General features: G+C 69.5%; 50 protein-coding genes, 2 tRNA genes and 1 rRNA gene (1 of these 53 running past the window's edge). 21 read left to right on the forward strand and 32 right to left on the reverse strand.

Features of this window, described 5'->3' with window-relative positions:
• Positions 1 to 94 (forward strand): 5S ribosomal RNA (rrf, locus tag ACZ63D_RS41345); the annotation flags it as partial.
• A gap of 113 nt (positions 95 to 207) precedes the next feature.
• Here rrf and cobF read toward each other — a convergent pair.
• On the reverse strand, positions 208 to 969 hold the full coding sequence (gene cobF / locus ACZ63D_RS41350) for a precorrin-6A synthase (deacetylating) (RefSeq protein ID WP_465359791.1): 762 nt from the start codon (positions 967 to 969) through the stop codon (positions 208 to 210).
• Between the two features lie 113 nt (positions 970 to 1,082).
• On the opposite strand from cobF, the gene ACZ63D_RS41355 reads away from it, so the two are divergent.
• Both ACZ63D_RS41355 and ACZ63D_RS41360 read left to right on the forward strand, forming a co-directional pair.
• Entirely contained in the window at positions 1,083 to 1,289 is a 207-nt protein-coding gene (locus tag ACZ63D_RS41355; protein ID WP_465359792.1) for a heavy-metal-associated domain-containing protein, read from the forward strand.
• 11 nt (positions 1,290 to 1,300) lie between these two features.
• Positions 1,301 to 3,532, forward strand: coding sequence for a heavy metal translocating P-type ATPase (locus ACZ63D_RS41360; protein ID WP_465359793.1), 2,232 nt, complete (start codon positions 1,301 to 1,303; stop codon positions 3,530 to 3,532).
• 81 nt (positions 3,533 to 3,613) lie between these two features.
• On the opposite strand, the gene ACZ63D_RS41365 is transcribed toward ACZ63D_RS41360, so the two are convergent.
• From ACZ63D_RS41365 to ACZ63D_RS41375, 3 genes are all read right to left on the reverse strand, one after another.
• Entirely contained in the window at positions 3,614 to 3,895 is a 282-nt protein-coding gene (locus ACZ63D_RS41365) for a metal-sensitive transcriptional regulator (protein ID WP_005154208.1), read from the reverse strand.
• Positions 3,896 to 4,844: 949 nt separating this feature from the next.
• Positions 4,845 to 5,684 carry a DivIVA domain-containing protein gene (locus tag ACZ63D_RS41370; protein WP_465359794.1) on the reverse strand — a complete coding sequence of 280 codons (840 nt, stop codon included), beginning with the start codon at positions 5,682 to 5,684 and terminating at the stop codon, positions 4,845 to 4,847.
• A gap of 118 nt (positions 5,685 to 5,802) precedes the next feature.
• Positions 5,803 to 6,522 carry an MgtC/SapB family protein gene (locus tag ACZ63D_RS41375; RefSeq protein WP_465359795.1) on the reverse strand — a complete coding sequence of 240 codons (720 nt, stop codon included), beginning with the start codon at positions 6,520 to 6,522 and terminating at the stop codon, positions 5,803 to 5,805.
• An 83-nt stretch (positions 6,523 to 6,605) separates the two neighbouring features.
• On the opposite strand from ACZ63D_RS41375, the gene ACZ63D_RS41380 reads away from it, so the two are divergent.
• Complete coding sequence (locus ACZ63D_RS41380; protein WP_465359796.1) at positions 6,606 to 7,226, forward strand: L-threonylcarbamoyladenylate synthase; 621 nt, start codon at positions 6,606 to 6,608, stop codon at positions 7,224 to 7,226.
• A 776-nt stretch (positions 7,227 to 8,002) separates the two neighbouring features.
• Here ACZ63D_RS41380 and ACZ63D_RS41385 read toward each other — a convergent pair.
• Positions 8,003 to 9,550 carry an FAD-dependent monooxygenase gene (locus tag ACZ63D_RS41385; protein ID WP_465359797.1) on the reverse strand — a complete coding sequence of 516 codons (1,548 nt, stop codon included), beginning with the start codon at positions 9,548 to 9,550 and terminating at the stop codon, positions 8,003 to 8,005.
• Between the two features lie 93 nt (positions 9,551 to 9,643).
• On the opposite strand from ACZ63D_RS41385, the gene ACZ63D_RS41390 reads away from it, so the two are divergent.
• Positions 9,644 to 10,771 carry a TetR/AcrR family transcriptional regulator gene (locus ACZ63D_RS41390; protein WP_465359798.1) on the forward strand — a complete coding sequence of 376 codons (1,128 nt, stop codon included), beginning with the start codon at positions 9,644 to 9,646 and terminating at the stop codon, positions 10,769 to 10,771.
• Positions 10,772 to 10,840: 69 nt separating this feature from the next.
• Here the strand turns inward: ACZ63D_RS41390 and ACZ63D_RS41395 are convergent, their stop codons facing one another.
• From ACZ63D_RS41395 to ACZ63D_RS41425, 7 genes are all read right to left on the reverse strand, one after another.
• Positions 10,841 to 11,320 (reverse strand): nitroreductase family deazaflavin-dependent oxidoreductase, encoded by a 480-nt coding sequence (locus ACZ63D_RS41395; RefSeq protein WP_465359799.1) that lies wholly within the window; start codon positions 11,318 to 11,320, stop codon positions 10,841 to 10,843.
• 63 nt (positions 11,321 to 11,383) lie between these two features.
• Positions 11,384 to 12,118, reverse strand: a complete 735-nt coding sequence (locus ACZ63D_RS41400; protein ID WP_465359800.1) for a thioesterase II family protein — start codon at positions 12,116 to 12,118, stop codon at positions 11,384 to 11,386.
• Positions 12,119 to 12,147: 29 nt separating this feature from the next.
• Positions 12,148 to 13,305 carry a sialidase family protein gene (locus ACZ63D_RS41405; protein WP_465359801.1) on the reverse strand — a complete coding sequence of 386 codons (1,158 nt, stop codon included), beginning with the start codon at positions 13,303 to 13,305 and terminating at the stop codon, positions 12,148 to 12,150.
• Between the two features lie 79 nt (positions 13,306 to 13,384).
• Positions 13,385 to 14,434: an AAA family ATPase gene (locus ACZ63D_RS41410; RefSeq protein ID WP_465359802.1), complete on the reverse strand. Its 1,050-nt coding sequence runs from the start codon at positions 14,432 to 14,434 to the stop codon at positions 13,385 to 13,387.
• 48 nt (positions 14,435 to 14,482) lie between these two features.
• Positions 14,483 to 15,520 (reverse strand): aliphatic amidase, encoded by a 1,038-nt coding sequence (locus ACZ63D_RS41415; protein WP_465359803.1) that lies wholly within the window; start codon positions 15,518 to 15,520, stop codon positions 14,483 to 14,485.
• Between the two features lie 24 nt (positions 15,521 to 15,544).
• A complete protein-coding gene (locus ACZ63D_RS41420) occupies positions 15,545 to 16,171 on the reverse strand; it encodes an AmiS/UreI family transporter (protein ID WP_465359804.1) in 627 nt (208 codons plus the stop codon).
• A gap of 88 nt (positions 16,172 to 16,259) precedes the next feature.
• Entirely contained in the window at positions 16,260 to 17,330 is a 1,071-nt protein-coding gene (locus ACZ63D_RS41425; protein WP_465359805.1) for a substrate-binding domain-containing protein, read from the reverse strand.
• Positions 17,331 to 17,436: 106 nt separating this feature from the next.
• Here ACZ63D_RS41425 and ACZ63D_RS41430 point away from each other — a divergent pair, with 106 nt between their 5' ends.
• Positions 17,437 to 17,844, forward strand: coding sequence for a MarR family winged helix-turn-helix transcriptional regulator (locus tag ACZ63D_RS41430; RefSeq protein WP_465359806.1), 408 nt, complete (start codon positions 17,437 to 17,439; stop codon positions 17,842 to 17,844).
• A gap of 5 nt (positions 17,845 to 17,849) precedes the next feature.
• Here ACZ63D_RS41430 and ACZ63D_RS41435 read toward each other — a convergent pair whose 3' ends face one another.
• Together ACZ63D_RS41435 and ACZ63D_RS41440 are read right to left on the reverse strand one after the other, a co-directional pair.
• Positions 17,850 to 18,332, reverse strand: coding sequence for a hypothetical protein (locus tag ACZ63D_RS41435; protein ID WP_465359807.1), 483 nt, complete (start codon positions 18,330 to 18,332; stop codon positions 17,850 to 17,852).
• A 71-nt stretch (positions 18,333 to 18,403) separates the two neighbouring features.
• Entirely contained in the window at positions 18,404 to 19,150 is a 747-nt protein-coding gene (locus tag ACZ63D_RS41440) for an IclR family transcriptional regulator (protein ID WP_465359808.1), read from the reverse strand.
• Between the two features lie 77 nt (positions 19,151 to 19,227).
• Here ACZ63D_RS41440 and ACZ63D_RS41445 point away from each other — a divergent pair, with 77 nt between their 5' ends.
• Both ACZ63D_RS41445 and ACZ63D_RS41450 read left to right on the forward strand, forming a co-directional pair.
• The gene (locus ACZ63D_RS41445) at positions 19,228 to 20,388 is read left to right on the forward strand and encodes a CaiB/BaiF CoA transferase family protein (protein ID WP_465359809.1); all 1,161 of its coding nucleotides are present in this window, start codon (positions 19,228 to 19,230) and stop codon (positions 20,386 to 20,388) included.
• Positions 20,385 to 21,575 carry an acyl-CoA dehydrogenase family protein gene (locus ACZ63D_RS41450; protein ID WP_465359810.1) on the forward strand — a complete coding sequence of 397 codons (1,191 nt, stop codon included), beginning with the start codon at positions 20,385 to 20,387 and terminating at the stop codon, positions 21,573 to 21,575. Before ACZ63D_RS41445 ends, ACZ63D_RS41450 begins: the two co-directional genes overlap by 4 nt.
• Here ACZ63D_RS41450 and ACZ63D_RS41455 read toward each other — a convergent pair.
• The 6 genes from ACZ63D_RS41455 to ACZ63D_RS41480 form a co-directional block, all read right to left on the reverse strand.
• Complete coding sequence (locus ACZ63D_RS41455; protein ID WP_465359811.1) at positions 21,542 to 22,768, reverse strand: MFS transporter; 1,227 nt, start codon at positions 22,766 to 22,768, stop codon at positions 21,542 to 21,544. The two genes, ACZ63D_RS41450 and ACZ63D_RS41455, sit on opposite strands and share 34 nt — an antisense overlap.
• Positions 22,717 to 23,193, reverse strand: coding sequence for a carboxymuconolactone decarboxylase family protein (locus tag ACZ63D_RS41460; RefSeq protein ID WP_465359812.1), 477 nt, complete (start codon positions 23,191 to 23,193; stop codon positions 22,717 to 22,719). The genes ACZ63D_RS41455 and ACZ63D_RS41460 overlap by 52 nt, the downstream gene beginning before the upstream one ends.
• 48 nt (positions 23,194 to 23,241) lie before the next feature.
• Complete coding sequence (gene pdxR, locus ACZ63D_RS41465) at positions 23,242 to 24,633, reverse strand: MocR-like pyridoxine biosynthesis transcription factor PdxR (RefSeq protein ID WP_465359813.1); 1,392 nt, start codon at positions 24,631 to 24,633, stop codon at positions 23,242 to 23,244.
• A 22-nt stretch (positions 24,634 to 24,655) separates the two neighbouring features.
• Positions 24,656 to 24,790, reverse strand: a complete 135-nt coding sequence (locus tag ACZ63D_RS41470) for a hypothetical protein (RefSeq protein ID WP_465359814.1) — start codon at positions 24,788 to 24,790, stop codon at positions 24,656 to 24,658.
• 64 nt (positions 24,791 to 24,854) lie between these two features.
• A complete protein-coding gene (locus tag ACZ63D_RS41475; protein ID WP_465359815.1) occupies positions 24,855 to 25,331 on the reverse strand; it encodes a 6-phosphofructokinase in 477 nt (158 codons plus the stop codon).
• A gap of 108 nt (positions 25,332 to 25,439) precedes the next feature.
• On the reverse strand, positions 25,440 to 27,575 hold the full coding sequence (locus ACZ63D_RS41480) for a phosphocholine-specific phospholipase C (RefSeq protein WP_465359816.1): 2,136 nt from the start codon (positions 27,573 to 27,575) through the stop codon (positions 25,440 to 25,442).
• Positions 27,576 to 27,943: 368 nt separating this feature from the next.
• On the opposite strand from ACZ63D_RS41480, the gene ACZ63D_RS41485 reads away from it, so the two are divergent.
• Genes ACZ63D_RS41485 through ACZ63D_RS41500 form a run of 4 tightly spaced genes read left to right on the forward strand, consistent with a single transcriptional unit; the run spans position 27,944 to position 33,639 of the window.
• Positions 27,944 to 28,486 carry a YbaB/EbfC family nucleoid-associated protein gene (locus ACZ63D_RS41485; RefSeq protein ID WP_465359817.1) on the forward strand — a complete coding sequence of 181 codons (543 nt, stop codon included), beginning with the start codon at positions 27,944 to 27,946 and terminating at the stop codon, positions 28,484 to 28,486.
• Between the two features lie 13 nt (positions 28,487 to 28,499).
• Positions 28,500 to 28,832, forward strand: coding sequence for a type VII secretion target (locus ACZ63D_RS41490; RefSeq protein WP_465359818.1), 333 nt, complete (start codon positions 28,500 to 28,502; stop codon positions 28,830 to 28,832).
• Positions 28,829 to 33,103: a DUF6531 domain-containing protein gene (locus ACZ63D_RS41495; RefSeq protein WP_465359819.1), complete on the forward strand. Its 4,275-nt coding sequence runs from the start codon at positions 28,829 to 28,831 to the stop codon at positions 33,101 to 33,103. Before ACZ63D_RS41490 ends, ACZ63D_RS41495 begins: the two co-directional genes overlap by 4 nt.
• A complete protein-coding gene (locus ACZ63D_RS41500) occupies positions 33,091 to 33,639 on the forward strand; it encodes a hypothetical protein (protein ID WP_465359820.1) in 549 nt (182 codons plus the stop codon). The genes ACZ63D_RS41495 and ACZ63D_RS41500 overlap by 13 nt, the downstream gene beginning before the upstream one ends.
• 77 nt (positions 33,640 to 33,716) lie before the next feature.
• Here the strand turns inward: ACZ63D_RS41500 and ACZ63D_RS41505 are convergent, their stop codons facing one another.
• The 4 genes from ACZ63D_RS41505 to ACZ63D_RS41520 all read right to left on the reverse strand — a co-directional run bounded on the left by ACZ63D_RS41505 (position 33,717) and on the right by ACZ63D_RS41520 (position 35,746).
• Positions 33,717 to 34,058: a hypothetical protein gene (locus ACZ63D_RS41505; RefSeq protein WP_465359821.1), complete on the reverse strand. Its 342-nt coding sequence runs from the start codon at positions 34,056 to 34,058 to the stop codon at positions 33,717 to 33,719.
• A gap of 220 nt (positions 34,059 to 34,278) precedes the next feature.
• Positions 34,279 to 34,353: transfer RNA gene (locus tag ACZ63D_RS41510), tRNA-Val, on the reverse strand.
• Between the two features lie 34 nt (positions 34,354 to 34,387).
• Positions 34,388 to 34,459: transfer RNA gene (locus tag ACZ63D_RS41515), tRNA-Val, on the reverse strand.
• An 84-nt stretch (positions 34,460 to 34,543) separates the two neighbouring features.
• Positions 34,544 to 35,746 (reverse strand): sigma-54-dependent transcriptional regulator family protein, encoded by a 1,203-nt coding sequence (locus tag ACZ63D_RS41520; protein WP_465359822.1) that lies wholly within the window; start codon positions 35,744 to 35,746, stop codon positions 34,544 to 34,546.
• 143 nt (positions 35,747 to 35,889) lie between these two features.
• Here ACZ63D_RS41520 and ACZ63D_RS41525 point away from each other — a divergent pair, with 143 nt between their 5' ends.
• The gene (locus tag ACZ63D_RS41525; protein WP_465359823.1) at positions 35,890 to 37,707 is read left to right on the forward strand and encodes a flavin-containing monooxygenase; all 1,818 of its coding nucleotides are present in this window, start codon (positions 35,890 to 35,892) and stop codon (positions 37,705 to 37,707) included.
• Between the two features lie 136 nt (positions 37,708 to 37,843).
• Positions 37,844 to 39,346, forward strand: a complete 1,503-nt coding sequence (locus tag ACZ63D_RS41530) for a class I adenylate-forming enzyme family protein (protein ID WP_465359824.1) — start codon at positions 37,844 to 37,846, stop codon at positions 39,344 to 39,346.
• A gap of 5 nt (positions 39,347 to 39,351) precedes the next feature.
• Here ACZ63D_RS41530 and ACZ63D_RS41535 read toward each other — a convergent pair whose 3' ends face one another.
• The gene (locus ACZ63D_RS41535) at positions 39,352 to 40,764 is read right to left on the reverse strand and encodes an aminotransferase-like domain-containing protein (RefSeq protein ID WP_465359825.1); all 1,413 of its coding nucleotides are present in this window, start codon (positions 40,762 to 40,764) and stop codon (positions 39,352 to 39,354) included.
• On the opposite strand from ACZ63D_RS41535, the gene ACZ63D_RS41540 reads away from it, so the two are divergent.
• Positions 40,763 to 41,692 carry a DMT family transporter gene (locus ACZ63D_RS41540; protein WP_465359826.1) on the forward strand — a complete coding sequence of 310 codons (930 nt, stop codon included), beginning with the start codon at positions 40,763 to 40,765 and terminating at the stop codon, positions 41,690 to 41,692. The genes ACZ63D_RS41535 and ACZ63D_RS41540 overlap by 2 nt on opposite strands.
• A 17-nt stretch (positions 41,693 to 41,709) precedes the next feature.
• On the opposite strand, the gene ACZ63D_RS41545 is transcribed toward ACZ63D_RS41540, so the two are convergent.
• Positions 41,710 to 43,965, reverse strand: a complete 2,256-nt coding sequence (locus ACZ63D_RS41545) for a helix-turn-helix transcriptional regulator (RefSeq protein ID WP_465359827.1) — start codon at positions 43,963 to 43,965, stop codon at positions 41,710 to 41,712.
• A gap of 159 nt (positions 43,966 to 44,124) precedes the next feature.
• Here ACZ63D_RS41545 and ACZ63D_RS41550 point away from each other — a divergent pair, with 159 nt between their 5' ends.
• From ACZ63D_RS41550 to ACZ63D_RS41565, 4 genes are read left to right on the forward strand one after another with little or no spacing between them, the layout of a single operon-like run.
• A complete protein-coding gene (locus ACZ63D_RS41550; protein WP_465359828.1) occupies positions 44,125 to 44,364 on the forward strand; it encodes a hypothetical protein in 240 nt (79 codons plus the stop codon).
• Positions 44,365 to 44,396: 32 nt separating this feature from the next.
• Positions 44,397 to 45,557: a serine hydrolase domain-containing protein gene (locus ACZ63D_RS41555; protein WP_465359829.1), complete on the forward strand. Its 1,161-nt coding sequence runs from the start codon at positions 44,397 to 44,399 to the stop codon at positions 45,555 to 45,557.
• Positions 45,558 to 45,580: 23 nt separating this feature from the next.
• The gene (locus tag ACZ63D_RS41560; RefSeq protein WP_465359830.1) at positions 45,581 to 46,432 is read left to right on the forward strand and encodes a hypothetical protein; all 852 of its coding nucleotides are present in this window, start codon (positions 45,581 to 45,583) and stop codon (positions 46,430 to 46,432) included.
• 14 nt (positions 46,433 to 46,446) lie between these two features.
• Complete coding sequence (locus ACZ63D_RS41565; RefSeq protein ID WP_465359831.1) at positions 46,447 to 47,547, forward strand: alpha/beta hydrolase; 1,101 nt, start codon at positions 46,447 to 46,449, stop codon at positions 47,545 to 47,547.
• 62 nt (positions 47,548 to 47,609) lie between these two features.
• On the opposite strand, the gene ACZ63D_RS41570 is transcribed toward ACZ63D_RS41565, so the two are convergent.
• Together ACZ63D_RS41570 and ACZ63D_RS41575 are read right to left on the reverse strand one after the other, a co-directional pair.
• Positions 47,610 to 47,972 (reverse strand): putative quinol monooxygenase, encoded by a 363-nt coding sequence (locus ACZ63D_RS41570; RefSeq protein ID WP_465359832.1) that lies wholly within the window; start codon positions 47,970 to 47,972, stop codon positions 47,610 to 47,612.
• A complete protein-coding gene (locus ACZ63D_RS41575) occupies positions 47,969 to 49,678 on the reverse strand; it encodes a CocE/NonD family hydrolase (protein WP_465359833.1) in 1,710 nt (569 codons plus the stop codon). The genes ACZ63D_RS41570 and ACZ63D_RS41575 overlap by 4 nt, the downstream gene beginning before the upstream one ends.
• An 86-nt stretch (positions 49,679 to 49,764) precedes the next feature.
• Between ACZ63D_RS41575 and ACZ63D_RS41580 the strand changes: the two genes are divergently transcribed.
• A complete protein-coding gene (locus ACZ63D_RS41580; RefSeq protein ID WP_465359834.1) occupies positions 49,765 to 50,658 on the forward strand; it encodes an NADP-dependent oxidoreductase in 894 nt (297 codons plus the stop codon).
• Positions 50,659 to 50,697: 39 nt separating this feature from the next.
• Here ACZ63D_RS41580 and ACZ63D_RS41585 read toward each other — a convergent pair whose 3' ends face one another.
• The 3 genes from ACZ63D_RS41585 to ACZ63D_RS41595 all read right to left on the reverse strand — a co-directional run bounded on the left by ACZ63D_RS41585 (position 50,698) and on the right by ACZ63D_RS41595 (position 53,740).
• Positions 50,698 to 51,870: a hypothetical protein gene (locus tag ACZ63D_RS41585; RefSeq protein ID WP_465359835.1), complete on the reverse strand. Its 1,173-nt coding sequence runs from the start codon at positions 51,868 to 51,870 to the stop codon at positions 50,698 to 50,700.
• A 160-nt stretch (positions 51,871 to 52,030) separates the two neighbouring features.
• Positions 52,031 to 52,480, reverse strand: a complete 450-nt coding sequence (locus ACZ63D_RS41590; protein WP_465359836.1) for a hypothetical protein — start codon at positions 52,478 to 52,480, stop codon at positions 52,031 to 52,033.
• A 189-nt stretch (positions 52,481 to 52,669) separates the two neighbouring features.
• Positions 52,670 to 53,740 (reverse strand): G1 family glutamic endopeptidase, encoded by a 1,071-nt coding sequence (locus ACZ63D_RS41595; protein WP_465359837.1) that lies wholly within the window; start codon positions 53,738 to 53,740, stop codon positions 52,670 to 52,672.
• A 240-nt stretch (positions 53,741 to 53,980) separates the two neighbouring features.
• Here ACZ63D_RS41595 and ACZ63D_RS41600 point away from each other — a divergent pair, with 240 nt between their 5' ends.
• Positions 53,981 to 54,550 (forward strand): dihydrofolate reductase family protein, encoded by a 570-nt coding sequence (locus ACZ63D_RS41600; RefSeq protein ID WP_465359838.1) that lies wholly within the window; start codon positions 53,981 to 53,983, stop codon positions 54,548 to 54,550.
• 3 nt (positions 54,551 to 54,553) lie between these two features.
• On the opposite strand, the gene ACZ63D_RS41605 is transcribed toward ACZ63D_RS41600, so the two are convergent.
• Positions 54,554 to 55,412, reverse strand: partial view of an RNA polymerase subunit sigma-70 gene (locus ACZ63D_RS41605; RefSeq protein WP_465359839.1) — the 3' portion only. The gene runs 119 nt beyond the window's last position; the window shows 859 of its 978 coding nt (coding positions 120-978); its start codon lies beyond the right edge, outside the window; its stop codon occupies positions 54,554 to 54,556.

Consider the following 55,412-nt stretch of genomic DNA (forward strand, 5'->3'; position numbering starts at 1 on the left):
AACGCCCGGTCCCATTCCGAACCCGGAAGCTAAGCCTGACTGCGCCGATGGTACTGCAACCGAAGGGTTGTGGGAGAGTAGGACACCGCCGAACTTACTGTGAACGGGAGCGGGGCTCCGGTCGAGAACCACAACACAGGTTCTCCCGGAACCCCGCTCTCTTTTTTATGCCCAAAAAACGGCGGCCGGGAAGACGGCCCGCCGCCCTCACTCCGGCCGCCGCAACAGGTACGTGTCCATGATCCACCCATGCTGCTCTCGAGCCGCGGCTCGCGTCTCCTTGATCTTCACTGCCAGCGCCTCGTCCAACGGCCCGGACAGCAGAATCTCGTCCGGAGTCCCGACGTACGCGCCCCAGTAGATCCACAACCCCTGGCCCGCGTACTGATCGAACGTCGTGTGCGCGTCGAGAAGCACGAAGACGTCATCGGCCTCACCTGGCCAGCCCTTGGCCAACCGGCGACCCGTCGTGAGCTGCACGGCGCGGCCGATCTGATTCATCGTCGTGCGATGCCGGGCCACCAGCGCGGAGATGCTGCTGATGCCGGGCACGACCTCGTAGTCGAACTCCACGTTCCCGCGCGCCAGCACGGCCTCGATCAACGCGATAGTGCTGTCGTACAGCGCCGGATCGCCCCAGACGAGAAACGCGCCGGTCTGCCCGTCGGCCAGCTCGTCGCGGATCAGCCGCTCGTAGACGTCGGTGCGGAGCTGGTGCCAGTCGGCGACCGCGGTGCGGTAGTCGGCAGGTGTCCGGTCGCGGTCCGGGTCCTTCGCGCTCACCACGCGATACCCCGGCCGGCTCACGAACCTCTCCAGTATCTCCTGGCGCAGCTGCACCAGATCGGCCTTCGCGCTGCCCTTGTCGAGCACGAAGAACACATCGACGCGATTGAGCCGGTCGACGGCTTGCACCGTCAGGTGTTCCGGGTCGCCAGCACCGATCCCGATCGCGTAGATCTTCCGCATCCTTGCAGTCTCTCCCGGCGGGTAACCGGGTTCACGACAGGGTCCCCTGGCATGCCGCTACCCCCTAGGGGTATAAAGGAGGCAGAGCTAAGAGCACGATAGGGAGTGTGGCGATGACCGAAACGACTTACACCGTCGAAGGCATGACGTGCGGGCACTGCGTCGGATCGGTGAAAGAGGAGGTAGGCGGCCTGGCTGGCGTGCAGACGGTCGACGTCGACCTCGCCACCGGCGCGGTGAAGGTCATCAGTGCGGAGCCGATCTCGCGCGAGGCAGTCGAGGCTGCCGTCGCTGAGGCCGGTTACCAGGTCGTCGCGTAAAAAGGAGTGACATGAGCACCACGACACCAGCCCCCGTGCAGTCAGTCGAACTCGCCATTGGCGGGATGACCTGCGCGTCGTGTGCTGCTCGGGTCGAGCGGAAGCTCAACAAAGTCGAGGGCGTCACCGCGAGCGTGAACTACGCGACCGAGAAGGCGCACGTCGAATACCCCTCCACCGTTTCGGTCGACGACCTCGTAGGCGTCGTCGAAGCGACCGGCTACACCGCGCAAGCGCCGCGAGCGGAGAAGCCGGAAGAACCCGAACAGGACGAGACGCGCCCGCTGCGCGACCGGCTCCTGTACTCGGCGATCCTCACCGTGCCGGTGATCGTGCTGGCGATGGTCCCCGCGCTGCAGTTCACGAACTGGCAGTGGCTGTCGCTCACCCTCGCCGCGCCGGTCGTGGTCTGGGGCGCGTGGCCGTTCCACCGCGCCGCCTGGACCAACCTCCGGCACGGCGCGGCGACGATGGACACGCTGATCTCGCTCGGCGTCTCGGCCGCCACGCTGTGGTCGCTGTACGCGCTGTTCTTCGGCATGGCGGGGATGCCGGGCATGCGGCACGGCTTCGAGTTCGGCGTGTCCGGGGGATCGGGAACCGACAACATCTACCTCGAGGTCGCGGCGGGCGTCACCACGTTCATCCTGGCCGGCCGCTACTTCGAGGCGAGGTCCAAGCGCCGGTCCGGCGCCGCGCTGCGGGCTCTGCTCGAACTCGGTGCGAAGGACGTGACGGTGCTGCGCGACGGCCGCGAGCAGCGGATCCCGGTCGACCAGCTCCGGGTCGGCGACACTTTCGTGGTCCGGCCCGGCGAGAAAATCGCCACGGACGGCGTGGTCACCGACGGTAGCTCGGCGGTCGACGTCAGCATGATCACCGGGGAATCCGTGCCGGTCGAGGCCGCGATGGGTGACGGCGTGACGGGCGCGACGGTGAACGTCGGCGGCCGGATCGCGGTGCGCGCGACCCGGGTCGGCGCGGACACGCAGCTCGCGCAGATGGCCCGGCTCGTCGAGGAAGCGCAGAACGGCAAGGCCGCGGTCCAGCGACTGGCCGACCGCGTCTCGGCGGTGTTCGTGCCGATCGTGCTGGTGCTGGCTCTGGGCACGCTGATCACGTGGCTCCTGACCAGCGGCAACGTCACCGAGGCGTTCACCGCGGCGGTCGCCGTGCTGATCATCGCCTGCCCGTGCGCGCTGGGGCTCGCGACCCCGACGGCCCTGCTCGTCGGCACCGGTCGCGGTGCGCAGCTCGGGATCCTGATCAAGGGCCCGGAGGTGCTCGAGTCCACTCGCCGGGTCGACACCGTGGTGCTCGACAAGACCGGGACCGTCACGACCGGGCGAATGAGCCTGGTGGACGTCCATGCCGGAGAAGGCGTCACGGAGCGCGAACTGCTGCGCTACGCCGGGGCCGTCGAGCACGCTTCGGAACACCCAATCGCGAAAGCCATCGCGGACGGTGCCCGCGAGCGAGTCGGCGACCTCCCGGTGGCGACAGAGTTTCGGAACACCGAGGGCCTCGGCGTCGCGGGCCTCGTGGAAGGTGCGGCCGTCCTCGCCGGTCGAGCCGCGTTCCTGGCGGACTGGAGCGTCAAGATCGACGACCGGCTCACCGAGGCGAAGGCAGCTGCGGAAGAACGCGGCGCGACGGCGGTGTTCGTCGCGTGGGACGGCATCGCGCGAGGCGTGCTGGTCGTAGCGGACACGATCAAGCCGACGTCAGCGCAAGCCGTCGCCGAGCTTCGCGCACTGGGCTTGCAGCCGGTCCTGCTGACCGGCGACAACGCCGGCGCGGCACGAGCGATCGCCGACGCCGCTGGCATCACCGAGGTAGTGGCCGAGGTGCTGCCCGCGGAAAAGGTGGCCGTGGTGAAGCGCCTGCAAGGCGAAGGCCGAGTGGTGGCCATGGTGGGCGACGGCGTCAACGACGCGGCCGCGCTGGCCCAAGCCGACCTCGGACTGGCCATGGGCACCGGAACGGACGCAGCGATCGAAGCCGGTGACCTGACCCTGGTCCGGGGGGACCTGCGCGCCGCGGTCGACGCGATCCGCCTCGCCCGGCGCACGCTGGGGACGATCAAGGGGAACCTGTTCTGGGCGTTCGCCTACAACGTCGCGGCATTGCCGCTGGCGGCGTTCGGCCTGCTCAACCCCATGATCGCGGGCGCGGCGATGGCGTTCTCGTCGGTGTTCGTGGTGTCGAACAGCCTGCGGTTGCGGCGGTTCCGGGCAGCGTGATTCTCGAGGACGGGCCAGTAGCGGGAGTTTCCGCTGCTGGCCCGTTTTGTTCTGCGTACTTGCCGCCGCGCTGGGACTGTCTTAAGACCGCACGAGCCGAGCGATCGCGTCGGAGGCCTCGCGCACCTTCAGGTCCGCTTCCTCCCCGCCCGCGGCTGCCGCCTGGACCACGCAGGTGGCCAGGTGCTCGTCAAGCAGTTCCAGCGAGAAGGACTGCAACGCCTTCGTCGCCGCGGACACCTGAGTGAGGATGTCGATGCAGTATTTGTCTTCCTCGACCATGCGCTGCAGGCCGCGGACCTGGCCCTCGATCCGGCGAAGGCGCTTGAGGTAGGCCTCTCGTTCACTGCCGTAGCCGGTCATCGCACATCGCCCCTTGTTCTCGGCACCTCGTTGGTTCAGTGTCGAGTATACCCACCCGGCGTATCTGGGGCGGGGGTTCGGCTGGTGGGTGGTTTAGCGGCCGTGGGCAGTGTGCGGCCGTGCTGGATGGGGGGCGGTTGAGGTTCGCGGTGGCCAGCTGCCGAGAGGTTCGCGGCATGTCCGGGCCGGTGCTCAGCCGGTGGGGAATTCGGTGACCGCGATCAATGCGTGCGTGTGGCTGGGCTGAGTGTGCGGTTGAGGTTCTCGGCGACCAACCGCCGAGAACCTCGTGGCGTGCCCTGGGCGGGTATGCGGGGTGGGCGTATCGGTGACCGCGATCATTACGTGCGTGTGGTTGCGCTGAGTGCGTGCGGTTGAGGCTCGCGGCGACGAACCGCCGAGAACATCGCGGCCGACCAACCGCTGAGAACCACGCGGCGTGCCCTGAGTCGGTGCTCAGGGTGGGTGAACTCGGCGACCGCGAGTAGTGCGCGCGTGCTCCAGTGCTGGGTGGGTGCGAGCCCGGTGTTCGTGGTGCCCACCACCGAGAGCCCGCAGCGCGCTTGGCTCGTGCCCAGCGGATTCGGCAGGACTGGCGCGAGCAGACCCGGGGCCAGTTCGGTGCCAGGCCGTCGTTCGCGGCACCCCGGCCGTCCGCCGCTCCGCCCGATGGCCCCTGGCGAAGGCTCAACCGTTAGGCGACTTCGGTGAGCGCGGACGTGCGGCGTTAGTTCGGGACCGGAGTGCGTTCGGCATCAAGCTGTTGTTCGCGGCGCTCAGCCGTCCGCGCTCCGGCCGATGCCTCCGGGCGAAGGCTCAACCAGTCGGGGCGACTTCGGTGAGCGCGGACGTGAGACGTTGGTTTGAGACCGGAGTGCCGTTCGCCACCAGGCCGTTGTTCGCGGCACCCGGCCGTCCGCCACTCCGCCCGATGCCTCCGGGCGAAGGCTCAACCAGTCGGGGCGACCTCGGCGACTTCGGTGACCTCGACGACTTCGGTGAGCGCGGACGTGCGGCGTTGGTTCGGGACCGGAGTGCCGTCCGGGGCCAGGTCGGCGCTCGCGGTGGCCAGCAGTTCGCGGGCACCGCGCAGTGCGGACTTCACCCGTTGCTGCACGGCGGTGAGTTCGGCGACCCGTTGTTCGGCGTCGGAGACGATGCGGGTGGCGTGGTCGGTGGCTTGGCGGACGTGCGCGTCGGCTTCGGCGCGGGCGGCGGCGGTGCGGTCGGCGATTTCGCGGAGTGCGTCGGTGCGGCGGTCGGCCAAAGTGCGTGTGAGGTGTTCTTCGAGCCGACGGCGTTCCTTCGCCGCCGCTTCGTCCGCGGCCTTGCGTTCTTCGACCGCGCGGCGCAGCAGATCCTCGTGTTCCCGCCGTTGCTGCTCGCGGTCCGCGGCGACGGCTTCGACGAGCGCGCGTTCCTTTTCGGTGAGGCGGACGGCTTCCGCTTTGGCGTCGGCGATGATCCGCGCGGCGGTGTCCTCGGCGCGGGCGGTGATTTCCGCCGCTTCCTCGCGCGTCAGTTCGACCATCCGGCGGGAGCGTTCCTGCAACGCGTCCGGCGCGATGGGGGTGCGGCTGATCCGGTCGATCGTCGCGCGCAGTTCGCGATTGCGCTCGGCGAGTTCGGCGGCCTGGTGCGCCGCGGCGTCGCGTTCCGCGGCGAGGCGCTGGAATTCCGCCTCGACCCACGTGACGAATTCGTCGACCTGGCCGCGCTGATAGCCGCGCCAAGCCGAGTCGAAGGACGGCCGGACGGCCATCAAGTCCTCGCCACCGCCGGGGGCCATGCTCTCACCTCCCATTTGGATGGTTTCTCCTCGGCGCTCGTTTTTCTTGCCGCACCGGGGTTTCCGCACTGCCTCCAGTGTGCCTGAAGTCCGGCGATCCGTGGGAACCCGGGGCGGGTCAATCTTCGAGCGGGTCTTCCGCGCCCGTCGCGGTGCTTCGCACGCCGGGCAATTCGGCCAGTTCCGCGGTGAGTTCGGGAAGATCGCCGCGCCCCTGCAACTGCACTGTGACGACCGCGATCCGTTGCCCCTCTTCGGAAACCGTTTCGCGGTCGACCGCCACCCGGTGGACGACCCAGCCTCGATCGGTGCAAGCGGCGAGCACGGCACGCAATACGCCGTGGCCGTCGGCATAACTCAACCGGAGGATCGGCGGCTGCCGTCGATGGCGCGCGACGAACCGGGAAATCGGCGGGAATCCGCGAGTGATCACCACGAGCCCGGCGGTCGTCGCGACGGCCAGCACCGGCAGCCCGGCCCCGCAGGCGACGCCGACGGCCGCGGCGAGCCAGACGGTCGCCGCGGTGGTGAGACCGCGCACCGCGTCGCGGCGCACGAAGATCAGCCCGCCGCCGACGAACCCGATGCCGGACACGATCTGCGCGGCGATCCGCGACGGATCGAGCGCCACGTGCTCGATCCCGAGCAAATCGGCGAAACCGTATTTCGACACCAGCATGAAGACCGCCGACCCGACGCCGACCAGCGTGTGCGTGCGCAGGCCGGCCTGTTTGTTGCCGACCTCGCGCTCGATGCCGATCACCGTGCTCAGCAGCAGGGCGAGCAGCACCGGCGGCAGCAGTTCCCACTGTTCGCCGGTGGACCAGAGAGCATGCACGGACGTACCTCCTCGCCCGACACTGTGCCCGGCCGCCGGAGAGCCCGCGCGCCCGGCCCGGCGGGCACGCCTAAGCTCGGGCAATGGCCCGCTACTTCGACGTGCACCCGCAGAACCCGCAGCGCCGCGCACTCTCCCAGGTGGTCGACCTGCTGCGCGACGACGGGCTCATCGCCTACCCGACCGACTCGTGCTTCGCGCTCGGCTGCCGCCTCGGCAACCAGCAGGGGATGGAACGCATCCGCGCCATCCGCAAGCTCGACCACCGGCACCACTTCACGCTCGTCTGCCAGGACTTCGCCCAGCTCGGCCAGTTCGTGCACGTCGACAACGCGGTGTTCCGCGCCATCAAGGCCAGCACGCCCGGCCCGTACACGTTCATCCTCCCGGCGACGAAGGAAGTCCCGCGGCGGCTGCTGCACGCCAAGAAGAAGACCGTCGGCGTGCGGATCCCCGACCACGTGGTGACCCAGCAACTGCTCGGCGAACTGGGCGAGCCGATCCTGTCGAGCACGCTGCTGCTGCCCGATTCCGGCGAGCCGCTCACCCAGGGCTGGGAGATCAAGGAAGAACTCGACCACGTGCTGGACGCGGTCATCGACTCCGGCGACTGCGGCGTGGAACCGACCACGGTGATCGACTTCTCCTCCGGCGAGGCGGAGGTCGTGCGGCACGGGGCGGGAGATCCGTCCCGGTTCGAATGAGCGGGGTCTTCATCAGTTTTGTCGCCTCCTGAGGGGTTGGTGGTCCGAGCTGGACGCGGGCGATCGTGCCGGGTTCTTCGCCGCGACGGTGGTGGACGTGGATTGCTGGACTCGACGGCTGCTCATATCAGCTTCTTGACGCGACAGCTGCCGACATCGCTCGTGCCAAGTGCCGCTACTGGCGTTGGCGGCTTGAAGCGATTGCTTCCGACTGGGAATGCTTCCGGCGACGCTGCGGCGCAGGCCACTTGACGCGAGGGCCTCGGCCGCGGATCGCGCAGGTGCACGGCGCTCGACGTGACGACCGCAGCGGGCTGGCGGACGGTCGTGCGAGCTTCTCTATCCGATCTCCTCTCGTTGCAGGCTGCGGACGGTGCTCGTGACCCGCTGCCGAGCGTTTCAGCGACGAGCAGCGCGAGCCGGTGGCATGTCCGGTGTTGAGCGCGGCGGGGCGCTGCTTGACGCACCTTTCGGCATCGGCCATGACTCTCTCGTTCTCTTGGCGCGGCCCTCAGCGATCCGCGCTGTTCTGGCGTGAGCAGCTGCGCTCTCTTTCAGGCCCGGGCCGCGGCAGGGGCGGGCTGGCACGATGGCACGGCTAGGGCCTGAGCAGAAGAGACGGCAGCGGATCAACCAGTCGGTGCCGAAACGGGCTGAATAGGTACTGGCACCGAGGGGCTGCGCACTGGGGCAGGTCCGATCGAGGCTCCTTTCTTGCGTCGGACGCGGGCAGACCTAGCGCGCGGGGCGGGCGAACCCGGGCGCTGCCGAAGAGATCACACGGTTTCCTCCACTGGGGTGTTGAGCAGGCTGGATAGGGCGTCGGCCAGCGGGACTTCCGACGTCGAATGCCAGCCGACGATGGCGTCCGGCCGGAGCAGCAGCGCACCGTCGGCAGGCAGTTCCGTCTCGGTCAGCCACGCCTCGTCCGAGATGGGAACGACGCGAAGACCCAGCTGCTCGGCTTCGGCAGTCCAGCGGGCGTTGTCCGGTCCGCAGAGCAAAACGAGGCGAGGCCCCGCTAAGTCCACTGTGGACGTCGTGGCGTCGAGCCAAGCGTGCGGCACCCGGGTGCCTGGACGACCGGCCGGGCCATACCGGTCCTCGGGGGCGGGACCGCGTCCGTCCGGGACGAAGGCGCCGTGTTCGTATTGCACGCCGAACAGGGCGGCGAGCGGATCGACGCGCGGCGCGTCGTCGCTGGTGATCGTGGCGATCATGGTGCCGAGATGGCCACTGGTCATGCTGGAGAACTCCGCCGTCGCGTACCCGATCGGGTACCGCTCGGAGTGATAGGTGTCGAGCAGGGCGGGCGTCGCCGTGCCGGACAGCACCGCGGCGAGCTTCCAGGCGAGATTGGCCGCGTCCGCGATCGCGGTATTCGCTCCCGCGGCAGCCATCGGCGGCATCGCGTGCGCGGCGTCGCCGGCCAGGAAGACCCGGCCGGCGGAGAACCGGTCGGCCACGTACATCCCCGACTCCCAGTGCATCCGGCTCAGCACTTCGACCTCGAGGTCCGGCACGCCGACGACAGTGCGCAGCAGCTCTCGCCAGCCGTCCTCGCCCAGGACATCCGAGCCGGGGAAGTCGGAGGTGGAGAAGAGCCACCGGTCGGTGCCGTTGACCGAGACGAACGCGCCGGAGGCGGCCGGGTTTTCGATCCGGCACAGGTTGAACGGCTTGTCCCGGACGAGTTCGGCCAGGTCGGCGCGGAAACAGACGTCGAGGTTGTCGGCCAGGTGGCCGTGCCCGCTGCGCGGAATGCCGAGTGCGGTGCGGATCGGACTTCGCGCGCCGTCCGCCGCGATCAGGTATTCGGCGCTGACCTGGTACCGCTCGCCGTCGGCCGGGCGCAGTTCCGCGGTGATCCCGTCGTCGTCCTGCTCGAACGACACCAGTTCGGTGCCGAACCGGACCGACACTCCACGCTCGATGGCGGCCTGCCGCAGCACCGGTTCCAGCACGTCCTGGGGACACAGCACGCTTGGTGCCGGGCTGAGGTCAGGCATCTTCGCGTGCTGGGCGAGCCTTTCGCGCAAGGTGTCCGTGACCTCCGGCCAGGTCGCGTCGGCCAGTGTCGTGCCGGTGAGCATGCCGGTGAACGACGCGAGCGGTGCGCTGGCCTGCTCGACCTCGTCCATGAGGCCGAGCAGGCGGAACACCTCGGTGCTGCGCGGATTGAACCGGCGTGCTTTCGGCTGCGGGGAGGTGCTGGCGTGCTTTTCCACCAGCACCGGCGCTACCCCCTCTCGGTGCAGCAACAGTGCCGCGGTGAGTCCGGCGATCCCTCCGCCGCAGATCAGAACAGGAATTCGTGCAGTCATTTCGTACCCCCAGGTCGTGTACGTTGTACATCTTGTGTACGTTGTACATGAGGATGTACTGTGTACGCAAGCGGGCTGGAGACAAGGAGCTGAATGGGAGATCAAGGACCGACACCGCCGATTTGGCTGCTGCCTGAGCCGCCGGAGCGCGGATGGGGTCTCGGACGAGTCGACATCGTCAACGCGGCTGTGCGCCTGGCTGACCACGGCGGCGCGGAGGCGCTCACGATGCGGGCAGTGGCGAAGGAGCTGGGCGCGTCCACGCCGATGTCGCTGTACCGCTACGTGCACAGCAAAGACGGTCTGGTGGACCTGATGCTGGACCTGGCGAACAGCGAGGTGCGCACCCCGGAAGTCCCGGGCGAGGACTGGCGGGGCGAGCTGACTGGCGTCGCGGTCGACACGTGGGCGATGACGAAGCGGCATCCGTGGTATGCGCGGCTGGTGCACCAGCGGCCTCCGGCGGGTCCGAACGCGAGTCGGCGGACCGAGTTCGTGCTGGCGACGTTCGACCGGCTGGGCCAAGACCTCGCGTCGGCGCTCGGGTACGCCCGGCTGCTCGACGGATACGTCACCGGTCAGGCGCTGCAGTGGGCGGAAGAGCGGGCGATGTGGCAGCGCAACGCGTTCGTCGACGTGGTGGACGTGCAGCGGCAGGCCCGGGCCTGGTTCGGTGACGCCGTGTCCGAGGGCGGGCCGTATCCGCTGCTCGCGCGCGTGCTGGAGAGCTTTCTTGCCGAGCGGCATGACGGCGCTGGTTCGGTGGCTGAGGCCGGTGCGGACGGCGCTGGGCCGGGCGTGGAGACGGCCGGACCTGGCTGGGCGGCCGGTGGGTCGGGCGCGGAGCTGCATGAGCCTGGTTGGGCGACCGGTGGGTCGGGCGCTGGGTCGGGTGCGGAGCCGCATGAGCCTGGCCAGGCGACTAGCGCGGGCGGTCCGGGTGCGGAGGCCGCCGGACCTGGCCGGGTGGCCGGTGCTGGCCGGTCGAGCGCGGAGGTGGCCGAGGCTGGGCGAATGGCTGAGGCGGACCGTGACCTAGCTGGGTCCGGTCGGGCGGTCGCGGGGCGGGCGGCTGGGTGGGGCCGGACCGTCGCGGGGCAGCGCGGGGAGGCGAGCGCTCCCGCGGGCGCGCGAAAGACAGCCGAGGCAGCAGCCGAGGACGCGCAATTCATGCTCGGCCTTGAATGCCTGCTGGACGGCATCGCCGCGCGGCTCGGCTAGGCCGGTCGGCTGAACCGCCCTCGGGCGAGCACGCCGGGTAGTTCTTGCCGACGAGCGCAGCCGGGGCGGTCAGGAGGCCGGGCGTGCGTGTTCCAGGAGGAAGACCCGGATTTCGCGGTGCGCGGCGCGTTCGGCGTAGCGGTCGTAGGCGGGCCAGTAGGAGGCGACGGCGTCCCACATTTCCTGGCGTTCGGCGTCTTCCAGCAGGCGGCCTCGGACTGCGACGGTGCGGCCGTGGACGGAGACTGTCGCGTTGGGGTGGGCCAGGAGGTTTGCTGTCCAGGCGGGGTGGTGTTCGCCGCCCCAGTTGGAGCCGATCACGACGTATCCGCCGGGGCGTTCGACGTACAGCAGGGGGACCTGGCGCGGTTCGCCGGTGGTGCGGCCGATCGTGGTGAGCAGGAGGGTGCGCAGCCCGACTGCCGCGCCTACGCCCAGGCGGCCGCCGCTGACGCGGAGGAGCAGGCGGTCGGCGGGCATCATCGCTTGGCCGAACTTGGCGAATGCCTTGCTGCGGCCGACTCTGGCGAAGATCCTGCGCAGTTCCATGGACGGCAGCCTACGGGGGCGGGCTGGGTCGTTGGCGGGGTGTCAAACGCCCGAGCAAGGGCGTTAGAAGCTGCTTGTTGTCAGTTTTCGGAGGGCGTCGGTCAGAGCGGCGGCGTGGTCTACCAGGTAGAAATGGCCGCCGGGATATGTGGTCAGGGTGAAGTCGCCTCGGGTGTGCGACGACCAGGCTTGGACGTCGTCCACGGGGGCGTGCGGGTCGGCGTCTCCGGTGTGTGCGTGGATGGGCGCGGACAGCGGGCCCGCGCTCGGGTGGTACGTCTCGATGGCCGTGTAGTCCGCGCGTAGGGCGGGCAGGAACAGTTCACGCAGTTCCGGGTCACGCAGCACCTTCGGATCGGTGCCGGCCAGGCCTTCGATTTCGGACAGCAGACCCTCGTCGTCCTGGAGGTGGACTTCTTCGTGCACCAGGCGGGACGGGGCTCGGCGGCCGGAGACGACTACTGCTTCCGCGGGGGTGCCGCGGGCTTCCAGGCGCAGGCCTACCTCGTACGCGAGCGTCGCGCCCATGCTGTGGCCGAACAGGACTACTGGGAGATCGAGCCACGCCGACAGGGCTTGGGTGACGCCGTCCGCTAGTTCCTCGATGGTGCGCAGGGCCGGTTCGGCCATGCGGTCTTGACGGCCGGGATACTGCACCGCGAGGACGTCGACGGCCGGGGACAGCGCTTTCGACAGCGGGTGGAAGAAGGGGGCTGCGCCGCCCGCGTGCGGCAGGCACACCAAACGGGCGGGGGCGTCGTCGGCGGGGTGGAAGCGGCGTAGCCACGGGTCCGTCATGCGGGCGATTTTACCGGGGGCGACCGCTGCTAAAGGGGCAAGCGGCGGAATTCGATCTTCTCGTACGCGCTGGTGACGCCTGTTTCGTACAGGACGCCGACGGTGGCCCGGTCCGGTTGCACCAGGTCGGAGTAGCTGGCGGGGGCGTTGGCGAGCACGGTGGATGGCTGCCAGGTTTTGCCGCGGTCGGAGCTGGTTCTCAGTTGCATGGTGCGGCGAGCAGCGGGATCAGAGGGGCCGGAGTAGAGGAGTGCGCGGGGGTTGGTCGTTTGCAGGACGCTGCCTTCGACCTTCGGGCCGGAGAGGGCCGGCTGCACTTGGTACGGGCGGGTCAGGGTGCGGCCGCCGTCGGTGCTGTAGGCGTCTAGGCGATGGCCGGGGGCGGAGCCTTGGTTGCGGCTGGAGAAATAGACGGTGCCGTCCGGCAGTTCGGTGGCGGTGGTTTCGTTGGGGGCAATGACGCCGTCGGTCGGGTCGTCGGTGAAGCCGATGTGCCAGACGCGGCCGTTATCGTCGCTGTAGAGGTCGTGGCCGCCGTAGTACTTGGCCTCGGTTCCGACGTCCGCGGAGCCCGCCGGAGGGGCGCTGGAGTGGTTGGCGGGCACGATGATTCGTCCGGCGTAGCGGCCGCGTTGCAGGAGAGTCGCGTGGCCGGGGCCGGTGGCGTACCAGCGCCAGGACGGCAGTTTCGCGGTGGCGGTGATGTCGCTGGCTGGGGTCCAGGTGAGGCCGTTGTCGGAGCTGCGCTGGACGAAAACCCGGCGGGTGTCTTGCGGGGACACGGTGCCGGACATGATGGCTTTCTCGCTGACTGGTCCGTTGTGGACAGTCAGGAGGACGAGGTCTCCGTTGCGGGCCGCGACCGGGGTCGGGTTTCCGGCGGTGGCTTCGCCGTTGCTGTCGACTACGCGCAGGCCGCTCCAGGTGCAGCCGCCGTCGCGGGAGGTTTTGGCGACGGTGTGGATCGCGCCGGAGTCGCCGGGGGAGTCGCGGCGGCCTTCGGCGAACGCGATCAGCGAGCCGTTCGACGCGCGGACCACCGCGGGGATGCGGAAGGTGTGGTAGCCCTCGGTGCCCGAGACGAATGGGGTCGAAGACGTGCATCCGAGGCTCGCGTGTGCCGCGGGGGCCGGGAGGAAGCTCAAGATCGTTGCGGCCACCGCGAGCGTGACTGTTTTCGGGAGCACCGGGGGACCGCCTCTCGCCTCGGACATGGGATGTCCGACGTCCTATGTCTGGAAAACCTAGAGAGGCGGTCGCTCGGCGTCAAGACACCGGATCGGGGGCACTCGCGTGGATGACTCCGGCCGTGGCGGTCGCGGTGATCCGCAGCGGGGCGGTGCCGGTGGGGCGTGCTCGCAGGATTTCCGCGGCTACCGGGGCGGCGAGGTGGGTGCGCAGGGTCCGGCGCAGGCCGCGGGCGCCGTAGACGGGGTCGAAGCCCTGGTCGGCCAGGAGGCGGACGGCGGATTCGTCCACTTGCAGGTCGACGCCGCGGCGGCGGAGTCTCGCGCGGAGCAGGTCGGTTTCCAGGCGGGCGATGCGAGCGATGGTGGCGCGGTCCAGTTCGTCGAAGATCACCGTTTCGTCGATGCGGTTCAGGAATTCCGGGTCGAAGAACGACTGCAGGGCTTTGTCGACAACGGTCCGGCGGGTGTGGGCGCGGTCCAGGAAAGCACGCCAGCGGGAACCTCGGCGGCGGGCTAATTCCTTCGAGCCCAGGTTCGAGGTGAGGAAGACGAAGCTGTTGCGGAAGGAGATCTTTTCCTGTCCGTTCGCCAGGCGCAGCATTCCGTTGTCCAGGACGCCCAAGAGCGCGCGAAGGACGGTGGGATGGGCTTTTTCGACTTCGTCGAAGAGGACGATGCCTGGGGTGTACGGGTCACCCTCCACAGTAGACCGATCGAACACGGTAAAGGCTTCCTTGCTTCCCGCGTAGCCGGGCGGGGCGCCGTTGAAGGAAGCTGCGTAGTGTTCTTGGGCGAGGGAGTTCATGTCCACCCGGCACAGATCGTCCGGGCCGGAGCGCAGGGCGGCGGCGACCTGGCGCACCAGTTCGGTTTTGCCGACGCCGGTGGGGCCTAGGAGCAGGACTGTCGCGGGTGGACGGTCGGGTTCGGTCGCGCCTGCCCGGGCCAGGGTGATGGCCCGGACGACGGCGTCGACGGCCGGGTCCTGGCCGAGGACCCGGCCGCGCAGGCGTTCGGCGAGCGCGTCGGGGGTGTCCGGGGTGTCCGGGGTGGGTGAAACAGGGGCCGGTGCGGCTGGCTGCCGGTTCCGGTTCTGGTCGTGGTACCTGTCGGTGATGAACGGCATGGTGTCCTTTCCCTGAACCGAAAACCGGAACCGGCGGCCAGCGGAGAATCAGGCCTGCTTGGTCTTTTCCGCGGGCAATTGGCCGACCGGGCATTCAGCGACGCCGATCGTGCTGCGCGTGATGGCTTCGACGTTCTCCTGTGCCTTCTGCGCGTCGGTGACCCACGTGCGGTAGAACTCGAACGGGCAGTCCGCGACGCCCTTGTCGCCGTCGCCGGCCGCGTGCACGCCCGAGTAACCCCGGTGCAGCAGTTTGAACAGATGGTTCTGCGACTGGTCGTACTCTCGGGCGTCCCGGATCGCCGAGAGCGACAGCTGGGCGAACTGGATTCCGTATTCCTCCTCGCCGGTTTCGCCGAGGGTGCGGCCGTCGAAACCGATGATCGCCGAGTGCCCGAAATACGAGTACACGCCGTCGAATCCGGCCGCGTTGGCGACCGCGACGTAGCAATTGTTGGCCCACGCCATGGCTTTCGCCATCAATACCTGCTGGTCCTTCGCCGGGTACATGTACCCCTGGCAGCGAACGATCAGCTCGGCGCCCTTCATCGCGCAGTCCCGCCAGATTTCCGGGTAATTGCCGTCGTCGCAGATGATCAGCGAGATCTTGAGCCCCTTCGGGCCGTCCGTGACGTAGGTCGTGTCGCCCGGGTACCAGCCCTCGATCGGGCACCACGGCAGGATTTTCCGGTACTTCTGCACGATCTCGCCGTGGTTGTCGATCAGCACCAAAGTGTTGTACGGCGGCTTGTTCGGGTGGTCCTCGTGCTGTTCGCCGGTGATCGAGAAAACGCCCCAGGTGTCGGCTTCGCGGCAGGCTGCGGAGAAGATCGCGGTCTCCTCGCCGGGGACCGTGGCCGCGGTGTCGTACATTTCCTGCTCGTCGTACATGATCCCCTGCGTCGAGTATTCGGGGAACACGACGAGGTCCATTCCGGGCAGGCCGCTCTTCATGCCGACCACCATGTCGGCGATCTTGCGCGCGTTGTCCAGCACCTCGGCCTTCGAATGCAGCCGCGGCATCTTGTAGTTCACGACCGCGATGCCGACCGTGTCCGGGCTCGAGGAAATGTCACCGTGTCGCATGGGATTTCTCCTTTGGTGGAGGGATCAGGCCGCGGCCGCTGCGCGGTCGTGGACGGTGCGGGGCCGGCCGCGGAGCCCGAGCACCGCGGCGAGGACGACGAGCAGGACAGCGGCCGCCGCGGCGACGAGCGCGGTGGTCGCGGTGGAGCGGTAGCCGCCGGTGAGCGCGAGGAACGCGGGCAGCGTGCAGGTCGGCTGGCTCAGCAGGATCGTCGCCCAGCCGGTGAACCGGGTCAGCTCCTCGCGGCCGAGGCCGAGCACGAGGAAGAACAGGCCCCACAGCAGAGCCCAGGACAGCCAGATGACGCCGAACACCGGATCGTGCTGCCGCCAGAACGCCAAGCCGGCGTAGACGAGCGCGGCGCCCGCGACGAACAGCGAGAACCAGCCGATGCCCTCGGGTTCGAGCCCGGCGAGGTTCGCGATCCCGACGTACAGATAGGTGAAGCCGAACAGGAACAGCCCGGACGCGCCGAGGATCGCTTCGGAATCCCCGTGCGCCTGGACGATCAGCACCGTCGGCGTCACGCACTGCAGCCCGCCCACGAACAGGTTCAGCGCCGCGGCCGACCGCGCGGGCACGCGCCCGAGCAGCATCAGCCCGTTGACCAGCAGTACCGCCCCGACGTAGAGCAGGCCGACGTTGTTCATCGCACGCTCCTCAGTTGGTACCAGATGAAATACTGTCAAGTGAAAATAAATGGGCGGACGGCGGCCGTCAAGACCGGAACGGGCCGGGTCAGAGCCGGGTGATCGGATCGAAGTCGCAGCCGCGGGCGGCGGCGAGGTGCACGTGCTGGGCGGCTTGCTGGCCGTGGAATTCGACCGTGCCGCGCGGTCCGTCGTAGGCGACGCCGTCGATCGCGGCGTTCATCGCGCGCATGTCCGGAGTCCCGGCGCGGCGGGCGAGTTCGGCGAGCGTATGCAAGCCTTCGTAACAGGATTCGGCCGCGTTGTTGAGCGGCGGGGCGGCCGGGCCGTGCAGGCGGACGTACCGGCCGAGCAGGTCCATCGCGTCCGCGGTGACCAGGGAGCGGAAGTACGCGGCGGACGCGAAGAGGTTCCGGGTCGCGTCGGCTCCGCTGGCCAGCAGCATGTTTTCTTCCATCAGCGGGCTGAATCGCAGCATCCGCTCGTGGAGGCCGCGCGCGGCGAACCGGCGGTTGAACCGCACCGCGTCCTGGCCGACGAACAGCATCAGCACGCCGTCGCACACCGAGGTTTCGATGCGCCGGACGAGCCGGGCCATGTCGCCGGAACCGAGTCCGACGAAGGCTTCGCCGGCGATCTGGAGATCGAGTTCCCTTGCGTAGCGCCGGATCGCGTCCGCGGAACCGCGCGGCCACACGTAATCGTCACCCGCGACGAACCAGGTGCGCGCGCCGCAGTTGTCGCGCAGCCACCGCAGCGCGGGCTGGATCTGCACGCGCGGGATTTCGCCGGAACAGTAGATGCCGGAACGACTTTCGCCGCCTTCGTAGAGCGACGTGTACACATACGGGACGCGGTCGGCGAGGACCGGCGCGAGCGCGTTGCGGACCGAGGAAATGTGCCAGCCGGTGACCGCGTCGATCTCTCCCGCGTCGACCAGCCGGCGCACGGCCGCCGCGACCTGCGCGGGCGCAGCGCCGCCGTCGACGACTTCCAGGGTCACTTCGCGGCCGAGGATCCCGCCCGCGTCGTTCAGTTCCCGGACCGCGAGTTCGCTGATCGCCTCGCACGAAGGCCCGAAAAGGCCCGCCGGTCCCTGCAGCGGGACGACCAGCGCGACGCGCAACGCGCTCGCGCGGCTGGCGACTCCGAGTCCCATGCCGGCTCCGGGCTTCGTAGGACTTCCACACTTGCCGGTTGACTTGCTTCCATTTGGAAGTCTTACAATGCGGAGGCATTTGCGCAAGGGGAACGAGGGCGGGCGGATGAGGCAGGCACAGGCGGCCGAGGCGTCGTTCATCCGCGAGCTCACCCGCACCGCACGCGCGGTCACCCTCCGGATCGAACCGCTGCTCAAGAAAGAGGGGCTGACCCTCGACGGCTGGCTGGTGCTGGACGCGCTCGCCGCCGGGGACGGGCTCACGATGACCGAACTGGCCGGGCGGACGCTGGTCACCGGGCCGACGCTGACCCGGGTGGTCGACCGGCTCGTCACGACTGCGGCGGCGTATCGCGAGGTGGACGTCGAGGACCGGCGGCGGGTGCGGGTGTATCTCGCGCCGCGCGGGCGCAGTGCGCATCAGCGGGCAACCGCGAAGCTGGCGGAGGTCGAACGCGAACTGGATCCGGACGGCGGGGTGCTGGCGAAGCTCTCGGACGTCGAGGTCGAGTAAGGCGGTCAGCTCTGCCGGCGTTGCGCCCACGGAGTCCGGAAGACGGCGAGACTGCCGAGCAAGACCAGGGCGAGCAGTACCGCGCCGCCGTCGGTGAGTACGGACGGGAGGACTCCGGCCGGTCCGTAGAGGGTGGTGGACGCGGCGAAAACCGCAGGCGGGACCGCGAAAACTCCGGCGGCTTGGGTGACGTTGACGGCGACGACGACCCAGAACGTCCACGTCCGGCCTCGCAGCGCGAGCAGGCCGGCCGCGTTGCCCACGAGGTAGAGGCAGCCGACGGTGCGAAGTCCGATCAGGAATCCCGGCGCGTCGGACGCGCTGGCTCCGGCCGTCCGCAGGGCGAGGCGGAGCATGTCCAGGTCGATGATCACGAAGTTCTGCAGAATCGTGCCGACGGTGAAGATCGCCGAGCAGACGACGGTGGCGATCTGCAGCGGACGAGTCCACGCGGTGGGAGAGAACTTCCGGACCAGGGCGTGCGGCATGAGCCCAGCTTTGCCCGGTTCGCGCCCGCTGCCATCCGGCACGAGCCCGGAATCGCATTCCGGGAAATTTCCTAGGGCCGCTTCCGCCGTGCGCGCCGGTGCCGGGTGAGCACTTCGATCAGCTCGTCCTTGCGCTCGGCCACTTCCTCGTGGCTGCCCATGATCCCGACCGCGGCGACCGTCCGGCCGTCCTCCACGACGGCGACCGACACGCCGTCCGCCTCGGTGGACGCGCTCGGCGCGGCGACCAGGCCTTCGGCGCGGATCCGGGCGAGGTCCTGCACGAACCGTTCGACCAGTTCGGCGTCCGCGGGCGGCAGGGCGCCGATCTGCGGCCACAGGTCCCGGTTTTCCATGGCCGCCAGCAGGATCCAGCCGGTCGACGTGCGGATCGGCGAGCGGCGCACGAACCCTTCGGCGAGGTAGGCGTAGCGCGGATCGTGCGAGGCGTGGTCGACGTAGTAGAGGTCGCTGCCGACCATGATCGCCAGCACCGCGGTCATCCCGGTTTCCTCGTGCAGTGCTTCGAGATCCTCGTGCGACACCGTGGTGACCGTGGGGCGGCCGACCAGCCGGACGAGCAGGAACGGGGCCGGGCCGAGGGAGTAGCGGCGGTCGTGCTCGTCGAGGTAGCCAGTCGCGACGAGGCCGTTGACCAGGCCCTGGATCGAGCTCATCGGCGCATCGAGCTCGCGGGCGAACTCGGTGAGCGTGACCCCGTTCCGGGAGCGCGCGGCCCGCTCCAGGATGGTCGACACCCGGTCGATCATCCGGTGGTGCGGCCTCGGGCGGCCGTCCGGCGTGGGGTGCGTCGGCATCGCTGCTTTCTCTCCTCGGGTGATCGCGAACTCTACCGGGACCTGCAGGTTGCGTAAATACGTATTTTGATGCCAGTATGCGTAGCGAGGAGGTGGCGCTCGTGAGCCTGCCGCTGGACGGTGTCGTCGTCGCGGATTTCAGCCGGGTGCTGGCCGGTCCGCTGGCGTGCGTGAACCTGGCCGACCTAGGGGCGACGGTGGTCAAGGTCGAACGGCCCGGTTCCGGGGACGACACCCGGGGCTGGGGGCCGCCGTGGACGGCGAACTCCAGCTCGTATTTCGACTGCGCCAACCGGTCGAAGAAGTCCGTGGTGCTCGATCTCGGCGACCCGGACGACCTGGTGCTGGCGCGCGAACTCGCCCGCCGTGCGGATGTGCTCGTGGAGAATTTCCGGTCCGGCGCGCTGCGGCGGCGCGGGCTCGACTACGAATCGGTCCGCGTGGGTAATCCCGGCATCGTGTACTGCTCGGTTTCCGGCTTCGGCGGCGACGCGGATCTGCCCGGCTACGACTTCCTCGTGCAGGCGATGGGCGGCCTGATGAGCGTGACCGGCGCCGAGGACGGCGAACCGGCGAAGGTCGGCGTCGCGCTGGTTGACGTGCTCGCCGCGAAGGACGCCACCATCGGCATTCTCGCCGCGTTGCGAGCCCGCGAAAAGACGGGGCGGGGGCAGCGGGTCGAGGTGAATCTGCTGTCCAGTCTGCTCGGTTCGATGGCCAACCAGGCTTCCTCGTATCTCACGACCGGACGCGCGCCGCGCCGGATGGGCAACTCGCATCCGTCGATCGCGCCGTACGAAACGTTGCGCTGCAAGGACGACGTCCTCGCGCTCGCCTGCGGCAACGACGGGCAGTTCCGCCGTCTCGCCGAGGTGCTGGGAGTGCCGGAGCTGGCCGACGACGAGCGGTTCGCGACGAATGCCGAACGCGTGCGCAACCGTCCGGAGCTGCGGGCCGCGCTCGAACAACGGCTCGGCACCGACACCGTGGCGGCGTGGGCCGCGCGGCTGACTGAGGCCGGCGTGCCCGCCGGTCCGGTCGGCGATCTCGCGGACGGGTTCAAGCTCGCGGAATCGCTCGGGCTCGCTCCCACCGTGCCGGTCGGCGACGACGCGCCGCCCCAGGTCCGCCATCCGATCGGCTATTCGGACACGCCGGTCGCCCGCTATTCCGCCCCGCCCCGGCTGGGGCAGCACAGCGACGAGATTCGCCGCTGGCTCGCAGAGGAGAAGAAATGAGCGCCACGCAGTCCCTGCCGCCGCTGGATCCGCGCGACCCCGCCGGGCTCGGCGACCTGTTCACCGAAGACGAGAAGGCGATCGCGGACGCGGTCCGCCGGGTCTGCGCCGACCGGATCGACCCGTACGTCGCCGACTGGTTCGAGCGCGGCGAGCTGCCCGACGTTCGCGGCCTGACCAAGGACCTGGGTTCGCTCGGGGTGCTCGGCATGCACCTGGAGGGCTACGGCTGCGCCGGGATGTCGGCGACCGAGTACGGCCTGGCCTGCCTGGAGCTGGAGGCGACCGACTCGGGCATCCGCTCGCTGGTGTCGGTGCAGGGTTCGCTGGCGATGTTCGCGATCTGGAAATGGGGTTCGGAGGACCAGAAACAGCAGTGGCTCCCGGCGATGGCGGCGGGCGACGCGATCGGCTGCTTCGGGCTGACCGAACCGGACGCCGGCTCGGACCCGGCCAGCATGCGCACCCGCGCGCGCCGCGACGGCGACGACTGGGTCCTCGACGGCCGGAAGATGTGGATTACCAACGGAAGCGTCGCCGACGTCGCCGTGGTGTGGGCGCAGACCGACAAGGGCGTGCGCGGCTTCGTCGTGCCCACGGACACCCCGGGCTTCTCCGCTCCGGAGATCAAGCACAAGCTGTCGCTGCGCGCTTCGGTCACCAGCGAACTCGTTCTCGACGGCGTCCGGCTGCCCGCGGACGCGGTGCTGCCGGAGGTCACCGGGCTGAAAGGACCGTTGAGCTGCCTCAACGAAGCCCGCTTCGGCATCGTGTGGGGCTCGGTCGGCGCGGCGCGTTCCTGCTTGCAGGCGGCGATGTCCTACGCCGAGGACCGCACGCAGTTCGGGAAGCCGATCGCCGCGTTCCAGCTGACGCAGCAGAAACTTGTCGACATGACGCTGGAGTACACGAAGGCGCTGCTGCTCGCGATCCACTTGGGACGGCGTAAGGACGCCGGGGTGCTGCGGCCGGAACAGGTCAGCTTGGGCAAGCTCAACAACGTCCGCGAGGCGATCGAGATCTGCCGCACCGCCCGCACCATCCTCGGCGCGAACGGGATTTCGCTGGAGTACCCGGTGATCCGGCACATGAACAACCTCGAGTCGGTGCTCACCTACGAGGGCACCGTCGAGATGCACACGCTGGTGGTCGGTCAGGCGATCACCGGGCACTCGGCCTTCCGCTGAGGCGTGGCCATGGCCGCCAGCGCGGCGGCCGCGGCCAGCATTCCGAGCCCGGCGAACGTCCAGCCGAGGAAGCCGAACGTCAGCACGAGCGGGACCAGCACGATCGGCCCGGTGATGCGGGCGAGCGCGGTGCTGGTGGCGAACAGCGCTTGGTATTGGCCCTGATGTCCTTCGGGGGCAAGGCTGAACGCGAGGTGCCAGGCGCCGGCGGAGGCGGTGGTCTCGGCGATGGTGAGCAGGAAAGCACCGATCAGCGCCACGACGACCGGCTGGGATGCGGTGCCGAGCGAGCCGAACACCACGCAGGCGGCGATCAGGAAAATTCCGGCTACGGCAAGGGATCGGCGGGCGGTACGGGCGTCGCGGACCTGTCGGCTGATCGGCAGCTGGAGAAGGACGACGAGGACGGTGTTGGCCAGCAGCACCACCGCGGAAGTCCATTGTGGAGCTGAACTGCGCGTGACTATCCACAGTGGAAGGGTGACGCTGAGGATCGGCATGGTCAGCTGTGTGATCGCCGCCAGCATGGTCAAGGTGACGTAGCGGCGGTCGCGCAGAGCCGGCCAGCCGGTCTGGCGTTCGGTGCGTGCGTCTGGTCCGGCGTGCAGGTACAGCGCGGTGGCGAAGACGAACAATCCGGCATCGACGAGGAAAACCGTGACCGCGTTGGTGCCTTTGGCCAAGACCAGCGCGCCCAATCCGGAGCCCGCGCCGATGCCGATGTTGACGGCGGTGTGCAGCAGGGCACGGGCCCGGACGCGGCCTTCGGGAGCCACGACGGTCGCGACGACCGCCTGGCGGCCCGCCGCGAGCGCGCTCTGCCCGCAGGCGAAGAGCGCGCACGCGGCGATGTACAGCGGAACAGTGTGCGCGACGGCGAACAGCAGCAGGCCCGCGACCGCGGCGGCGGTGGCCGCGGCGAGTGCGCGGCGGGCGCCGATCCGGTCCAGCAGCGTCCCGAACGGAACGGTGGTGGTCAGGCTCGTCGCGGCGCCGAGCGAGAGCCCGAGCGCCACGATTCCCGCCGGCAGGCCGACCCGGGTGGTGAAGTGGACGGCGGACACGGCCAGAACCGCGCCGTCGCCTGCCGAGGTCAGTGCTTGTGCGGTGGCGAGCCGCCGGATCGCCGTGCGCGCGGTGGTCATGCCGGGCTGACCGACCAGCAACGGGTCGAGACGCCGACCGTGTTCCACATGTTGATGGCGGTGATCAGCGCGATCAACGCCGCCGAGCCTTCCTCGCCGAACGCCGCGACCGCTTCGGTGACGGTCGACTCGGGCACGTGCGTTTCGGAGAGGCGCGTGACGTCCTCGGTGAGCGCGAAGGCGGCCCGCTCGGCCGCGGTGAACAGGCCGGATTCCGGCCAGACGGCGAGCGCGTCGACCCGCTGTGCCGTCACGCCTTCCTTGCGCGCGGCCTGCGAGTGCATGTCGACGCAGTACGCGCAGCCGTTGATCTGGGACGCGCGGAGACGGACCAATTCGCGCAGGGCCGGGTCGATCCCGGCATGGTCGAGCTGCTGGGTCGCGGCATCGTCCAAAGTGCTCATCGCACGGGAGAAAATCGGGGCCAGAGCGTCGAAGTCGAGGCGCTGGGGGATGGGGATCGTCGTTGTCATGGACCTAGGTTAAGTCTCGAATGGACCGGGTTCCCGGCCAATCCGGCGCTAGAAACTCAGTCCATTCGCCAGTGCGTCGGCGGCCAGAGTGAGCGCGCGCGAGGCTCGGGCGGACGAGACCGCGCCGTAGCCGATGACGACTCCGGCCCGGTCCGGGTTGCCGCCGGGGGCACGGAAGTCGGCGAGTCCTTCGAGGGCGACGCCGAACTGGCGGGCGGCGGCGAGGGTGCGGTTTTCGGCAGCGGTGTCGGGGAGTTCGACCAGGCATTGCAGGCCCGCCGCGAGACCGCCGGGCCGCAGCTGCGGCGCGCGTTCGGCAAGAAGCTGGGCGAACAGTTCGCGGCGCGTCCGGAACGTCGCCCGGCGACGGCGGACGGCGCGGTCGTACTCGTGGGAATCGATGAACCGGGCGAGGACCTGCTGGTGCAGCCCGCTGGGGGTGACGCCGCTGAGGCTCCGCTGCCGGAGCAGTTCAGGGAGCAGATCGGGCGGGGTCACCGCCCAGGCGACCCCGACCGCCGGGGCGAGAGCTTTGCTCGACGTGCCCAGATACACGACCCGATCCGGGGCGAGGGCCTGGAGCGCGCCGATGCTGCGGCGGTCGTAACGGAATTCTCCGTCGTAGTCGTCTTCGAGGATCAGCGCGTCGCGGGCGTTCGCCCATTCGACCGCGGCTCGGCGGCGCTCCGGCGATAGCGGTACTCCGGTCGGGAATTGGTGGGCGGGGGTGAGGAAGACCGCGTCGGCTTTGGTGTCCGCGAGGTCGGCGCCGTCCGCGTCGACGGGGATCGCGACGATGTCCAAACCGGACTCGGCGATGATCCGCCGGTGCCGCTCGTGCCCGTACTCCTCGACGGCGATCCGCTTGCCGCCGCGCGCGCGAATGCTTCGGCAGGTCAACGAAAGCAGGTCGCCGAAGCCGCTGCCGATCAGAACTTCCGCCGCGGTGACCACTACTCCGCGAGTCCGGGCGAGGTAACCGGCGAGAGTGTCGCGGAGTTCGACGGCGCCTTCGGGCGGCGCGTAGGCGAACGCTGAGACCGGCATTTCCGCCAGCGCACGCCGGGTTTGCGCGTTCCACTGGCTGCGCGGGAAGTCGCCAGCGTCGGCCAGTCCGCCGCGAAGCTCGTACTCCGGTGCCGATTGTCGTTGCGCGGCAGCCGGTTTCGCCTGCTGAGGGAAACCGGCGATCCACGTTCCGGCGCCGACGCGGCTCTCCAGCCAGCCTTCGGCGGAGAGCCGGGAGTAAACCTCGGAGACGGTGCTGCGGGCGATGCCGAGGTCGGTGGCGAGCGCGCGCGAGGCGGGCAGCCGGGTGCCGACCGGGAGCCGGCCGTCGACGACCGCGGCGCGCAGGGCGGTTTCGAGCGCGTGCGCGGGGCGGGTCGTGGAGACGGGCAGGTAGAGGTCGAGTCCCTCGGCCACCGATGCGCGCTTCATGGCCGGACTTTAGCCTGGCGCGTCAGCTGAGCAGGGCGTCGACTTCGCGGTAGCGCCCGGGCGGGACCGTCTTCCGCTCGGCCGCGGCGGCCAGCGGGACGGTGCAGACGTCGGTGCCGTGCAGCGCGACCATGACGCCGGATTCGCCCGCGTGCACCGCGTCGGCCGCGCGCAGACCGAACCGGAGGCCCAGTTCCCGGTCGGCCGTCCGCCTTCCTGGCTCACCGTGACCGCACGGGCTCCTTGCCGGTGTGCCGCGAAATCTCCTCGGACAGCCAGGTCGCCACGCCGTTCGGCACCGGGATCCTGTCCGGGAGCGCGCCTTCGGCGACCTCGACGACCAGCGCGCGCTCGTGCGATTCGGCGGTGGTGCGGCAGCGGTCGAGGGGGCCAGCGGCGAGTTTCGCCGCCCCGGCAAGGGCGTCCGCCGAGCCGAGCACGACCAGCGCGTCGAGCTGGTGCAGCGAATCGCCGGGTTTGACCGGGCCGCGCGACGAGCTGAGAAGGGGACGGTCGCGAGTTTCGTCGATCTCGCGAGGCCCGATCGGCACGCTCCGGTTCTCTCGCAGCCCGGCCCAGCCGTCCCGGCTGCCGGAAATCTCCCAGCCGTGCACCTCAATTCCCTTGCGGGCGAACGCCCGGACGACCGCGTTCGCTCCGGGGCAGTCGAGGTCGCCTGCCAGCATGCCGATCCGCACGCGCCGAGCGTGGCACGGCTGAATCGATGAAGCAGCGGGACGCGGAAACGCCCGGCCAGGTCCACCCGGCCGGGCGTTTCCGTTCTTTTCAGCGGGTTTCCGAGGGCATTACCGCCGCGGGCCGGGGTCGCTGAAGCTCGGCCGTCCGGTCTCGTTGTGCCCGGCGAACCGGCGCAGGTAGCCCGGTGCGGCCGGGTCGGTCAGCGAGATGTCGAACCAGCCGAACGAGGACGCCGTTTCGCACGGCACCCGCCGGGTTTCGCCGGGGCCGAGCACGATCGTCCGGGCGGCACCGCGGCTGTAGTCGTTGCGCAGCTTCAGTTTCCGGCGCTGCCGTCCCGGGTTCGTGACGGTCAGCGTCAGCAGGGGGACTCCGTAGTTGTTCGTGGACACCGACACCTCGGGCTCGCTGGTGTCCGCGGTGGTGCCGGTGAACTGTGCGAGGTAACCGTTCGCGCCGGTGACCCGCAGGTCGTAGTTGCCGTGCTCGTCGGTGCCCGGCGCGCCTTCCCAGGTGTCGCTGATGGTGTCGTGCGCGGCGACGGTGTAGCGGCGGGGCGAATCGCCGTGCGCGTAGACGTAGAAGTACGCGCCCGCGGTGCCGTCATTGGTGAACTGCACCGAAATCGAGCGGCCGTCGCGCTTTCCGGCGAGCGCGGTGGTGAACCGGTACGGCAGCGCTCGTGCGGGGCGGACGCCCGGCTCCTGCGTCGGCATCGTCTGCGGCAGCTTCACCGAGAACGGCTGGTTCTTGCTCGGCAGCGGGGCGGGCGTCGGGGTCACGACCGGTTTGGTCTGCGGGCGGGAGAAGTCGAACGCCGAGGTGAGGTCGCCGCAGACGGAACGGCGCCACGCGCTGATGTTCGGCTCCGCCACGCCGAACCGGGCTTCCAGGAAGCGCAGCACCGAGGTGTGGTCGAAGGTTTCCGAGCAGACCCAGCCGCCGCGCGACCACGGCGACACGACGAGCATCGGCACCCGCGAACCGAGTCCGGCGGGGTGTTTGCCGGTGAGCGAAACGCCGGTCGGCGCGCCGCCGGTGCCCTTGGGGAGCTTGTCGAAGTCGAGGGTCTCGTCCGGCAGGCTCGCCGCGAGCGAACGCGAGACCAGCCCGTCCGTGCCGGGCCGGTTGACCAGCGGCGGCATCGGCGGGACGACGTGGTCGAACAGGCCGTCGTTCTCGTCGTAGTTGATGAAGAAGACGGTCTTGCTCCACACCTCGGGGTTCGAGACGAGCGCGTCGAGGACGAGGTTCAGGTAGTACGCGCCGTCGCTGGCGGACGCGGCGGCGTGCTCGCTGTACTTGTACGGCGGGACAATCCAGGTGACCTGCGGCAGCTTCCCGGCCTGCACATCGGCGCGGAACTCCTTGAGCGTGTGCGTCGAAACGCCCTGCTCGACCAGCGGACCGGACGCGCCTTCCTTCGCGTGGTAGTTCGCGAAGAACTCGAGGCTGTTGTCGGTGTAGTTGTCGGTCGGTTCGCCGGGGATGCCGCTGCCGCCCTGGTAGAGCTTCCAGCTCACGCCGGCCTTCTGCAGGCGCTCGGGATAGGTCGTCCAGCTGTAGCCGTTGGTGTCCGGCCGTTCCCAGAGCCCGGGCCCGTTTTTCTTGCTGCCGAGGCGGTTCTGCGTGTCGATCGTGCCCGACCACAGGAGGATCCGGTTCGGCGCGGTGTCGGCCGGGACGGAGCAGTGGTAGGCGTCGCAGATGGTGAACGCTTCGGCGAGCGCGTAGTGGTAGGGCAGCTCGGACCGCTGCTGGTAGGTCATGGTGAACACGTCCTGCTTTTCGTTCACCCAGCCGTCGTAGCGCCCGCCGTTCCACAGCGGTTCGCCGCTGCCCCAGCCGTGGTGGGTGCCCGCGATGTGCTCGCTGGTGCGGAGCGCGTCGAGCGGGAACGGCAGGACGTATTCGGCGTCGTCAGGCAGGCCCCGGCCGTTGTAGCCGGGGGTGCGCACCTTGGCCGGCGGCTGGTAGAACACCGGCCGTCCGTTGGGCAGCAGGTGCGGCCGGGGGTCGCCGTAGCCGCGCACGCCGCGCATGGTGCCGAAGTAGTGGTCGAAAGACCGGTTTTCCTGCATCAGCACGACGACGTGCTCGACGTCCTCGATGGTGCCCGACCGGCGGGCCGGTTCGACCGCGAGCGCCTTCCCGATGGATCCCGGCAGCAGCCCGCCCGCCGCCGCCCCGGCGAGCGAAGCGCCCGCCATGCCGAGAAAATTCCGGCGACTCGTACCCGCCATGTCGTGTTCCTCCATGTGCTCGCGGCGAGACAGCGGTCGCCCGGATTTACCGGCCGCCGCTCGCCCGGAAAGAGCATGAACGAGCTGAGTGTCCCGGATCTGGCGCGCGGGTGAATACTCCGTCCGGCCGCGCTTCGGAAGGAATTTTCGTGATCTCGGCGACGGCGGATCCGGTGATCCTTCCGGCGCCGCCGGTGATAGTGCGCGGCAGGCCGGGCGCGGCCCGGGAACCGGTTTTCCGGACAAAAAAGTCATTGTTCTTTCTTGCCGCATAAGCACTTCGACTGAGCGGGCCGGGATGTGCTTTCCTGGCGGACGGCCCGGACCATGGGGGTTCCGCGCGGCCCGGACGGAAGAAGGAGCACACCATGAGCGGTCCGTCGCCGAACGGGCCCGGTCCCGCCGCGCGGATCGACCAGATGGTCGCGCAGGCGAAAGCCAAAGCCGAGCGGTACCAGGCGATGCAGGCCGCGGCCGGACAGGTCTCGGTGACCGAGACCGGCAAGGACGGCCTGGTCACCGTCACGGTCGACTCCGCGGGCAACGTCACCGACCTGCGCGTCTCGGACCGGATCCGGGAACTCTCCGGCGACCGGATCGCCGCGGCGGTGCTCAGCGTCCTCCGGCGCGCGCAGTCTCGGCTCCCGGAACGGCTGGGCGAGGTCATGGCCGCCACGATCGGCGACGACCAGGCGACGGTGGACACGATCGTCGGCAATTACCGGGCCAAGTTCCCGGAACCCGAACCGGACGAACCCGAATCCGCGGATCCGGGGAACCAGCGAGCGCTCGGCGTGCTCGAAGAGGAAGCCGGCGCGCCGGCGCCGAAGCCGCGCCCGGCCCGCCGTCCGGCGGCCGATCCCGGCGACGGGGACGACGACTTCGGCCAGTCGTTCATGACCAGGGGATGAGCGGGGGGATTCGATGGCGGGCGACGGTTCCGGCGGCTACCAGGTCCATCCGGACGAATTGGCCACGCACGCGAAGGCGGTCGAACAGGTCGGCAAGACGCTGGGGCAGGCGTTGTCCGCGGCCGAACAGGTGACCATGGGCGTGCAGGCCTACGGCATGATCTGCGGCCCGCTGTTCGTGCCGATCGTGCTCGCGGTGAGCGCCCCCGGCCTCGCCACGCTCGGGCTCGCGGCCGAGGCGATGGGCGAGGTGTCCGGCGCGGTGACCAAGGCGGTCACGACCTATCAGACCGCGGAGCAGAACCACGCGCGGGCCATCGACAATCTGGGGAAGAAGCTTTCATGAGCAATCCGCTGGTGGCGCAGCGGCAGGATTCGACGACCTGGCATTCCGGGATCAGCGTTCTCGACGATGCCGCGGGCGTCTACGACGGCGTGCAGTCCGGTTCCTGGATCGAGGGCGGGATCTCCGGGCTCGGCGCGGGCCTGGACATGCTGACCATCGCGATGAATCCGGTCGGCACGCTGATCTCCTACGGGCTGAACTGGCTGATCGAGCACGTCAAACCGTTGCAGGACGCGCTGAACCAGCTGGCAGGCGACGGCGACCAGATCGCGGCGTACTCGCAGACGTGGAAGAACGTCGGCGCCGCGACGCAGCAGGCGGCGAAAGACCTGGCCGCGACGGTGGAGAAGGACACCGCGAACTGGCGGGGCGGCGGCGCGGACGCGTACCGGGACAACCTGAAAAAGAAGATCGACCACATCAACGCCGCCGCGACGTGCGCGAACACGATCGGCACGGTGGTGGAGGTCGTCGGCGTGGTCACCGCCGCGGTGCGCTGCCTCGTCCGCGACATGATCACCCAGGCGGTCGGCGATTTCATCCAGGACGCGCTGGAAGAGGTCTTCTCGCTCGGGCTCGGCACGCCGGTCGTCGTGGCGCAGGTGGTCGAGCAGGTGTCGGCGTGGATCGAGAAGATCGGCGCGCTGATCAAGAAGCTGATCAACTCGGTCGAAAAGCTGCGGCCGATGATGGCGAAGCTCGAAGAGATCTTCGCGTCGATCAAGAAGGTGCTGTCCGACCTCCACGGCAAGCCGGGAGAAGGCGGCGACGCGACCCACGTCTCGTCCGCGGACGAACCACACTCCCCGGCAGGCAAGCCATCGCACGGTGACGGGGCGCACCCGCCGGACGACGGAACCGCGCCCAGCAGCGCGGAACCTGGAGGCGGCGGCCCGCACGGTTCTCCGGAGAAGGCGGGGGAGCCGCACGCCCGCGAAAGCACCGATCCGGCGAAGGACGGGCGGCCCAACGACGGGAAGTGCACCGGCGGCGACCCGGTCGACCTCGCCACCGGCGAAATGCTGATGTCCCAGACGGATGTCGAGCTGCCCGGCGTGCTGCCGCTGGTGCTGCGCCGGACGCACGTGTCGAGTTACCGGCTCGGCCGCTCCTTCGGCCCGTCCTGGGCGTCCACAATAGACCAGCGGGTCGAGCTGGACGAGGAAGGCGTCTGCTACGTCGGCGAGGACGGCGTCACGCTGACCTACCCGCTGCCCGCTCTGGACGGCTCGCCGGTCGTTCCTTCGCACGGCGCCCGCTGGCCGTTGCGCGCGCTGTCGGCCACCGAGTTCACCGTCACCAGCCCGGCCGACGGACTGGTCCGGCATTTCCGCGCCGCGCCGGAAAACGGTGCGCCGCAACGGGTTCTGTTGTCCGCGATCGCCGACCGCAACGGGAACACCGTCACGATCTCCCGGGACGCCGAAGGTTTCCCGACTTCGATCGAGCATTCCGGCGGCTACCGCATCGCGGTCGAAACGGTGGCGGGCCGCGTCGTGGGGCTGCGGTTGGCCCGCGCGTCCGGCGGCGACATCCCGCTGGCCAGCTACCAGTACGACGCCGAGGGCAGGCTGTCGGCGGTCGGCAACTCGTCGGGCCGGGCACTGCGGTTCGAGTACGACCGGGCGGGCCGGGTCACGACGTGGACCGACCGCAACGGGCAGTGGTACACCTACCACTACAACGAGGCGGGCCAGGTCGTGCGGACCGACGGCAGCGGCGGCGCGCTCGCCTGCTCGATCGGCTACGACGCCCGGAACCGGGTCACGACCTACCGCAATTCGCTCGGCGCGGTCAGCGTTTTCCAGTTCGACGCCGAATGGCAGCTGGTGCGCCAGACCGACCCGCTCGGCGCGACCACGGTGTTCGAACGGGACCGTTTCGGCCGGGTCACCGCGGAAACCGATCCGCTGGGGCACACCACACGGTACGAGTACGGCCTCACCGACGAACCCGTCCGGACGGTTCATCCGGACGGAAGTGTCACCAGCACGGTTTGCGACTCCCGCGGCCTGCCGGTCGCGGTGGTCGACGCCGACGGCGCGCAATGGGCTTACCGGCGCGACGAACGCGGCAATATCGTCGAGGAAACCGATCCGGCGGGCGCGGTCACGCGGTACGAGTACAACGAATTCGGGCAACTGCGCGCCGAGACCGACGCGCTCGGCAACGTCCGCCGCATCGAGACCGACGCCCGCGGCCTGCCGGTGGCGCTGACCGACCCGCTCGGCCGGACCACGCGGATCGCCCGCGACGAATTCGGCCGGATCACCGCGGAAACGGATCCGCTGGGCCACACCGTAACGACCTCGTGGACGGTGGAAGGAAAACCGCTGGCCCGGACCCGCGCGGACGGGACGGTCGAGCGCTGGCGGCACGACCCGGAGGGCAACTTCGCCGAGTACTCCGTGGGCGGGGTCCGGCAGCTGTCGGTCGCCACGACCCATTTCGACCTGCCTGCCGCGCAGATCGGCGCGGACGGCTCCCGGATCGAGTTCGGCTACGACACCGAGCTGAACCTGACCTCGGTCACCAACGCCCAAGGCTCGGTTTGGCGCTACGAGTACGACGCGGCCGGTTTCCTGGTCCGCGAAACCGATTTCAACGGACGCGTCACGACCTACACGCGGGACGCGGCGGGCCGGCTCGCCGGGAAGACCAACGGAGCCGGGCAAAGCGTCGCCTACGAGCGCGATGCCCGCGGCAACATCGTGGCGGCCCAGTCCCCGACGGACATTCAGCGCTTCGCGTACGACCGGGCGGGCCGGCTCGTGTCCGCGGCGAACCGGGATTCGACCGTCGAACTGACCAGGGACATCCTCGGCCGGGTGCGGGCCGAGACGGTGAACGGCCGGACGGTCGAGTCGGAGTTCGACGCGCTCGGCCGCTGCGTGCGCAGGCGGACGCCGAGCGGCACCGTGACGACGTGGGAGTACGACGCCGCCGGGTCGCCGCTCGCGCTGCGCAACGGCAGCCGGGTGCTGAGTTTCGGGTACGACGCGGCGGGCCGGGAAACCCTCCGGACGACCCCGTCCGGCGTGCGGCTCGCCCAGTCCTGGGACCCGTCCGACCGGCTGGTCGGGCAGGCCGTGCTCGGCGGAGGCGACGACCCAGCGCGACAGGTGCAGCACCGGACGTTCCGCTACCGCCCGGACGGCAGCGTCGTCGCCATGACCGACCGGATCCACGGCGCGCGCCAGTTCGACCTCGACGGGTTCGGCCGGGTCACGCGGGTGCGCGGGGAGCGCTGGTCCGAGCAGTACGCCTACGACGAGGCGGGCAATCTCGCCGGCGAAGGCGCCGAGACTTGGCGCAGCACCGGAACTCTGCTGCACGACGCGGGCGCGCTGCACTACCAGTACGACGCGCAGGGCCGGGTGGTGCGCAAGCAGCGCGGCGCCGAAGTGTGGCAGTACGAGTGGAACGCCGACGACCAGCTGGTCGGCCTGATCACCCCGGACCGCGCCGGCTGGCGCTACCGCTACGACGCGCTGGGCCGGCGGATCGCGAAGGAACGGCACGTCGGCGGCCAGGTCGCCGAGCGGGTCGACTTCGTCTGGGACGGTACGACGCTCGCCGAGCAGCACACCGCCGGGCAGTCGCTGACCTGGGACTACGACCCGTCCTCGCACCGGCCGCTCGTCCAGGTGGAGCGGCGGAGCACCGACGAGCGGTTCTACGCGATCGTCACCGACCTCGTCGGCGCGCCGACCGAACTGCTGGACGAGCACGGCGCGGTCGCGTGGTTCGGGCAGAACACGGTGTGGGGCAAGCCGATCGCGCACGGCGGCACGACGACGACGCCGCTGCGGTTCCCCGGCCAGTACGCCGATCCCGAATCCGGGCTCAACTACAACTACTTCCGGTACTACGACCCGGAAACCGCCCGGTATTTCAGCGCCGACCCGGTGGGCCTCGCGGGCGGGTACTGGCCGCACAGCTACGTGCCGAACCCGTTGACCTGGCTCGACCCGGTCGGCCTTTCCCTGCTCGACGTCAGCAAGAACGGCGTGCGCATCGTGGTGCACGAGTACGACGTCGACAAGCCCGCGCACGCCCACGTCACCGGCGGCGGGGGCCGGGAGGTGCGGATCGGGCCGAACGGCCATCCGATCGACGGCCAGCCGGAGCTTTCGGGCAAGCAGCGGGCCGTGGTGGGAGAATACAAAAAGGAGGTCCGGAAGGCCGTCCGGAAGCTCGGCAAGCGCAATCAGGCAGAGGAAAAAGCCGAGGCAGAGCGGAAGAACGCCGTTAAAGGATGCAAGAAGTGACGCTGCGCGCGGATGTGACCGCCTTGTTCGAGGCCGCGGGGCTGACCGACGTCGAGGTCGACGCCGCGGTCGCGGACGAACACGTCCGATCCGCCGCCTACCGTCGCGTCATCGCGTCCGGTGGGGTGGACCCCCGGGAGCTGGCTGCGGTGCTGGTGCGGGATCCGGAGCCGCTGACAGCCAAGACGGCGGTGGTGGAACTGGTCGACCACGTCGCCGGGGAGACCGCCGATCCGGCCGAGTTCCGGCGGCTGGCGGCGGGGATCGTCGCGGAGGCGGACCGGCTCGCGCCGGAGAAGGACCGCGAGTTCGTCCGGCAGCGGGTGCGGGACTGGGAAGTGTGGCTGGAGGCCGAGAACGGCCGGGCCCCGGACGTCGCCGACCTGGCGTCCGCGAGCGACTGGATGCAGCGGCGGCTGGCCGATTTCTCCGCTTCGCGGGAGATGCTGGCCTTGCTGGCCGAGCACGGGCGTACCAAGAAGATCCGGAATACCGCCGCTCAGCGCGCGAAATCCCGGAGCACCGGAACGCCCTGAGCCCAGGAATCGGGACTACGCACGACGGGGGTGCACCCCGGAAGGCACCGCGATGTTCGCTGCCCGCCAGTTCCACGTCACGCCGAGGGAGCGGCTTCGGCTTCCTCGACCATCTCGACGAGCTCCGCGATGTTCTGCCGCGCGCCTTCGTCGCCGGGGAACCACTCTTCGACGGCGGCGGGCAGCTTCTCCCGGATCACCTTCATGATCTCCCCGGCCTGCTCCGCGGAAAAGACGCCGAGCGAGAAAAAGGCGTAACCGCCTGCCACGAACGCCCGCAGGTCCTCGGCCAGCGCCTTGTCCTCGACCTCGTCCGCGATGAACCCGAGGACGCGGCGCAGCAGGCCGCGGCTCGGCATCCAGTCGAGGAAGTCCAGATCCGCCTTCCCCGGCGGATCGACGATGAAATCAGCGGACACGGGTCACCTCGGGACGAAGACGCAGGGCTTGAGGAAGTCCTCGAGCTTCTGGAGCGGGGAAAGAATTCCGGCCGATCGTATCGAGCGAGATCGGGTCGGTCAGCTTCCCGGTGAGATCGGGGAAGCGGTTCGCCTTGAACTCCAGCGGCGCCGCGTCGGCGGCCCGAAAACCGCGAACGGCCTGCCGGAAAACACTCGGCAGGCCGTTCGCGATAACGGATGGTGGGCGATACTGGGATCGAACCAGTGACCTCTTCGGTGTGAACGAAGCGCTCTCCCCCTGAGCTAATCGCCCGTTGTGCAACGCACCAGCCTGGGGTGGACTGGAGTGCGCGATACTGGGATTGAACCAGTGACCTCTTCCGTGTCAGGGAAGCGCTCTCCCGCTGAGCTAATCGCGCGTGCTGCTGTGCAACGTGTCGTAAACATTAGCGGACGCCTCGGCGCCGCCCGCACCGGGGGGCCGGTTTGCCGGACCGCGCTGGTCACTGTCCTGCGTGGACAGTCATGCGCACGCCGTCGGCGAGGCGGTAGGGGCGGGTGTCGACGATGGCGCCGAGCAGGCGGCGCAGGCGGGAGACCTCGGCGCGGACGGTGACGAGGTGTTCGGCGTCTCCGTAGAGGGCGTGGCTCAGCGCGACCGCGGAGAGGCCTTCGCGGCCTGCTTTGTGGAGGCGGACCAGGATTTCGGCGTGCCGTTTGGTGACCGGGCGGCGCCAGCTGGTGTCGCCGGCTTGGAGGCTGAGCAGGGGGGCGGGCGTGAGGTCCAGGTCGAGCCGGACGGTGCGGGCGGTGCTGGCGGGGCGGACGAGCCAGCCGTCGGCGATGGGTTCGGGGAGGCAGGCTCCGAGGCCGGGGACGGCGACGACCTGGCCGGCTTTCGGGGCGGCGACGCGTTCGCCCGCGGAGACGCCGACGCTGTGCGCGACCCAGCCGTCCTCGTCCACGACGAGGGCGGGGCCGGAGGAGAGGACAGGTTCAGCCATCTGGCGCAGTCGTTCGAGGCGCTGGCGGTGGCTGCGCCACAGTTGCGATTCGGCCAGCCGTTTGCCGGTTTCGACGAGGGCGCCGATCGCCGGGTGGAGGGTGAGCGCGGGGCCGCTGACGTCGATGACGCCGAGCAGCTCGCCGGTGCGCGGGTCGTGGATGGGCGAGGCGGTGCAGTACCACGGGTGCTGGTTCTGCTCGAAGTGTTCGCCGGCGAGCAGTTCGATGGGCGCGGCCTCGGCGAGGGCGGTGCCGATCGCGTTGGTGCCGACGCGGGCTTCGGTCCACTCGGAGCCTTCGGTGAAGCCGAGCGTGTCCGCCTTCCGCCGGATGGCTGACGAGCCTTCGCGCCACAGGATGATGCCGTCGGCGTCGGTGACCACCAAGAGCATGTGGGCCGAATCGGAGGTCGCGCCGACGACCTGGCGGAGGTCCTCGATGACGTGCCGCAGCGGGGAGCCGTGCCTGCGGCGTTCGACCTCGTCGCCGGGCACCGAATCGCGGGCGTTCATCCCGTCGGCGGTGAGGCCGAGGCTGAGCACGCGGGACCAGGAACGCGAGACGAGCGGACGCGGCGGAACAGCGGGACGGCCGCCGCCGATGACGGCTTCGTGCATCCGGACGAGGTCGCGGGCGTGGGTGGGCAGGTGGCGGCCCGGAGGCACCGCGCTGTGCACCACCACAGTCACCTCCCGCAGCATCGCGTCAGCGGCCCAGCATAGGTGACCTGCGCCGACGTTGTCATGCCTCGGCGCGTGCAACTCGCTGCAACCCTTGCCGCGCGCCTCGGCCGGGGAGTGTGATCGGCGCTACACCCCACGACAGCGACGTCCGAGGAGTAGCCATGACACAGACAGTCGACCGGATCGCGGAGGCGAGCACGCCGCAGGCCCGCGTCGAGGACTGGCTGGCCCGGTTCGAGGCCGCGCTGGCCGCCCGCGACATCGAGGCTGCCGCGGCGTTGTTCGCCGTCGATTCCTATTGGCGCGACTTGGTTTCGTTCACCTGGAACCTCAAGACCGTCGAGGGCCGCGACGGGGTCGCCGGGCTTCTCGGCAGTTGTCTCGAGACGACGGACCCGAGCGGGTTCCGTACCGCCGAACCGGCCACGGAAGCCAACGGTGTCACCGAAGCGTGGATCGAGTTCGAGACCGCTGTCGGACGCGCGAAAGGCCATCTGCGGCTCAAGGAAGAGGGCGCGTGGACGCTGCTCACCAGCCTGCGCGAGCTGAAGGGTTTCGAGGAGTCCCAGCGGGAACGGCGGCCCAAGGGCGTCGAGCACGGCGTGGTCCGCGGCCGCCGGTCGTGGGCGGAGAAGCGGGCCGAGGAACAGGAGACGCTCGGCTATGGCCAGCAGCCCTACGTCGTCGTGATCGGCGGCGGGCAGGGCGGGATCGCACTCGGTGCCCGGCTGCGCCAGCTCGGCGTGCCGTCGCTGGTGGTGGAGCGCAACGACCGGCCGGGCGATTCGTGGCGCAAGCGGTACAAGAATCTCTGCCTGCACGACCCGGTCTGGTACGACCACCTGCCTTACCTGCCGTTCCCGGAGAACTGGCCGGTGTTCGCGCCGAAGGACAAGATCGCCGACTGGCTGGAGATGTACACGCGCCTGATGGAGGTGCCGTACTGGACGCGGTCCGCGGTCACCTCCGCGACGTGGGACGACGAAGCCAAGCAGTGGCACGTGAACGTCGACCGCGACGGCGAGCAGGTGGTCCTGACGCCGCGGCACGTCGTGTTCGCGACCGGCATGTCCGGCAAGCCGAATCTGCCGTCGTTCCCCGGGATGGACGAGTTCCAGGGCGATCAGCACCATTCGTCGCAGCACCCCGGCCCGGACGCGTACGCGGGCAAGAAGGCGGTCGTCGTCGGCTCGAACAACTCGGCGCACGACATCTGCGCGGCGCTCTGGGAGCACGGCGCGGACGTGACGATGGTGCAGCGTTCGTCCACGCACATCGTGAAGTCGGATTCGCTGATGGACCTCGGCCTCGGCGACCTGTACTCGGAGCGCGCGGTGGCCTCGGGCGTCACCACCGAGAAGGCCGACCTGATCTTCGCGTCGATCCCGTACCGGATCATGCCGGAGTTCCAGATCCCGGTGTACCAAGCGATCCGCGAGCGCGACGCGGACTTCTATGCCCGGCTCGAAGCGGCGGGCTTCGACCACGACTGGGGCGACGACGGCTCCGGCCTGTTCATGAAATACCTGCGCCGCGGCTCCGGCTACTACATCGACGTGGGCGCGGCGGAACTCGTCGCCGACGGCAGCATCAAGCTCGCGCACGGCCAGGTCGACCATCTGACCGCGACGTCCGTGGTGCTGGCGGACGGCACCGAACTGGAGGCCGACGTGGTCGTCTACGCGACCGGCTACGGGTCGATGAACGGCTGGGTCGCCGACCTGGTCGGGCAGGAGACCGCGGACAAGGTCGGCAAATGCTGGGGCCTCGGCTCGGACACGACGAAGGACCCGGGGCCGTGGGAGGGCGAGCAGCGCAACATGTGGAAGCCCACCCAGCAGGAGGGATTGTGGTTCCACGGCGGGAATCTGCACCAGTCGCGGCATTACTCGCTGTATCTGGCGTTGCAGCTGAAGGCGCGGTTCGAGGGGCTTGAGACGCCGGTGTACGGGCTGCAGGAGGTGCATCACCTGTCTTGAGCGGTGCGGGAAACCCGGTGGCCGCCGCCGGGTTTCCCTCTGCGACACGAAGCCTTTCACGGTCTACCATCCGGCTTGTGGTCGAAAGGGGCGGCTCGGCTTCCTTGCTGTCCACCTGATCCAGTGAGGACGAGCGATGACGCGCATTCACGACCTGCTCCGCACCGCGCCCGCGGATGCCGTCGGCTGGACGGCCGGTTCACGCGACCTCCGGTTCGGCGAGATGGACGCGTGGTCGGACCGGATCGCCGCCGACTTCCTGCGGCGGGGCGTGCGGCGTGGCGACCGGATCGCGGTCAACGGGCACACGACGCCGGAGTGGCTGGCGGTGTACTTCGCCGCCGCGAAGCTCGGTGCCTCAGTGGTGGGATTGAGCCCGCGGTACCGGGAAACCGAATTCGCGCACATCCTGGCTGATTCCGGAGCGCGGCTGGTGGTGACCGAGCCTTCGGCGGGAGACGTCGATTTTCTTGCCCTGCTGGGGAACCTCGCGCTGCCCGGTGTTGACGTCGCGACCTTCGCCGACTTGGGTTCAGCGGAGCCGGACCACGACGCAGTAGCGGCCGCCGCGGCGGCGGTCGAAGCCGACGACCCGGTGATGATCATTTACACCTCCGGCACCACCGGCCGTCCCAAAGGCGCGACGCTGACCCATCGCGGCCAGTTGGCGTCTGCCGCCGCGGAAGCCGATCACCTGCAGCTGAGCCCCGAAGACGTGCTTCCGGTAGCCGTTCCGCTGAACCACGTCAGCGGCATCACCTGCTGTGTGCTGTCCGCTTTGGTCGCGCGCAGCCGGTCGGTGCTGCTGCCCTCCTTCGACGCCGGTGCCGCCGCCGATTTGTTCCGGACGGCTGGCCTGACCATGTGGGTCGGCGTGCCGACCATGCACACGCTGCTGCTCAACCACGAGCGTTTCGCGGGTGTGGACACATCGGCGATCCGCCTGGTCGTCACCGGCGGCGCGAACGCGGAACCTGCTCTGCTGCAACGTCTTACGGCTGCCTTTCCGAAGGCGGCAGTGATGAATCTGTACGGGCTGAGCGAAGTGTCCGGTGGCGTGGTGATGACGCCCTGGAATGCCAGCACCGAAGCGACCGAACGCTCGATCGGAGTTCCTTTCCCCGGGGTGGAAGCGAAAATCGTCGGGCCGTCCGGAGAAACCCTGCCCGTGGGCGAAATCGGCGAACTGCTGTTCCGTACTCCGTCGATCATGGCCGGGTACCACAATCTGCCGGAGGAAACCGCGGCGGCGGTCGACGCGGACGGCTGGCTGCGCACCGGGGACATGGCCCAGCAGGACGAGCACGGGTGCCTGACGCTGCGCGGCCGCGCCAAGGACATGTTCGTCCAAGGCGGATTCAATATTTATCCGGTCGAGGTGGAAAACGTTCTCGCCGCGCATCCCGGTGTCCTGCTGGCGGCCGGGATCGGCGTTCCCGATCCAGTGCTGGGGGAGATCGGCCGGTATTACGTTGTCCCGGCGGCGGATTCGGCGGTCACCGAGGCGGAGCTCAAGGAGTACTGCGCGGGAAAGGTGGCTGACTACAAGGTCCCGCGCCAGATCGTGCTCCAGGACAGCCTGCCGCTCACGCCGTCCGGGAAAGTGCACAAGGCTGTCCTGCGCGCGGAAAAGGGCTAGCGGGCTTATCCGGCGTTCGCCAGCACCGCTTCCTGGATCACCCGCGCCGCGTCGGCGAACGCGTCCGGATTCGGTCCGGCGTAGCTGAGCCGGATGAATCGTCCGGTCGGTTCGGCGGGGAACCATTCGTCGCCGGAACCGATGATCACCCCGGCGGACTCGCAGTCGCGGACCACGTGCGCCAGCTCGACCGTCCCGGGCAGCCGCGCCCAGAGATTCAGCCCGCCCCGCGGCACGGATTCCACGCGCACCGCGGGCGCGTGTTCGCCGAGCCCGGTCAGCAGCAGGTCCCGCCGGGTTTTGAGCTGCTGCCGGACCCGGCGCAGGTGGGTGCGCCACGCGGGCTGGGTCACGATGTCGAGCGCGACGGTTTGCAGCACCGTGCTGACGTACATCGACTCCGCCAGCGTGTCGACGAGAATCCGGTCGCGCGCCGGGCCGCGGGCGACGAGCGCGGCGACGCGGATCGCGGGGGAGACGCTCTTGGTGAGGGAGCGGAGGTAGACCACGTGCCCGCCGTCGTCCCGGCCCGCGAGCGGCTGGGGTTCCGCGGTGATGCCGAAATCGTGCGCGGAATCGTCTTCGATCAGGAACGCGCCGTGCCGGCGGACAATGTCGAGGACGCGGCCGGACAGCTCGGGCTGCCACAGCGCGCCGGTCGGGCTGGCGAAACTGGGCTGCGCGTAGAAGGCCCGCGCGCCGGTTTGCTCGAAGGTCCGGTCCAGCACGTCGGGGTCCGGTCCGTTCGGGCCGCTCGGCACCGGCACCACCGCGACGCCCGCTTTCGTCGCGGCGAGGATCGCGCCCCAGTACGTCGGCGATTCCAGCAGCAGCGGCTGTCCCGGCCCGACCAGCGCGCGGAAGGCGGTGACCAGGCCGCTCTGGCTGCCCGGGGTGATCACGACGTCTCGCGGGGTGACCGGGGCGATCCCGGCCGGGGTCGCCGCGCGCAGTTCCGCGGCGAACCAGGACTGCAGTTCGGGAATGCCTGCGGTCGGCGGCCGTCCGACCAGGGCGGCTGTCCGCGCCGCCCGGGAGAACGCGCTGCGGACGAGCCGCTCCGGCAGCAGCTCTGGGTCGGGATACCCGGAATGAAGCGCTACTGTGTCGGTGGATACCGGTTGCAGCGACGCGGGCTGGTTGAGCACCCCGTGCCCTGGCGTGCCGAGTGCCGCCGTCTGCCAGCTGTAGTCGCCGGATGCGGTGGCGGGCGCGGCTCGGACGAAGGTGCCGACCCCCGGCACGCTTTCCACCAGCCCTTGAAAAGTCAGGCTGCGCAGCGCTTTCTGGACAGTCACCGGACTGGCCGAATGCCGCGCGACCAGTTCCCGCGACGACGGCAGCTTGGCCCCCGCCGGCGCGGTCGCGATCCACTCGCGCAGGGACGAAGCGATCCGGGAGCTGCTATCGTCGGACATGAAACTGAAGGATAGCGCTACTCTCCCGCACGCACCGGCGCTACCCCGGGCCGGGCTCTGGTGGGGCCTGCTCGGCGTCGTGGCGTTCTCGTTCACGATGCCGTTCACCCGGGTCGCGGTGGAAAACGGCGGCCTCTCCGCGACGTTCATCGGCGCCGGGCGCGCGGTGGTGGCCGCACTGCTCGCGACTGTCGCGCTGGTCGTCACCAGGCAACGCCTCCCGCGCGGCACCCAATGGTTCCGCCTGGCCGTCGTCGCGGGCGGAGTGGTGATCGGCTTCCCGATGCTGACCTCGTACGCCCTCACCACCGCCTCCGCCAGCCACGGCGCCGTCGTCATCGCACTCGTCCCCGGCGCGACGGCTGTCGTAGCGGTGCTCCGCACTCGTGAACGTCCGCCCGCGATTTTCTGGGCACTGGCCGCGGTCGGAGCCGTCGCGGCGATCGGATTCGCCGTCCTGCAAGGCGGTGGCCTCAGCGGACTGCAGTGGTCGGACGCGCTTTTCTTCGGTGCGGTACTGGCCGCCGCGGTGGGCTACGCCGAGGGCGGTTTGCTGGCGCGGGAATTGGGCGCCTGGCAGACCGTTTCGTGGGCGCTGGTGGTCGCTTCGCCGTTGATGGTCGCGTTGACCGTCGTCTCGATGGCTGCTCACCCTCCACATGCGACAGTGGGCGAGTGGGCGGCTTTCGCGTATCTGGCGGTCGTCAGCATGTATCTGGGATTTTTCGCCTGGTACCGGGGTTTGGGCCTGGGGCCGATGACCCAGGTCAGCCAGGTCCAGCTGGTGCAGCCAGTGCTGAATCTGCTCTGGGCGGCGGTGTTCCTGGGCGAGGAGCTGACCTGGCAGACCGTTCTGGGCGGGCTGGCGGTGGTGGTGTGCGCGGGGAGCGCGGTGCGGGTCCGGACTGCCCGGCCTCCGGTGCGCTAGCCGATCAGCTCGCCGGGTCAGGCAGCCGCGCGATACTCGCGACTGAGGTGATCCTGCAGCCGCGCATGGCGAAACTGGTAAACCGCTCCGGCCTGCCGCAGCACCCCGCGGCGGTACGCGTCGTCCAGGAACTCCGTCACCGCCCACGGCAGGCGGCCGGTCAGCGGAAGCCAGAGGCGGGCCAGCAGCACCCACTGTCCCCAGGCGGTGAACGCCAGCAGATAAGAAAGCCCGCCGCCGAGACCGCCGACCGCCCCGATGAGCAAGCCCGACGACAGCGGCCACCGGAGCGGGCCTAGCGGGCCTTCGAGCAGCTCGACCAGCAACCGCCCGCCGAAAGCGATGGCCAGGGCGACTGCCGGTACGAGAATGAGCAGCTGGCGCAACGCCGTCGTGCGGTTCGTGGCCAGCAGGCCGAGCGGAGTCGCGGCCGATCCGACGTCCAGCGGGATCTCCAGCGCGGCCATGAGCCCGAACACCAGCCCGGCCGCGAGCCCGAAGACGAGGCCGTAGACGAGCGTCGGGACGAGCATTTTCTCGGCCAGCGACTTGCCGTCCGGCGGGAAGCCGAAGAGCAGGCCGTGCAAAGCGGTGTTCACCGGGCCGTAGCCGAGCCCGATCACGAACCCGCCGAGCAGGGCGGCGCCGAGCCGGGAGGCGTAAGCGCGGACGAACTGCCTGCCGGTCCGATGCCGTCCCCGCAGCCGGATCTGGACCCGCGTCGGCTCGATTTTCCAGCCGCCGCACACGATCATCAGGCCGTGGACCAGCCCGAACGCGAGCCCGACCATCGGCCCGATCAGGAGCCCGTCCATCAGGCCCGCGCGGAAGGTGAACGCCGTGCCGCGATCGATGAGGTCGAGCGGGACGAAGACGAGCCAGTTCAGCACCGCGATGGCGAGCGTCGAAGCCAGCACGACCGCGAGGATCCGCGACGACCGGCGCAGCGACGAGCCGAGCTGCCACCAGGCCAGATCGTGCTCGTCGAGCTGGCCCACGTGCTGAGCCAGATAACCCAGCCACCGCTGGGCGCGTTCGGGGTCCCAGCTCCGGAGCGGACGGGCCACGTGCGGCGGCCGGTGCCGGTAGACGGTGGGCACGAAGCTGGCGAGCAGATGGTCCTCCAGCGCGTCCGAGGTCGGAAACCGGCTGGGGTCCAGCAAAACCGCCGGGTCCCGGCCGGGGACATCGCTGTAGACGGTCCGGGCCAGGACCACCATCAAAGGGGTTCTCAGCGCGGTGGCCAGGCGTCCGTCCGGGCTGGCGCGCAGTTCGGCGAGCACCGGAGCCCACAGGTCGCCGTCGCGACCGGTCGTGCGGGGCAGGTAGTTGGCGACGTCCGCCGGGGTCAGGTCGAGCAGTTCCACGCCCGCGGCCGACGTCGGCACGTCGGTCGCGGCCACCGCGGTCGCGTACTCGGCCGGACGGCTCGTCAGCAGGAACGGCAGCGAGGTGGCGCTGAGCGCGGCCAGCGCGGCGGCGTGCAGTCCGGCGGCGATCTCGTCGAACCCGTCCAGAACCGGGAGGATGCACCCGCTTTCGACCAGTTCGGCGGCCAGGGACGGGGTCAGGCCGGGATAGTCGGGGTAGTCCTGCGGGAGGCGTTCGATCAGCCAGTCCCGCAACGTGCTGGCCGTCGGGTCCCACGAGCCGAGGGCGAAGATCGCCGGGACGGGTTCGGCCGGCGCGCGCGTGCGGAGACAGCCCAGCACGAACCGCAGCGTCAGGATCGTCTTCCCGGAACCGGCCCGGCCGAGGACGACCAGCCGCCCGGACGGGACGCGCCGGTAGACGCCGGAGATGTCGTCGAGTTCGCCGGTCAGGTCGAGCGGTTCCGCGGCACTGCCCGGCCGGGCGTTGCGGATGTTGTCCCAGCGATCGGTCAGCCGCTCCGGCGCTTGGCGCCAGCGCACCGGCAACGGGAACGGGTCGTGGACCCGGCGTTGCTCTTCCTCGCGTTGCCACCGGGCAGCGACCACCCGCGCGAACTGGTCCGCGGCCTCGGCGAGCGCGCCGCGGATCCGCGGGGGCTCAGGTTCCTCCGGCTCGGGCGGCGCGCCGAATTCGGCCAGCAGCGCGCGCCGCTGCGCCGCGGTGGTGCAGAGAGCGTTGGCCAGCAGCTGCACGGTGCCCATCCGCGGATCGGTGGGTTTGCCGTTCTCCATCCTCCGGATGGTGCTGACGCTGACCCCGGCCCGTTCCGCCAGCTGCTCCTGCGTCAACCCCGCCTGCCGCCGCGCCTCCCGCAGCAGCACGCCGGCCCGGCTCGTCACCGCGGAGACCCCTCACTATGCGTCCGCTTACCCCGAACCGAGCTTACCGCGCCGGCCGGTCACGTTTGACCGGCTTCTGCTCTGGTGCGCCGACCTGCGCGAACACCACGATGATCGGCACCGGACCCTCCTGCCCGGGCAGTTGTTCATCGGAGAGACATGGCCGCCGATTTCCGGTACTGGTGCGGCGAATGCGGCTACCGGACCCCCTGGCTCACGCAGCCGCAGAGCGCCGAGCAGTGCGCGCGGCACTACTCCCGATGCCATCCCGGCGTTCCGCCAATGGGGCAGGCGGAGCGCCGCCGGGCGGACAGCGGCGGGTTCGGCTGCCTGGTGCTGGTGGGCGTGCTGCTGCTGCTCGTCGTGGCGGTGGCCGTCTGCCGGTACCAGGCCAGATAGCCGCGAAATCCGTTGAACAGAGGAGAGAGTTCGTGAGCAGACTGAGACGAGCCGGTGCGGTGGTGGCGAGCGTCGTCGCCGCGGCGGCGCTGGCCGGACCGGCGTCCGCGGCCGGAGCCCACGCCGACACCCAGGCCGTCCTCAACGGCTACCAGTCCCACGCCGGACCGGGCGCCGCCGTCTACGCGGGCAACGCGGCCGGATCGTGGCATCTGTCGGCGGGCAGCGCCACGATTTCCGGCCCCGCGCGCCCGCCGGGGCCGGACGAGCATTTCCGCGTCGCCAGCCAGACCAAGACCTTCACCGCTTCGGTTGTCATGCAGCTGGTCGACGAGGGCAAGGTCGTGCTCGACGCGCCGATCGAGCGGTACCTGCCCGGCCTCGTCGACGGCAACGGCTACGACGGCAACCGGATCACCGTGCGGCAGCTTCTCCAGCACACCGCCGGAATCCCCGCCCCGGATGTGGTGGTGTGGGCGCAGAAAGCCGCCGGGTTCATCAAGCCGGACGGCAGCATCGCCCTGCGCGACCTGGTCCAGACCGGACTGCGGAACTTCCCGCCCGCCTCCGAGCCCGGCGCCGGCGTGCTGTACTCCAACCTGGGCTACCTGATCAACGGCCTGCTGATCGAGCAGGTCACCGGGATGTCCGTCGGCGAAGCCATCACCACCCGGATCATCGACCGGCTCGGCCTCGCGCAGACCAGTTTCCCGCGCGCGGGCGACCGGTCCCTGCCCGCGCCGTACCTTCCCGGGTATCGCGGCGTCCGGTCCGGCCCGTTCTTCTTCTGGACCGAGACGACCTCGGCCCCGGTCGTCTCCGAGCCGTCGATCGAGAGCTCGGCGGGCGCGGTCGTGTCGACGCTGGCGGACCTGCCGAAGTTCTATCGCGCGCTGCTCGACGGCAAGGTCGTTTCCCCGGCCGCGCTGGCCGAGATGCGCCGGACGATCCAGGTGCCGGTGCACGTTCCGAGCTACGTCGGCCTTGGCCTCGGGCTGGAGGCGTTCACGCTGTCCTGCGGCGGGGAGGCCTGGTACCACAACGGCATCGCGGTGTCCGGCTACACCTCGTGGACCGCGGCGACCGACGACGGCCGGTATGCGTCGATGATGACCAACGCGTGGGAGCTGACGAGCATCAAGCCGTCGCCTCTCGAAGTGATCGACTCCGCTCTCTGCGGCAGCAAGCAGTGAACCCTACGAAGCAAGGAGCGCGCGTGCGCACCCGAAGTTTCCTCGCCGCGATCGCGGCGATCGTCCTGACGGTCACCGGCGCGGCCAGCGCCTCGGCCGAACCCGCCAAACGGGTCTTCAACTCGATGCAGATCCTGTTCAACCTGAACACCCCCGACCATTTCTGCACGATCGGCGCGGTCGGCACCGACAAGTACGACCGGAAGATCGCCGTCTCGGCGGGGCACTGCCTGATGGATGCTCCCGGGCAGCACTACTCCGACCGGGACATCCCGGAGAACATCGCACCGGTCTACGACCGCAACGACACCGCGTTCGGCCCGATCGGCTACGTGCGGTACTTCAAGGACCGGGAAGGGTCGATGACCGGCCACCCGACCAAGGACTACATGATCATCGAGCTGGTGCCCTCGGTGACGCTGTCCTCGCAGGGGCCGTACCTCAAGCAGACCGGCGAGATGGAGGCCCCGGACGGGCAGCCCAGCCCGAACGCGCTGAACCCGCCGCTGCCGAACGAACGCCTGCTCGGCGCCGCGCTGAACAACAACAACGAGCTCGTGGTGTCCGGCCAGCTCGGCGTCTGGTACGGGCGGATCACCAACAACGCCAACGGCGTCTACCAGTGCTGGGCAAAGCACCAGGCGAACGACTCCGGCGGCCCGGCGATCTGGCACGTGCCCGGCACCGAATACCCCGGACAGGGCAACAACTTCCAGGCGGCCGGACCGTGGGCGGGCATCACCAAGGCGATCATCCTCGGCGTCCCGCAGTACGCCTATACCAGCTCGGCGAACATCCTCGCCGACCTGCGCGCCCGCGACGCCGCGCACCCCGGCACCTACGGCGCCGGCTTCCACGTGACCCAGAACCCGTGACCGAGAAAGCGACCATGAAACCGTTGCTCACGCGCACGCGCGCCCTGGTATCCGCCGCCGCGGCGGTGCTGGCCGTCGCCTTCGCCGGCCCCGCCGCCCACGCCGACACTCCGGCCTTGCCGACCTTGACCGACGGCTCCGGCCTCACCCAGGTCGGGACGCCGCAGGGGACCCCGGAAAACTTCGTCCTCACCGTGACCACTCCGGCGGTCGCGGGCCAGCACCACATCCGGGTCATCGTCCCGAGCGGCTACTACACCGACACCACCACGCGTTACCCGGTGTTCTACTTCCTGCACGGCGTCGGCGACGACCCGGGCAACCCGCATCTGGCGTACCCCGCGATGCTGGCCAGCCAGAAGATGATCACCGTGATCCCGGACGGCGGGCTCCGCGGCTGGTACACCGACTGGGTCCGCCAGGACACCGCGGCCGGGGCGCAGAACTGGGAAACCTTCCACCTCAACCAGGTGATCCCGTTCATCGACGCCAATTTCCGCACCATCGCGGCGAAATCGGGCCGGGCCGTCGGCGGGCTGTCGATGGGCGGCTTCGGCGCGCTGCACTACGCCGAGGACCGGCCGGACCTGTTCGCCCAGGCCGTTTCGCTGTCCGGCGCGATCGACTTCAACCTGTACTGGGTCCGCACCGCGATCCGGGGCACGCTGTCCAACGTCGGCTTCGCGATGTCGGGCACGTCCGGCTCCGGCGAGGGCTCCGGCGGCAGCGGATTCGGCCCGGCCGTGCCGACCGATTCCGCTTTCGGGCCGCTCAACGAGGCGGGCGACATGTCCGCGGCGTTGTCCCGCGGGCCGGTCGTGAACGCCGCGAAGCTCGCCGGGGTCGGCGTTTCGCTCTACACCGGCTCGGGCAACGGCAACCCGGTCAACGTCCTGCTCGACGAACCGGCGTTCGCCGAGTCGGTCACCGAAGCCGCCCAGCAGAACATGAAGGCGGCTCTGGACAAGGCCGGACATCCTTACTACGCCGTGAATTACGGCAACGGCAAGACGTGGGGACCGAACTGCCAGGGCAAGCACACCGCCGGATGCTGGGGACAGGATCTAGTGGACTACGTGCCGCGGCTGGAGCAAGCTTTCGCCGCTGCTGCGTGAAAACCTAGTCCTCGCACAACGAATCGGTGCCCGGGTTTCAGAGGGCACCGATTCGTTGTGCGTTAGAGACTCAGCCGGGCAGCGTCGTCCGCGCTGACCGCGACCGCCAGCTCCGCCGGTCGCAATTCGACTGTCTCCGGGGCACCGTCAAGCAATTCGAGCAGCCGGGGCAGATACTTGGTCAGCACGCCGGTGTTGTGCGCGTCGAGGGCGTCTCGCGAGGGGTACTTCTCGACCACTGTCACCCGCAACGGGTCCTCATCCGGTTCGACGTAAAAGGCGTACCGCAGTGTTTCCGGCTCATCGCGTAGCACTTCGGGAACCAGTTCGGAAAACAGTGCGAGCAGTTCGGCGCCGCGGCCCGGTTTGGCCTGGAGGCGGGCGATAACCACGATCTCGGACAAGGGAAGCTCCTGTTCGTTCATGCGCCGAGCACCGGAAGGCGCAGCGCGGAAGGTGACTTTTCGTTGTGGTGCAAGGTGTGCTGCGCGACAACCGCCTCGTCGAGAGTGCCGAATTCCGGCACTGTGCGAGTGTGCAGATTGCGGCTATAACGAGGGAAACTGAATCCGGCGATCTGCACCCGGATACGGTGTCCGCGGCCGAATCGATGCGCGACATCGTGCAAGGTGACTGTTACGCGGCTGGGTTCTTCGGGGTCGAGCCAGTCGGTGTCGCCGCCGTTGCGATACCGCGCCCGTTGTGCGCCCTCGGCGACATTGAGCGCGAAACCGTCGGGCTCGACGTCCACCAGCGTGACGCACACGTCAGCGTCCGGCGCGGTGCTGGTGAGGTACGCGATCAGCTCGGCCTGCCCGGCGATTGTCACTTCCTCGGCCAGCGGTGCGCTCGTGTAGAGAAGCACGTCCTCGCGTCCGTCGACTGCACGCTGATCCTGGATACCGCCGGGTGCCGCAGCAGGTTCGCCCTCGAAAGCGATTACTCCGCCGTGCGTGGGAAAGGGATGGTGCGGATCGGCAGTGAACGTATCCGAGCCGTCGCCTCCTTCGCGGGTCAGCAGACCGGCTGAAGAGAGCGACCATTCTTCGACCGCCGATGCGGGCGGCCACGCGGGTGCGTTCGCCCAGGTATTCGCTCCGCCGATGAAATAGCTGACTCGTCCGGACAAATACCGTGCGGCGGAAGGATAATCCGAACCGTCGCCGCCGCGCAGATGGCGGTCGAAGAACGCGGCGAGCACCGGACTCCAGGTCGGCACCCCGGCTGCCGCGTTGGGCAACACTCGCGCGCCGACGTCGCCGAACGCGCTGTACGTGCCCGCGTGCGTCCACGGTCCCGCGATCAGGCTGGCTTTTTCATTGCCCGCCAACCGGGTCGCGAGCCGGAACTGGGTCGGGCTGGTGAAATCCCGGTACCCGGTGATCTGCAGAAACGGAATGTCTACCCGTTCCGGCTCGGTGAGCAAGGTCGGCCGGTCCCAGAACGGATCGTGCGGCGAACGCAGCCAATCTCTCCAGAACGTCGCGACCCGGCTGTCGTCAAGCGGGGCGAGGGTGGTCAACGGCAACTGGCTCACCGCGGCACGACGGTCGGCGAACGCCTCGTTCAGCAGTTCTCGCACCCGTTCCCGCTCGGCCGCGCTCAACGAAGTGTGGTCCAGACCTTCCTGCACCATCCCGAGCGCGTACAGCGTCAGAAAGCCCAGTTCGAACAGCCCGCCCGGACGCGCGGTGTGGCGCATGTCAGCGGTCCCGATCATCGCCACCGCCGCTTTGAGCCGCGGATTCCGGGCCGCGACCGCCTGCAGCACGGTCATGCCCAGATACGAGGAGCCGTAAATCCCGACGTTGCCGTCGCTCCACGGCTGCTGCGCGGCCCAGTCGATCGCGTCGAAGGAATCGTTGTACTCCTGCGTGACGAAGTCGAACTCGCCGCCGGAGCCGAACCGTCCCCGGCTGTCCTGCACCAGCACCGCGAAGCCCTGCCGGGCCAGCCACACCGGATCGGCGACCAGCCCTGAAACGCGGAAAACGCCCGTCCGGTCGTAAGGGGTCCGGTGCAGCAGCACGGGCCAGCGGCCGTCGGCGGCCGGACGGTACAGGTCACCGGTCAGTGTGACCCCGTCGCGGGTCTTCATCTGGACACCGGCGTCGATGCGGGGTGGGTGCACGGGTTCTCCCCTCGGAGCGGACTGGGTGCGGCCGACCGTAACACTAACGGTTGCAAAACACTAACCGTTGTTGTTAACTGGCGAGCATGAAAGCAGTGCGCTTCGCCGCCTATGGCGGCCCCGAAGTTCTTGAGCTGGCAGAGGTTCCCGAGCCGCACGCCGGTCCCGGCCAGATCCGCGTCGCCGTGCGGGCGGCGGGGGTGAACCCGCACGATTGGCGCACTCGCGAAGGCCAGTTCCAGCGGATCCGCCCGATCGAACTGCCCTCCGGCGTCGGCCAGGACGCTTCCGGCGTGGTCGACGAGGTCGGCGAGGGCGTCACCGACGTCGCGGCAGGGGACCTGGTGCTGGGCCGAGGTTCGAACACCTACGCCGAATTCGCCGTGCTGTCGTCCTGGGCGCGGCTGCCGTCCGGGCTGAGTTTCGCCGAAGCGGCCGGGTACCCGTCGGTGGTCGAAACCGCGCTCCGCGTCATCCGGATGACCGGTGTCCAAACTGGACAGACGTTGCTGGTGAGCGGCGCCGCGGGCGGGGTCGGGTCAGCGGTGTTGCAGGTGGCTCGCGACCGGGGGATCAAGGTGATCGGCACGGCCAGCGCGGCGAACCAGGACTACGTGCGAAGCCTGGGCGCCATCGCGACCACCTACGGCGAGGGCTGGGTCGACCGGGTCCGCCAGTTCGGCCAGATCGACGCCGCCCTGGACCTCAACGGCACCGGCGTCCTCCGCGGTTTGCTGGACCTGACCGGGGATCCGGCGAAGGTGGTCACCATCGCCGACCTGGAGGCCCCGATGCTGGGCATCCGCTTCGCCGGGGTGGGCGGGAACATGAAGGAAGCCCTGGCCGAGACCGTCGACCTGATCGCACGCGGAAAACTCCGCATCCCGGTCGACAAGTCCTATCCGCTGGCCGAAGCCTCGGCGGCGCACGCGGACAGCCAGGCCGGGCACACGCGCGGACGCCGGGTTCTGCTCGTCTGACCAGCCGGTGGCGGAGGGGCGGGTGCCGCCCCTCCGCGGTCAGGCCGCCGCGGTCTGCACCACCAAAGTCCGGATGCAGCAGGACCCGGCCGGTGCGCCCTGCGTGCCGACCGCCCACGCATTGCCCGCGGCCGTCGCCACCCCGGCCAACGCACTGCCCGACGGCTCCGGAGCGGGGGCCGCGGTCCACGCCGTGCCGGTGAAATGCTGGATCATCGTGCTCCCCAGGCCCGACGGCGACGGATGCCGGTCGCCGACCGCCCAGACGTCGCTCGCCGACCTGGCCACGATGCCGAACAGCCTGCCGGGCGTTTTCGCGTTGGCAGGCACCGCGTTCGACCACGAATGCCCGTCGAAATGCTCGATCAGGGGAAGGTCGGTGACGTTGCCCGCTCCGCCGTCTCCGACCGCCCACACGTTGTCCGGTGCGATGGCCACGACCGCGGACAACGCGTTGGCCGCGCCGGGGATCGGGTTGACCGTGGGCACCACGGACCAGGCTTTTCCGTTCCAATGCATGGAGAAAGTGCGCACAGTCTGGGTCGAAGTGTTGTCGGTTCCGACGACCCAGACGTCGTCGGCGGCGCGGGCCGAGATCGCCCGGGGCAGCAGCCGCGCGGCCGGGCCTTGCGCCGGAGGGGCCACGATGCGCCACGCGGTTCCGTTCCAGTGCTCGAAAAGCGGCACGATGCGGCCCCGGTCGTCGGTGAACCAGCCGGTGGCCCACACGTCCGCCGCCGAGATCGCGGACACTCCGGTGAGTTCGGTGAACTGCCCGGAGCCGGTGGGCGGATTCGGATTGGGGCTGGGCACGGGCATGACGGACCAGGCTTTGCCGTCGAAGTGCTCGACGAGCGGGACCAGCGTGTTGGGGGTGGGGCGGGACAGCCCGACCGCCCACACGTCGGTGCGGGACAGCGCCGCCACGCCGAGCAGGTCGGAGTCGCCGTCCGGGTTCGGGCTGGCGACGATCCGCCAGCTGCTCCCGTCCCAGTGTTCGGCGAGGGTGCGGTCGAGCCCGCCGGTCTGGACGCCGGCGTCGTGCCCGACCGCCCAGACGTCTCCGGCCGCCGTGGCCGCGGTCGCCTCCAGGAAGTTTTCGGCTTGCCCGGCGCGATCGGCGCTGGGCACGACCCGCCAGGTCGCCGCGGGGGCGAAGGAAACGGCCAGTGCGGCGAGAACAGGAAGAATCGAGGATCGGATGATGGGCATCAGGGGTCCTTCGAGAAGTGCTGCGGACATCGGCGGACGCATTCGCGCCGATCGGGTTTTGCCGCGGTGAAACGACATCGCGGACTCTGGCCCTGGCGGGCGGTGGGACCAGCCCGCCAGGGCCGGGCGAACTCGACTGCGGGTCGAGGCCTTTCCGAGGTCAGCCGCCGCAGCCCGGCGGCGCGACCGGCAGGTCGACGGCTCCGTCGACGACCTCCCCGGTCTTCTCGTTCTTCGCGTGTGCCGCCACGTGCGATTTCCCGCCGAGGTACCGGGTCATGCGGACCTCCCGGATCCCGCCCGGCTTCGAGGTGTCCTTGCCGGTGAAGAACGATTTTCGGTTGTACGTGAAGACGATGTCCCACACCTGCCCGGAAACTCTGGTCAGGATTTCGAACTCCTCGCCGACGACCACCGCGCCTTCCTGCGGGCCGTCGTCGTCGTACATCGATTTGAGAGTGAACGGGGTGCCCTTCGTGCCGTGGCCCTTGGTCGCCACCGGAGGCCCGCACGGGCGCTTCGGGGCCGCGGCGGCCGGCTGGGACGTCAGGCTCATCGTCAACGCCGCGACGCTCGCGGCCACCACGGGCAGGACAACGTTCTTTCGCATCTCGCCACCTTTCTCGTGCTCGCACCCGAGAATCGAGGAAAACGCTGGGATTGCAGTCAGGCCGGTGCCGGCGGAGACGATTCTGGCCGGGCGGTGCCCCGGGTGTCACGGTGACGCGGTCACCACGGCCGGACGAGCGCGGGGAGCCCACCACCCGCGCTCGTCCGAGCCGCGAAATCCGAAGCGCGGTTATTCGTGCACCCAGACCGTGCTGAACGACGCACCGCCCGAGCCGAGGGCCGAGGTAGTTTGCTTGCGGACGCCGCTCGACGGGCTGACCTGGTCGACGTGCCCGAGATCCCAGTGTGCGTTGTTCAACGTGCCAACGTGCCCGCTGGTATCGGTCACGGACACGTGGTCGTATCTCACTGCCCGGTAGTCGGGCAGGAAGAACACGCCGTCGCCCGCGTTTCCGCCGAGCGGGGTCTCGGTGATCACCTCGGCGTTGACCCGGGGGCATCCGCCCATGTCCGGGTAGCAGGGCTGGACCTGCTGCAGCGTCTGCCCGGTGGTGAGGTCCTTGACGACGATGCGGAACCTCGCGGCCGCGGCGTCGTAAGCGACAGTGGCGTCGATGAGATCGCCCGGTCTGACTGGGTTCGCCGTCTGGATGGTGTTGTGCGGGAACATCTCCCACCAGAGCGCGTACTGAGCGACGCCGTTCACGCAGCGTGCCGAGGAACCGCCCTGTTCGACGACGTCGTTCCACCAGCCGTCCATGCCCACCCAGGATACGACCCAGGCGTCCTTGGCGGCCGGGCAGGTGACCTTGGGCTGGACCCATCGCGCGTGCACGGACCGGAAATCGGTCGTATGGGCCGCATTGGTGGTGAAATAGCCCGCCCAGTTCCGTGAGGTGAAATTGGTGACCGTGGCGGCTCCGCGCCCGCGAATCGACGGTCCGACTTGGGTCTGGTCTTGGGCTGCGTCGGCGAAACCGTTGGCGGGCAACGTTTTACCGGCAAGCTGGGGTGAGGACGACGAAAGCCGCATACTGACCGAATACCGATAGAAGTAATACCAGCCGGCGAGACCGCCGCCGCTCGGGCTGCGCGGGTCGCTGGTGTGGTACTCGCAGGGATAGGTCAGCACTTCCGGCGGGTCGTTCCGGTTCGCGCTCGAGGAGTCGCAGCTCGCCTTGGTGCTGAACACCCCGGCCCACGCGCCTCGATAGGTCGCGTTCGCGGTGCCGCAAGTGAGCGCGAACAGGGCCGCGAGCACGGCGGCCAGCACTGTCGAACGTCTTCGTGCTTTTGTCATGAGATACGTCCTGTTCCGGGCTTTGACCGTTGTTCCGGAAACGATCTCGGTCCACGGGGAAAGGAAGCCATGGCATGCTTCCGGGATCAGCACAGTGTTCCACCGCCCTCTGGCGCAAACCAGCGGCCAAAGGCCGGAATCTCTGCCGCCCTGCTGAATGATTCGGCCGTGCGTTCGCACCGATTAGGTTTCCGTGCCGCACTCGTCTGTATGCGTGAGACTGACTCACAGGAGGCTGGCATGACGCGAAAACTGATCTTCGGCATGAACGTGTCCCTGGACGGCTACATCGCCGCACCCGGCGCGGACATCGGCTGGAGCGGGCCGCCGAGCACCGAACTGTTCCAATGGTGGCTCGACTACGAACTGGGCATCGGCACGTCGCTGTACGGGCGCAAGCTGTGGGAGGCGATGAGCTCTTACTGGCCGACCGGCGACCAGCAGCCAGGCGCGACCGCCGCGGAGATCGAGTTCGCACGAAACTGGCGGGACACGCCGAAGGTGGTGTTCTCGTCGACGCTCGACAAGGCCGACTGGAACACCCGCGTCGTCTCCGGCGACGCGCTCGCCGAAATCACCCGCCTCAAAAACGAGGACGGCGGCCCGATGAGCATCGGCGGCGCGACACTCGCCCGTGCGGCCGTGCGAGCCGGGCTGGTCGACGAGTACGTGCTGGTCACCCACCCGGTCCTGATCGGTGGCGGTACGCCGTTCTTCCCCGCGCTGGACAGCTGGGTGCGCCTGAATCTCGTGGAGACACAGACGTTTCCCGGCGGCGCGGTCCTGACCCGATACGAGACTCGGCGCTGAGCCTCACAGCACCGGCGGAAAGCCGAGCCACGGTTTCGCGGTGACGTCGAATCCGGTGAGCTCGGCGATCTTCCCGTCCGCGATGTGCAGAACCGCCAGGTTCGTCAGCCGGTACGCCGAGTCGCCGGGAGCGCGGAGATAGAGGACGGCGGCGGGCATGAGGTTGACCGTCGTGGCGAGACAGCGCCAGTCGTCGTAACCGTGCTGGAAAAGCCCGGCGGAGACCCAGCCGTCCACCGCGTCCTTGGCTGTCCTGCTCACAGTGCCCGGATCGGGCAGCATCGCGAAGCGCAAGTCGTTGCGCAGCAAGGACATCAGGCCGTCGATGTCGTTGCGCTCGTGTGCGTCGATGTACGACTTCACCACCTCGCGCTCGTCGCTCGACAGCTCGTGCGCAGCCGAACTACGCCAGTCGAGGCGGCGGCCGGGCAGTTGCCCGCGCATCGTCACCCGCGCTCGTTGCAGCGCACTGGTCACCGACGCCACGCTCAATTCGAGCACCTCGGCGGCCCTCGACGCCGGCCAGCCGAGGACGTCCCGCACGACGAACACCGCCCGCTGCCGCGGCGGCAGATGCTGGACAGCGATGATGAACGCCAGCTCGATCGTCTCCCGCACCACCACCGACTCCTGCGGGTCCACGGGAAGCATCCGATCCGGGTAGGGCTGCAGGTACGGCAGCTCGGAGCCCGGATCCAGCGGCCGGTCCTTGCGCTTGTCCAGGAAGTCGAGGCAGGCGTTGGTCGCTATCCGGTACAACCAGGTCCGCAGCGCGGCATGGCCGTTGAACGACTCCCGCTTGCGCCAGGCTCGCAGGAACGTTTCCTGCGTCAGGTCTTGGGCGTCCTCGAAATTCGCGAGC

This window comes from Amycolatopsis sp. NPDC104775 (assembly GCF_055583325.1).

What these genes read in the sequence shown, in the direction of transcription:
- cobF (WP_465359791.1), bottom strand. Translation starts at nt 969, where the DNA reads ATGCGGAAGATCTACGCGATCGGGATCGGTGCTGGCGACCCGGAACAC.
- ACZ63D_RS41355 (WP_465359792.1), top strand. Translation starts at nt 1,083, where the DNA reads ATGACCGAAACGACTTACACCGTCGAAGGCATGACGTGCGGGCACTGC.
- ACZ63D_RS41360 (WP_465359793.1), top strand. Translation starts at nt 1,301, where the DNA reads ATGAGCACCACGACACCAGCCCCCGTGCAGTCAGTCGAACTCGCCATT.
- ACZ63D_RS41365 (WP_005154208.1), bottom strand. Translation starts at nt 3,895, where the DNA reads ATGACCGGCTACGGCAGTGAACGAGAGGCCTACCTCAAGCGCCTTCGC.
- ACZ63D_RS41370 (WP_465359794.1), bottom strand. Translation starts at nt 5,684, where the DNA reads ATGGCCCCCGGCGGTGGCGAGGACTTGATGGCCGTCCGGCCGTCCTTC.
- ACZ63D_RS41380 (WP_465359796.1), top strand. Translation starts at nt 6,606, where the DNA reads ATGGCCCGCTACTTCGACGTGCACCCGCAGAACCCGCAGCGCCGCGCA.
- ACZ63D_RS41385 (WP_465359797.1), bottom strand. Translation starts at nt 9,550, where the DNA reads ATGACTGCACGAATTCCTGTTCTGATCTGCGGCGGAGGGATCGCCGGA.
- ACZ63D_RS41390 (WP_465359798.1), top strand. Translation starts at nt 9,644, where the DNA reads ATGGGAGATCAAGGACCGACACCGCCGATTTGGCTGCTGCCTGAGCCG.
- ACZ63D_RS41395 (WP_465359799.1), bottom strand. Translation starts at nt 11,320, where the DNA reads ATGGAACTGCGCAGGATCTTCGCCAGAGTCGGCCGCAGCAAGGCATTC.
- ACZ63D_RS41400 (WP_465359800.1), bottom strand. Translation starts at nt 12,118, where the DNA reads ATGACGGACCCGTGGCTACGCCGCTTCCACCCCGCCGACGACGCCCCC.
- ACZ63D_RS41410 (WP_465359802.1), bottom strand. Translation starts at nt 14,434, where the DNA reads ATGCCGTTCATCACCGACAGGTACCACGACCAGAACCGGAACCGGCAG.
- ACZ63D_RS41415 (WP_465359803.1), bottom strand. Translation starts at nt 15,520, where the DNA reads ATGCGACACGGTGACATTTCCTCGAGCCCGGACACGGTCGGCATCGCG.
- ACZ63D_RS41420 (WP_465359804.1), bottom strand. Translation starts at nt 16,171, where the DNA reads ATGAACAACGTCGGCCTGCTCTACGTCGGGGCGGTACTGCTGGTCAAC.
- ACZ63D_RS41425 (WP_465359805.1), bottom strand. Translation starts at nt 17,330, where the DNA reads ATGGGACTCGGAGTCGCCAGCCGCGCGAGCGCGTTGCGCGTCGCGCTG.
- ACZ63D_RS41430 (WP_465359806.1), top strand. Translation starts at nt 17,437, where the DNA reads ATGAGGCAGGCACAGGCGGCCGAGGCGTCGTTCATCCGCGAGCTCACC.
- ACZ63D_RS41435 (WP_465359807.1), bottom strand. Translation starts at nt 18,332, where the DNA reads ATGCCGCACGCCCTGGTCCGGAAGTTCTCTCCCACCGCGTGGACTCGT.
- ACZ63D_RS41440 (WP_465359808.1), bottom strand. Translation starts at nt 19,150, where the DNA reads ATGCCGACGCACCCCACGCCGGACGGCCGCCCGAGGCCGCACCACCGG.
- ACZ63D_RS41445 (WP_465359809.1), top strand. Translation starts at nt 19,228, where the DNA reads ATGCGTAGCGAGGAGGTGGCGCTCGTGAGCCTGCCGCTGGACGGTGTC.
- ACZ63D_RS41450 (WP_465359810.1), top strand. Translation starts at nt 20,385, where the DNA reads ATGAGCGCCACGCAGTCCCTGCCGCCGCTGGATCCGCGCGACCCCGCC.
- ACZ63D_RS41460 (WP_465359812.1), bottom strand. Translation starts at nt 23,193, where the DNA reads ATGACAACGACGATCCCCATCCCCCAGCGCCTCGACTTCGACGCTCTG.
- pdxR (WP_465359813.1), bottom strand. Translation starts at nt 24,633, where the DNA reads ATGAAGCGCGCATCGGTGGCCGAGGGACTCGACCTCTACCTGCCCGTC.
- ACZ63D_RS41480 (WP_465359816.1), bottom strand. Translation starts at nt 27,575, where the DNA reads ATGGCGGGTACGAGTCGCCGGAATTTTCTCGGCATGGCGGGCGCTTCG.
- ACZ63D_RS41485 (WP_465359817.1), top strand. Translation starts at nt 27,944, where the DNA reads ATGAGCGGTCCGTCGCCGAACGGGCCCGGTCCCGCCGCGCGGATCGAC.
- ACZ63D_RS41490 (WP_465359818.1), top strand. Translation starts at nt 28,500, where the DNA reads ATGGCGGGCGACGGTTCCGGCGGCTACCAGGTCCATCCGGACGAATTG.
- ACZ63D_RS41495 (WP_465359819.1), top strand. Translation starts at nt 28,829, where the DNA reads ATGAGCAATCCGCTGGTGGCGCAGCGGCAGGATTCGACGACCTGGCAT.
- ACZ63D_RS41500 (WP_465359820.1), top strand. Translation starts at nt 33,091, where the DNA reads ATGCAAGAAGTGACGCTGCGCGCGGATGTGACCGCCTTGTTCGAGGCC.
- ACZ63D_RS41520 (WP_465359822.1), bottom strand. Translation starts at nt 35,746, where the DNA reads ATGCTGCGGGAGGTGACTGTGGTGGTGCACAGCGCGGTGCCTCCGGGC.
- ACZ63D_RS41525 (WP_465359823.1), top strand. Translation starts at nt 35,890, where the DNA reads ATGACACAGACAGTCGACCGGATCGCGGAGGCGAGCACGCCGCAGGCC.
- ACZ63D_RS41530 (WP_465359824.1), top strand. Translation starts at nt 37,844, where the DNA reads ATGACGCGCATTCACGACCTGCTCCGCACCGCGCCCGCGGATGCCGTC.
- ACZ63D_RS41540 (WP_465359826.1), top strand. Translation starts at nt 40,763, where the DNA reads ATGAAACTGAAGGATAGCGCTACTCTCCCGCACGCACCGGCGCTACCC.
- ACZ63D_RS41535 (WP_465359825.1), bottom strand. Translation starts at nt 40,764, where the DNA reads ATGTCCGACGATAGCAGCTCCCGGATCGCTTCGTCCCTGCGCGAGTGG.
- ACZ63D_RS41550 (WP_465359828.1), top strand. Translation starts at nt 44,125, where the DNA reads ATGGCCGCCGATTTCCGGTACTGGTGCGGCGAATGCGGCTACCGGACC.
- ACZ63D_RS41565 (WP_465359831.1), top strand. Translation starts at nt 46,447, where the DNA reads ATGAAACCGTTGCTCACGCGCACGCGCGCCCTGGTATCCGCCGCCGCG.
- ACZ63D_RS41570 (WP_465359832.1), bottom strand. Translation starts at nt 47,972, where the DNA reads ATGAACGAACAGGAGCTTCCCTTGTCCGAGATCGTGGTTATCGCCCGC.
- ACZ63D_RS41580 (WP_465359834.1), top strand. Translation starts at nt 49,765, where the DNA reads ATGAAAGCAGTGCGCTTCGCCGCCTATGGCGGCCCCGAAGTTCTTGAG.
- ACZ63D_RS41585 (WP_465359835.1), bottom strand. Translation starts at nt 51,870, where the DNA reads ATGCCCATCATCCGATCCTCGATTCTTCCTGTTCTCGCCGCACTGGCC.
- ACZ63D_RS41590 (WP_465359836.1), bottom strand. Translation starts at nt 52,480, where the DNA reads ATGCGAAAGAACGTTGTCCTGCCCGTGGTGGCCGCGAGCGTCGCGGCG.
- ACZ63D_RS41595 (WP_465359837.1), bottom strand. Translation starts at nt 53,740, where the DNA reads ATGACAAAAGCACGAAGACGTTCGACAGTGCTGGCCGCCGTGCTCGCG.
- ACZ63D_RS41600 (WP_465359838.1), top strand. Translation starts at nt 53,981, where the DNA reads ATGACGCGAAAACTGATCTTCGGCATGAACGTGTCCCTGGACGGCTAC.